56 protein-coding genes and 2 pseudogenes (1 of these 58 cut by a window edge) are annotated in these 55,762 nt (G+C 60.8%); 24 read left to right on the forward strand and 34 right to left on the reverse strand.

Going from position 1 to position 55,762, the window contains the following annotated elements; genetic code table 11:
* Window positions 1–695 (reverse strand): AlgP family protein (locus GIW79_RS02590; RefSeq protein ID WP_236477357.1); only part of this gene is annotated, 695 nt, incomplete at its 3' end.
* A gap of 192 nt (window positions 696–887) precedes the next feature.
* Between GIW79_RS02590 and GIW79_RS02595 the strand changes: the two genes are divergently transcribed.
* Complete coding sequence (locus GIW79_RS02595) at window positions 888–1,565, forward strand: FKBP-type peptidyl-prolyl cis-trans isomerase (protein ID WP_054896009.1); 678 nt, start codon at window positions 888–890, stop codon at window positions 1,563–1,565.
* Between the two features lie 53 nt (window positions 1,566–1,618).
* Here GIW79_RS02595 and GIW79_RS02600 read toward each other — a convergent pair whose 3' ends face one another.
* The 7 genes from GIW79_RS02600 to GIW79_RS02630 form a co-directional block, all read right to left on the reverse strand.
* The gene (locus GIW79_RS02600; RefSeq protein WP_034129039.1) at window positions 1,619–2,077 is read right to left on the reverse strand and encodes an Rsd/AlgQ family anti-sigma factor; all 459 of its coding nucleotides are present in this window, start codon (window positions 2,075–2,077) and stop codon (window positions 1,619–1,621) included.
* A gap of 209 nt (window positions 2,078–2,286) precedes the next feature.
* Window positions 2,287–2,808, reverse strand: a complete 522-nt coding sequence (locus GIW79_RS02605) for a disulfide bond formation protein B (protein WP_034129040.1) — start codon at window positions 2,806–2,808, stop codon at window positions 2,287–2,289.
* Between the two features lie 236 nt (window positions 2,809–3,044).
* Window positions 3,045–4,286, reverse strand: coding sequence for a heme biosynthesis protein HemY (locus GIW79_RS02610; RefSeq protein WP_236456256.1), 1,242 nt, complete (start codon window positions 4,284–4,286; stop codon window positions 3,045–3,047).
* 5 nt (window positions 4,287–4,291) lie between these two features.
* Complete coding sequence (locus GIW79_RS02615; RefSeq protein WP_034129042.1) at window positions 4,292–5,407, reverse strand: uroporphyrinogen-III C-methyltransferase; 1,116 nt, start codon at window positions 5,405–5,407, stop codon at window positions 4,292–4,294.
* Between the two features lie 18 nt (window positions 5,408–5,425).
* Window positions 5,426–6,184 carry a uroporphyrinogen-III synthase gene (locus GIW79_RS02620; protein WP_054896010.1) on the reverse strand — a complete coding sequence of 253 codons (759 nt, stop codon included), beginning with the start codon at window positions 6,182–6,184 and terminating at the stop codon, window positions 5,426–5,428.
* Entirely contained in the window at window positions 6,181–7,122 is a 942-nt protein-coding gene (hemC, locus tag GIW79_RS02625; protein WP_034129044.1) for a hydroxymethylbilane synthase, read from the reverse strand. The genes GIW79_RS02620 and hemC overlap by 4 nt, the downstream gene beginning before the upstream one ends.
* A gap of 138 nt (window positions 7,123–7,260) precedes the next feature.
* The gene (locus tag GIW79_RS02630) at window positions 7,261–8,007 is read right to left on the reverse strand and encodes a LytR/AlgR family response regulator transcription factor (protein ID WP_034129045.1); all 747 of its coding nucleotides are present in this window, start codon (window positions 8,005–8,007) and stop codon (window positions 7,261–7,263) included.
* A 501-nt stretch (window positions 8,008–8,508) separates the two neighbouring features.
* Between GIW79_RS02630 and argH the strand changes: the two are divergent.
* Window positions 8,509–9,900, forward strand: a pseudogene (gene argH / locus GIW79_RS02635) (argininosuccinate lyase); the annotation flags it as partial.
* A 6-nt stretch (window positions 9,901–9,906) separates the two neighbouring features.
* Here argH and GIW79_RS02640 read toward each other — a convergent pair.
* Window positions 9,907–10,566: a glutathione S-transferase family protein gene (locus tag GIW79_RS02640; protein ID WP_034129047.1), complete on the reverse strand. Its 660-nt coding sequence runs from the start codon at window positions 10,564–10,566 to the stop codon at window positions 9,907–9,909.
* Between the two features lie 125 nt (window positions 10,567–10,691).
* On the opposite strand from GIW79_RS02640, the gene GIW79_RS02645 reads away from it, so the two are divergent.
* The 3 genes from GIW79_RS02645 (at window position 10,692) to GIW79_RS02655 (ending at window position 14,336) form a co-directional block, all read left to right on the forward strand.
* Complete coding sequence (locus GIW79_RS02645) at window positions 10,692–10,976, forward strand: hypothetical protein (protein ID WP_014720450.1); 285 nt, start codon at window positions 10,692–10,694, stop codon at window positions 10,974–10,976.
* 95 nt (window positions 10,977–11,071) lie between these two features.
* Window positions 11,072–11,326 carry a TIGR02647 family protein gene (locus tag GIW79_RS02650; RefSeq protein ID WP_003195403.1) on the forward strand — a complete coding sequence of 85 codons (255 nt, stop codon included), beginning with the start codon at window positions 11,072–11,074 and terminating at the stop codon, window positions 11,324–11,326.
* A gap of 169 nt (window positions 11,327–11,495) precedes the next feature.
* Entirely contained in the window at window positions 11,496–14,336 is a 2,841-nt protein-coding gene (locus GIW79_RS02655; protein WP_236452608.1) for a class I adenylate cyclase, read from the forward strand.
* On the opposite strand, the gene rnk is transcribed toward GIW79_RS02655, so the two are convergent.
* The 3 genes from rnk to cyaY all read right to left on the reverse strand — a co-directional run bounded on the left by rnk (window position 14,333) and on the right by cyaY (window position 15,431).
* Window positions 14,333–14,746 (reverse strand): nucleoside diphosphate kinase regulator, encoded by a 414-nt coding sequence (gene rnk / locus GIW79_RS02660; RefSeq protein ID WP_034129049.1) that lies wholly within the window; start codon window positions 14,744–14,746, stop codon window positions 14,333–14,335. The two genes, GIW79_RS02655 and rnk, sit on opposite strands and share 4 nt — an antisense overlap.
* A gap of 131 nt (window positions 14,747–14,877) precedes the next feature.
* Window positions 14,878–15,099: a DUF1289 domain-containing protein gene (locus tag GIW79_RS02665; protein WP_186353363.1), complete on the reverse strand. Its 222-nt coding sequence runs from the start codon at window positions 15,097–15,099 to the stop codon at window positions 14,878–14,880.
* Entirely contained in the window at window positions 15,099–15,431 is a 333-nt protein-coding gene (cyaY, locus tag GIW79_RS02670; RefSeq protein WP_034129050.1) for an iron donor protein CyaY, read from the reverse strand. Before cyaY ends, GIW79_RS02665 begins: the two co-directional genes overlap by 1 nt.
* A 238-nt stretch (window positions 15,432–15,669) precedes the next feature.
* On the opposite strand from cyaY, the gene lptM reads away from it, so the two are divergent.
* From lptM to GIW79_RS02700, 6 genes are read left to right on the forward strand one after another with little or no spacing between them, the layout of a single operon-like run.
* Window positions 15,670–15,837 carry an LPS translocon maturation chaperone LptM gene (gene lptM / locus GIW79_RS02675; protein WP_003195417.1) on the forward strand — a complete coding sequence of 56 codons (168 nt, stop codon included), beginning with the start codon at window positions 15,670–15,672 and terminating at the stop codon, window positions 15,835–15,837.
* Between the two features lie 14 nt (window positions 15,838–15,851).
* On the forward strand, window positions 15,852–17,099 hold the full coding sequence (gene lysA, locus GIW79_RS02680) for a diaminopimelate decarboxylase (protein ID WP_236452610.1): 1,248 nt from the start codon (window positions 15,852–15,854) through the stop codon (window positions 17,097–17,099).
* A 3-nt stretch (window positions 17,100–17,102) separates the two neighbouring features.
* Window positions 17,103–17,933, forward strand: coding sequence for a diaminopimelate epimerase (dapF, locus tag GIW79_RS02685; RefSeq protein ID WP_060766884.1), 831 nt, complete (start codon window positions 17,103–17,105; stop codon window positions 17,931–17,933).
* A 13-nt stretch (window positions 17,934–17,946) separates the two neighbouring features.
* On the forward strand, window positions 17,947–18,663 hold the full coding sequence (locus GIW79_RS02690) for a DUF484 family protein (RefSeq protein WP_014720458.1): 717 nt from the start codon (window positions 17,947–17,949) through the stop codon (window positions 18,661–18,663).
* 2 nt (window positions 18,664–18,665) lie between these two features.
* On the forward strand, window positions 18,666–19,565 hold the full coding sequence (gene xerC, locus GIW79_RS02695; RefSeq protein ID WP_096144035.1) for a tyrosine recombinase XerC: 900 nt from the start codon (window positions 18,666–18,668) through the stop codon (window positions 19,563–19,565).
* Window positions 19,562–20,257: an HAD family hydrolase gene (locus GIW79_RS02700; RefSeq protein ID WP_014720460.1), complete on the forward strand. Its 696-nt coding sequence runs from the start codon at window positions 19,562–19,564 to the stop codon at window positions 20,255–20,257. Before xerC ends, GIW79_RS02700 begins: the two co-directional genes overlap by 4 nt.
* A 187-nt stretch (window positions 20,258–20,444) precedes the next feature.
* Here the strand turns inward: GIW79_RS02700 and sutA are convergent, their stop codons facing one another.
* The 4 genes from sutA to glnK all read right to left on the reverse strand — a co-directional run bounded on the left by sutA (window position 20,445) and on the right by glnK (window position 23,225).
* Complete coding sequence (gene sutA / locus GIW79_RS02705) at window positions 20,445–20,777, reverse strand: transcriptional regulator SutA (RefSeq protein WP_014720461.1); 333 nt, start codon at window positions 20,775–20,777, stop codon at window positions 20,445–20,447.
* A gap of 102 nt (window positions 20,778–20,879) precedes the next feature.
* Window positions 20,880–21,305, reverse strand: a complete 426-nt coding sequence (locus GIW79_RS02710; RefSeq protein WP_034129056.1) for a secondary thiamine-phosphate synthase enzyme YjbQ — start codon at window positions 21,303–21,305, stop codon at window positions 20,880–20,882.
* A gap of 209 nt (window positions 21,306–21,514) precedes the next feature.
* Window positions 21,515–22,852 (reverse strand): ammonium transporter, encoded by a 1,338-nt coding sequence (locus tag GIW79_RS02715; protein ID WP_020302863.1) that lies wholly within the window; start codon window positions 22,850–22,852, stop codon window positions 21,515–21,517.
* Window positions 22,853–22,886: 34 nt separating this feature from the next.
* The gene (glnK, locus tag GIW79_RS02720) at window positions 22,887–23,225 is read right to left on the reverse strand and encodes a P-II family nitrogen regulator (protein WP_002555808.1); all 339 of its coding nucleotides are present in this window, start codon (window positions 23,223–23,225) and stop codon (window positions 22,887–22,889) included.
* A gap of 423 nt (window positions 23,226–23,648) precedes the next feature.
* Here glnK and GIW79_RS02725 point away from each other — a divergent pair, with 423 nt between their 5' ends.
* Window positions 23,649–23,912 (forward strand): accessory factor UbiK family protein, encoded by a 264-nt coding sequence (locus GIW79_RS02725; protein ID WP_236452611.1) that lies wholly within the window; start codon window positions 23,649–23,651, stop codon window positions 23,910–23,912.
* A gap of 215 nt (window positions 23,913–24,127) precedes the next feature.
* Complete coding sequence (locus GIW79_RS02730; RefSeq protein ID WP_034129058.1) at window positions 24,128–25,624, forward strand: YifB family Mg chelatase-like AAA ATPase; 1,497 nt, start codon at window positions 24,128–24,130, stop codon at window positions 25,622–25,624.
* A 6-nt stretch (window positions 25,625–25,630) separates the two neighbouring features.
* On the opposite strand, the gene GIW79_RS02735 is transcribed toward GIW79_RS02730, so the two are convergent.
* On the reverse strand, window positions 25,631–26,206 hold the full coding sequence (locus GIW79_RS02735; protein ID WP_034129059.1) for a TetR/AcrR family transcriptional regulator: 576 nt from the start codon (window positions 26,204–26,206) through the stop codon (window positions 25,631–25,633).
* Window positions 26,207–26,318: 112 nt separating this feature from the next.
* On the opposite strand from GIW79_RS02735, the gene GIW79_RS02740 reads away from it, so the two are divergent.
* Window positions 26,319–27,233 (forward strand): ABC transporter six-transmembrane domain-containing protein, encoded by a 915-nt coding sequence (locus GIW79_RS02740; RefSeq protein WP_034129060.1) that lies wholly within the window; start codon window positions 26,319–26,321, stop codon window positions 27,231–27,233.
* 3 nt (window positions 27,234–27,236) lie between these two features.
* Here the strand turns inward: GIW79_RS02740 and GIW79_RS29730 are convergent, their stop codons facing one another.
* The 3 genes and pseudogenes from GIW79_RS29730 to GIW79_RS02750 form a co-directional block, all read right to left on the reverse strand.
* Window positions 27,237–28,097: a methyl-accepting chemotaxis protein gene (locus tag GIW79_RS29730; protein ID WP_430459260.1), complete on the reverse strand. Its 861-nt coding sequence runs from the start codon at window positions 28,095–28,097 to the stop codon at window positions 27,237–27,239.
* 42 nt (window positions 28,098–28,139) lie between these two features.
* Window positions 28,140–29,213, reverse strand: a pseudogene (locus tag GIW79_RS29735) (Cache 3/Cache 2 fusion domain-containing protein); the annotation flags it as partial.
* A gap of 176 nt (window positions 29,214–29,389) precedes the next feature.
* Window positions 29,390–30,310 carry a LysR substrate-binding domain-containing protein gene (locus GIW79_RS02750; RefSeq protein WP_014720465.1) on the reverse strand — a complete coding sequence of 307 codons (921 nt, stop codon included), beginning with the start codon at window positions 30,308–30,310 and terminating at the stop codon, window positions 29,390–29,392.
* A 152-nt stretch (window positions 30,311–30,462) separates the two neighbouring features.
* On the opposite strand from GIW79_RS02750, the gene GIW79_RS02755 reads away from it, so the two are divergent.
* On the forward strand, window positions 30,463–31,866 hold the full coding sequence (locus GIW79_RS02755) for a NorM family multidrug efflux MATE transporter (RefSeq protein WP_096144033.1): 1,404 nt from the start codon (window positions 30,463–30,465) through the stop codon (window positions 31,864–31,866).
* A gap of 125 nt (window positions 31,867–31,991) precedes the next feature.
* On the opposite strand, the gene GIW79_RS02760 is transcribed toward GIW79_RS02755, so the two are convergent.
* The gene (locus GIW79_RS02760; protein ID WP_054917119.1) at window positions 31,992–33,656 is read right to left on the reverse strand and encodes a putative bifunctional diguanylate cyclase/phosphodiesterase; all 1,665 of its coding nucleotides are present in this window, start codon (window positions 33,654–33,656) and stop codon (window positions 31,992–31,994) included.
* Between the two features lie 266 nt (window positions 33,657–33,922).
* On the opposite strand from GIW79_RS02760, the gene rep reads away from it, so the two are divergent.
* Both rep and GIW79_RS02770 read left to right on the forward strand, forming a co-directional pair.
* Window positions 33,923–35,932: a DNA helicase Rep gene (gene rep, locus GIW79_RS02765; protein WP_089041520.1), complete on the forward strand. Its 2,010-nt coding sequence runs from the start codon at window positions 33,923–33,925 to the stop codon at window positions 35,930–35,932.
* A 58-nt stretch (window positions 35,933–35,990) separates the two neighbouring features.
* Window positions 35,991–36,563: a xanthine phosphoribosyltransferase gene (locus tag GIW79_RS02770; RefSeq protein WP_003195447.1), complete on the forward strand. Its 573-nt coding sequence runs from the start codon at window positions 35,991–35,993 to the stop codon at window positions 36,561–36,563.
* Window positions 36,564–36,617: 54 nt separating this feature from the next.
* Here the strand turns inward: GIW79_RS02770 and GIW79_RS02775 are convergent, their stop codons facing one another.
* From GIW79_RS02775 to dadA, 6 genes are all read right to left on the reverse strand, one after another.
* On the reverse strand, window positions 36,618–38,540 hold the full coding sequence (locus GIW79_RS02775; RefSeq protein ID WP_089041521.1) for an acetyl-CoA hydrolase/transferase C-terminal domain-containing protein: 1,923 nt from the start codon (window positions 38,538–38,540) through the stop codon (window positions 36,618–36,620).
* A gap of 138 nt (window positions 38,541–38,678) precedes the next feature.
* On the reverse strand, window positions 38,679–39,089 hold the full coding sequence (locus GIW79_RS02780; RefSeq protein WP_034129081.1) for a c-type cytochrome: 411 nt from the start codon (window positions 39,087–39,089) through the stop codon (window positions 38,679–38,681).
* Window positions 39,090–39,271: 182 nt separating this feature from the next.
* Window positions 39,272–39,820, reverse strand: a complete 549-nt coding sequence (locus GIW79_RS02785) for a cupin domain-containing protein (RefSeq protein WP_014720470.1) — start codon at window positions 39,818–39,820, stop codon at window positions 39,272–39,274.
* 116 nt (window positions 39,821–39,936) lie between these two features.
* On the reverse strand, window positions 39,937–41,010 hold the full coding sequence (gene alr / locus GIW79_RS02790; RefSeq protein WP_034129082.1) for an alanine racemase: 1,074 nt from the start codon (window positions 41,008–41,010) through the stop codon (window positions 39,937–39,939).
* A 79-nt stretch (window positions 41,011–41,089) separates the two neighbouring features.
* On the reverse strand, window positions 41,090–41,443 hold the full coding sequence (locus GIW79_RS02795) for a RidA family protein (RefSeq protein WP_034129083.1): 354 nt from the start codon (window positions 41,441–41,443) through the stop codon (window positions 41,090–41,092).
* On the reverse strand, window positions 41,415–42,716 hold the full coding sequence (dadA, locus tag GIW79_RS02800) for a D-amino acid dehydrogenase (RefSeq protein WP_236452614.1): 1,302 nt from the start codon (window positions 42,714–42,716) through the stop codon (window positions 41,415–41,417). Before dadA ends, GIW79_RS02795 begins: the two co-directional genes overlap by 29 nt.
* A gap of 156 nt (window positions 42,717–42,872) precedes the next feature.
* Here dadA and GIW79_RS02805 point away from each other — a divergent pair, with 156 nt between their 5' ends.
* Window positions 42,873–43,361 (forward strand): Lrp/AsnC ligand binding domain-containing protein, encoded by a 489-nt coding sequence (locus GIW79_RS02805; protein ID WP_003176896.1) that lies wholly within the window; start codon window positions 42,873–42,875, stop codon window positions 43,359–43,361.
* A gap of 71 nt (window positions 43,362–43,432) precedes the next feature.
* On the opposite strand, the gene GIW79_RS02810 is transcribed toward GIW79_RS02805, so the two are convergent.
* Window positions 43,433–43,786: a YkgJ family cysteine cluster protein gene (locus GIW79_RS02810; RefSeq protein ID WP_003195461.1), complete on the reverse strand. Its 354-nt coding sequence runs from the start codon at window positions 43,784–43,786 to the stop codon at window positions 43,433–43,435.
* Between the two features lie 115 nt (window positions 43,787–43,901).
* Here GIW79_RS02810 and GIW79_RS02815 point away from each other — a divergent pair, with 115 nt between their 5' ends.
* The gene (locus GIW79_RS02815) at window positions 43,902–45,194 is read left to right on the forward strand and encodes an NAD(P)/FAD-dependent oxidoreductase (RefSeq protein WP_236452616.1); all 1,293 of its coding nucleotides are present in this window, start codon (window positions 43,902–43,904) and stop codon (window positions 45,192–45,194) included.
* Here GIW79_RS02815 and GIW79_RS02820 read toward each other — a convergent pair whose 3' ends face one another.
* A complete protein-coding gene (locus GIW79_RS02820) occupies window positions 45,195–45,419 on the reverse strand; it encodes a DUF1127 domain-containing protein (RefSeq protein WP_236452618.1) in 225 nt (74 codons plus the stop codon).
* A gap of 166 nt (window positions 45,420–45,585) precedes the next feature.
* On the opposite strand from GIW79_RS02820, the gene GIW79_RS02825 reads away from it, so the two are divergent.
* Entirely contained in the window at window positions 45,586–47,010 is a 1,425-nt protein-coding gene (locus tag GIW79_RS02825) for an aminotransferase-like domain-containing protein (protein ID WP_060763904.1), read from the forward strand.
* A gap of 61 nt (window positions 47,011–47,071) precedes the next feature.
* Window positions 47,072–48,640 carry a phospholipase D family protein gene (locus GIW79_RS02830; protein ID WP_096144029.1) on the forward strand — a complete coding sequence of 523 codons (1,569 nt, stop codon included), beginning with the start codon at window positions 47,072–47,074 and terminating at the stop codon, window positions 48,638–48,640.
* A gap of 125 nt (window positions 48,641–48,765) precedes the next feature.
* Here GIW79_RS02830 and GIW79_RS02835 read toward each other — a convergent pair whose 3' ends face one another.
* On the reverse strand, window positions 48,766–49,908 hold the full coding sequence (locus GIW79_RS02835) for an MFS transporter (protein ID WP_236452620.1): 1,143 nt from the start codon (window positions 49,906–49,908) through the stop codon (window positions 48,766–48,768).
* Between the two features lie 158 nt (window positions 49,909–50,066).
* A complete protein-coding gene (locus tag GIW79_RS02840) occupies window positions 50,067–51,560 on the reverse strand; it encodes an aldehyde dehydrogenase (protein ID WP_127880349.1) in 1,494 nt (497 codons plus the stop codon).
* A gap of 230 nt (window positions 51,561–51,790) precedes the next feature.
* Here GIW79_RS02840 and GIW79_RS02845 point away from each other — a divergent pair, with 230 nt between their 5' ends.
* Entirely contained in the window at window positions 51,791–52,153 is a 363-nt protein-coding gene (locus GIW79_RS02845; RefSeq protein ID WP_014720478.1) for a cupin domain-containing protein, read from the forward strand.
* A 149-nt stretch (window positions 52,154–52,302) separates the two neighbouring features.
* Here GIW79_RS02845 and rpmG read toward each other — a convergent pair whose 3' ends face one another.
* Window positions 52,303–52,458, reverse strand: a complete 156-nt coding sequence (gene rpmG, locus GIW79_RS02850) for a 50S ribosomal protein L33 (protein WP_003176906.1) — start codon at window positions 52,456–52,458, stop codon at window positions 52,303–52,305.
* 11 nt (window positions 52,459–52,469) lie between these two features.
* A complete protein-coding gene (gene rpmB, locus GIW79_RS02855; protein ID WP_003176907.1) occupies window positions 52,470–52,703 on the reverse strand; it encodes a 50S ribosomal protein L28 in 234 nt (77 codons plus the stop codon).
* A 457-nt stretch (window positions 52,704–53,160) separates the two neighbouring features.
* On the opposite strand from rpmB, the gene GIW79_RS02860 reads away from it, so the two are divergent.
* On the forward strand, window positions 53,161–54,753 hold the full coding sequence (locus GIW79_RS02860; protein WP_072445638.1) for an ABC transporter substrate-binding protein: 1,593 nt from the start codon (window positions 53,161–53,163) through the stop codon (window positions 54,751–54,753).
* Between the two features lie 129 nt (window positions 54,754–54,882).
* Here GIW79_RS02860 and radC read toward each other — a convergent pair whose 3' ends face one another.
* A complete protein-coding gene (gene radC / locus GIW79_RS02865) occupies window positions 54,883–55,557 on the reverse strand; it encodes a RadC family protein (RefSeq protein WP_072445639.1) in 675 nt (224 codons plus the stop codon).
* Window positions 55,558–55,699: 142 nt separating this feature from the next.
* Here radC and coaBC point away from each other — a divergent pair, with 142 nt between their 5' ends.
* Window positions 55,700–55,762, forward strand: partial view of a bifunctional phosphopantothenoylcysteine decarboxylase/phosphopantothenate--cysteine ligase CoaBC gene (gene coaBC, locus GIW79_RS02870; protein WP_003195481.1) — the start only. The gene runs 1,146 nt beyond the window's last position; 63 of the gene's 1,209 nt are visible here — the first part of the coding sequence; its start codon is at window positions 55,700–55,702; its stop codon lies beyond the right edge, outside the window.

Consider the following 55,762-nt stretch of genomic DNA (forward strand, 5'->3'; position numbering starts at 1 on the left):
GTTTTAGCAGCTGGCTTCGCGGCTGGTTTGGCAGCAGCAGTTTTAGCGGCTGGCTTAGCGGCTGGTTTGGCAGCAGCAGTTTTAGCAGTTGGCTTAGCGGCTGGTTTGGCAGCAGCAGTTTTAGCAGCTGGCTTAGCGGCTGGTTTGGCAGCAGCAGTTTTAGCAGCTGGCTTGGCGGCTGGTTTGGAAGCAGCGGTTTTAGCGGCTGGCTTGGCGGCTGGTTTGGAAGCAGCGGTTTTAGCGGCTGGTTTGGCAGCAGTTTTAGCGGCTGGCTTCGCGGCTACTTTTGCAGGCGTACGAGCACCCAGTGCCTTAGCTACGGCTTCCTTCACACGGCCAACGCCTTGGGCCAATTTCAGGCTTTCTTGAGCGTCTTTTTTGAGTTGGGAAATGTAGCTGCGGGTTTCGGCTTGGCGATCCTTGAGAGCATCCAGCAGCTCTTCAAGTTCTTTGACCGCGCCTTTGGCTTTGGCTTGCGCCTTGGACTTGCCGGCAGTGGCGGCGTCTTGCAGTTTGGTGCGGGACTTGTGCAGTTTTTCTTGCGCTTTACCGCGTTGCTTTTCCAGTTTGGCGAGCAGTTTTTCTGCATCAGCCAAGGCTTGGGAGCACGCGCTTTCCAGATGTTCGAGCAGGCTGCCCGAAAGTTGTTGGAGCAAGTGCAACGGGGTATTTACAGGCTTCTGTTTGGCCGACATGGTTTACCTCCTGGCTGACGTGGGTGCGGCTCATACTAGCCCTCTGCTCTTACCGCCGCTAGGGCATGTTGACAGTATCCTTTGCGTTGCGTTGCAGCGTGCGAAAATTCTTATCGATATAACGGAAAACCACGTCACTTTTTACGCAGCCGCACTGGCATAATCCGTCGCACTTTCGCCGGGAGAATGCCCATGTCGCGTTACCTTTTTCTAGTGTTCGGCTTGGCGATCTGCGTGGCCGATGCAAGCGAGCAACCCTCTTCAAACACCACCGCCGCAACCCCGCACGATCTTGCCTATAGCATGGGCGCAAGCCTTGGCGAACGGTTGCGCCAGGAAGTCCCCGACCTGCAGATACAGGCCCTGCTCGACGGACTCAAGCAAGCCTACCAAGGCAAGCCACTGGCGCTGGATAACGCGCGCATCGAACAGATCCTCGCACAGCACGAAGCGCAGAGCGCCGCCGACGCCCAACGACCTCAAAGCGAAAAAGCACTCGCTGCCGAGCAGCAATTTCTCTCAAGGGAAATAGCCGCAGCCGGCGTTCGTCAGTTGGCCGATGGTATCCTGCTCACCGAGCTGGCACCCGGCACTGGCAACAAGCCGTTGGCCAGCGATGAAGTGCAGGTTAAATACGTGGGCCGACTGCCTGATGGAACTGTCTTCGACAAAAGTACGCAACCGCAATGGTTTCGCCTCAACAGCGTGATCAGCGGTTGGAGCAGTGCATTACAACAGATGCCGGTGGGTGCGAAATGGCGTCTGGTGATTCCTTCAGCCCAGGCCTATGGCGCAGACGGCGCAGGTGAGTTGATCCCCCCCTATACGCCGCTGGTGTTCGAGATCGAACTACTCGGCACTCGCCACTGACCCATAAAAAAACGGTGCGACATGCGCACCGTTTTGTATCTCCCCGCCGAGGGTCAGGCCTGGACAGCAGCCTTTTGTTTGTGGGCCGTGTGCAACACTTCGATCAGGCAATCTTCCAACTCGAAACGCTCATGGAGCAGACCGCCGAGCTCCTTGAATTTTTCAGCAACACACTTGCCTTCATCACACAGATCATTGAAGGCCAGCAGCTTCTCGGTGATCACATCAATGCGCGGGTAAAGGGTTTCGGCCAATTCCAATCCGCGCTTGTCATTGAAGGCTTTCGCTTCGCCGGTCAGCTGCTCATAAACCTCAAAATGACCCGCAGACACGTAGTCCACCAAAGACCCGCAGAATTCTTGCAGAGGCTTTTGCTTCTCAGCCAATGCATCGGGATGGGCACCAAGAGTGTCATAGGCCTGAATCAGTTCGTGGCGCTCCAACAGCCATCTATCGATCAGCTTATGCACCCCACCCCAGCGTTCCTGAGCATTCTGACAACTTTCCAACATGATGATCTCTCTTCCCTATTGGGGCGCCGCAGCTCTGTACCTGCGCAACACTTCAAGGATGAAGCAGCAGACGGACAAGGCCGTGTCTGACAAGCGGTTTGGATAACGCGTGCGGGCCAGATTATGCCCGCATGACTATGGCTTCAAGGTACGCAGGAGAGAATGTTCATACAAGTGTTTAATCCGCTCCTACAACCTGAGTCTTGTTTTCAAGGCGTTGCGAGGCGCAAATGCCTGTCGAACAACAACCGTGACACCTGCATGAACCCCAGGATCAGCATCGCCACGAAGAACAACAGACTCCACTCAGGCAGGCTCAGGTCAAACAGCGTCCAGTTGATTTCGACACAATCGACCGTGCCATTGAACACCGAGCGCATTGCCTGCCAGACAGACAGGTTTTCAAGCATGTGCTGCACGCTGGGCCAGCAATCCCCGACCTGACTTGCCGGCCTGTTCTGCAACAGCACTTGCCTGCCTGCGGTGATGGCGCCCAGCAACGCACAGGCCATGCTCGCCAGCCCGTAGAGGCAATGGCCGGAACGCCCAGGTCTGTGAAGTGCGGCAATCAGGTTGATCAAGGCAAAAGACGCGAGGAACAGGCGCTGTACCTGGCATAGAAAACAAGGTCGTAGCAGCGCGCCGTATTGAAGGTAGAAAGACGCGCCCAACGTCAGCGCACCCGCCATGAACGCCAGGAAAAACAAAGAGCGTAAAGGGGCCAAAGACATTGTTTATCCGCACTGCAAGAGATAGGTCGCTACGGTAGAGGAAAGGCCCGACCCCTTTCAATACGCCCTAGAGCAGACATTTCCTCGAAAACATAAGGACATCCCGCCACGGGCCCGAGGAAATTCAGTTACAACAAGTAGGAATTAGTAACAAGGCCAGTTAAACCGAGTGTTTTCAAGCGTTGAAGGAGCGGGTGTCGGATCGGTCCGAGCCAACCCACTCACCCTTTCCTACTTCAAGCTCGCGCAGGCACCGGCAGCGGCGAAGACAGCAGGCGATTGTCGAGCAATCCCAAGCCTTCCTGAAACAGCTGGTTGCTGCGCTCGGTGTCGCCCAATTGGGCCAGCAGGCGAGCCAATTCGGCGCAGGCTTCGGGATTGCGCTGCACTTGCAGGCTGCTTTCCAGATAATCCCGCGCCTTGCCCCACAGACTGTTTTGCAGGCACAGACGGCCCAGCGTCAGCAACAGGCTGGCATCGCCTGGGTGGTCCTTGAGCCAGCCTTCGGCAAACTTCAATTGGCGCGCAGGATCACTGCCGCGCAACAGGCCGTACAACCGGATCAAGTGGCTGTCATAACCGCGCTTGAGAGCACCACGCAGCACTTCTTCGGCCTTGGCATCCGCGCCCAATCGACGCAGTTGGTCGGCATACGCCAACACCAGTTGTGGCTGTTGGCGCTGGGCAGCGGTCAGTTGCTCCCATGCGCGTTCCAAGGACTGCAACCCGGCTTCGCCTTGCTCTTCACGCTGGGCCGCCAGGCTCAGGTTCTCGCCCCAGGCGCGACGCTCCAGCTCGGCCAGTTCATTGGCGGGCAAGACTTTGTCCTTGCGCAGCTCAGGCAGCAGGCGAATCACAGACGACCAATCGCCACGCTGCTGATGCAGGCGTTGCAGTTGTCGCAGCACTTGCGCGTTATGCGGGTGACGCCCATGCATCGCCTGAAGAGTGACCAGCGCGCCTTCCGTATCACCTCGATCCATCTGCAATTGCGCGTGGCTCAAGGCAATGGCCAGTTCGGCCTGGGGCTGGCGCTCCAGAGCGCGCTCCAGCAAGCCGTCGGATTCCTCATAACGGCCCTGTTCATTAGCCGCACGGGCGGCACCGATGTAATACAGCAGCGGCTGACGCTCTGCTTCGGCGGCGCGGTGCAAGTGGCGCTCCGCACTGGCCCAACGTCCCTCGGCGAGGTCCATCTGGCCTTGCTCGATAGCGATCTGAACACGGCGGCTGCGATTGCGCCGTGACCAGGGGTTGACCACGCCACCGGATGTGGTGACCAGGCTCCACAACACGCGGACCAGATAAATCGCCAGGCCGATGGCAAACACCGCCACCAATGTCGCCCACAGGCTTGATTCGTAATGCAGCAGGTGAGGATAGGTAATCAACACGTAGCCGGTGTGCTTCGAAATGCCTACACCCAGGGCCAGGGCGAGCGCAATTGCGAGCACCAGGATCACATAGAAACGCTTCATCAGCTCTACTCCTGGGTCGCCGGTTTGCCAGCCGCGGCCTTGGCTTCGTCGGCCGACAGATGACGACGCTCAAGGTACGCCTGCACAGCGGCCAGGCTCGCGGCCAGGTCAGGCGTGACCACGGACACGGCCTTGGGCTCAAGCTCGGCAATGCGCGCCAGCATCGCCTTGCTCTGCGGGTTGTCCTGGTTGAAGTTGTCCTGCAACACGCTGCGCGCTTCCCCCAACGAGCGGCTGTAGACGGCCGCCTCGCCGTTAAGCGCAGCCCATTGGGCTTGCTCCAGTGCCAGGCTCAAGGCCAGGCGCACTTGGTTCAGGCCTTGGCCTGCCAGCAAGGGACGGATGTTGTCATCCGGGTTGAAGTCAATGCGGAAATAACGGGAGATCTGCTCCCACCACTGGCTCAACTGGTTCTGCGTATCGCTGGTGGGGCGCCCCTGGGAAGCAGGCTCCGTGAGCTGATACTCCGGGGCAATCGCCGCCAGTTGCACCACCTGGTCACGCAAGGCGGCCAGTTGCAGGTACAGGCCGGTACGGTCCGGTTGCTCGGTGCTGCGCAGCGCGGCCAGGCTCTTGGCCAATTGCTCCCGTGCAGCGAAAGCCCCTGGGTCGCTCTGTTCGCGAAGAATCTCGTCGGCACCCTGGACCAGCGACTGGGCGCTGTTAATGTCTTGCAAGGCGGACAAACGCAAGCTGGCCAGACGGATCAGATGCTCGGCCTCGGCCAGGCGCCAGTCCTTGCGGCTGGCACCCAACACGGTTTCCAGACGCTGGTTGAGGCGCTGCTGATCTCCCTGCAACTGCGTGACCAGGCGGCGACGCTCTTCCAGCTCATCCGCACCCGGCAACTGCGCCAGGCGGGCGGCCAGCTGTTGCTGGCCTTGCTTGAGGCTCTGGGACTGGTCATCCAGGGTCTGCACCTGGCCCAGTTGGTGCTGGCTGCTGGCTTGCAGGGCACGGACCTGCCAGATCCCCCAGCCGCCGGCGGCTACGCCCGCAGCGCCCAACAGCAAGGCGACGACGGCCAGGCCATTGCCACGGCGTGGCGCGCTGACCGGTGTCTCGACCGGCGCATCAAGCGCGGGCTGAGCTTCATCTTTAGGCAAGGCTGTTTCGCTCACGTATCCGTCCTTTGCGTATCAGAGAGTGGGAACGGGATAGCTCCCTAACGCCACTAACAAAGCCGCGGCACTCGCGCCGCGACAATCCACAACTTTTTCTGCACCCGCCGCCCGCGCCATTTCATATACACGCGGGCTGGGCACGAACAACGGCAGCTGTGCCACCTCTGGCCAATCGGGGCCGGCTGACGCGTGCAGGTGTAAAAAACCCTGCCCACTGCTGACCACCAGGCCGTTCAAGCGTTCCAACTGGATGCGTTGCATCAACGCGCCCTTTTCATACACCGGAAGAAAACGCCGATACAATTCCAGGTAATCGACACTAGCACCTTGCTCGCGTAAACGCTCTGCCAGCAACTCACGCCCGCCCTCGCCGCGCAGGATCAACACCCGGCCGCCCGGCAGTGCAATAGCCTCGCGCAAGGCGGGCAGTTCAAGCAAGGCCTCGCTATCGTCGCCAGTGGCGGGATAGTGAACCTTGAGGCCATGATCGGCCAGTATCTGTGCCGTCGCCGCGCCGACACTGAACCAGGGCATTGGCGGCACACTGTCCCCCAACCGCTGCAACGCCAGGCGTGCAGCCGGCTTGCTCACCACGATGACGGCGCAATAGCGCGGCAGCGCGCCGAATACCGCGCGTTGCTCAGCAGTCACCGGCAAGGCTTCGGTCTCCAGCAAAGGCAGGCAGCTGCTGTGAATGCCGCTCTTGGCCAATAACGCCGCCACGGCCGTCGACTCCTCGGCAGGCCGCGTCAGCAGCACTCGCCATTTGGTCACTGCGGGCCGGCCTCGCCATAGACTTTTTGCAAAATGGCACCCGCGCCTTTTTCCAGCAGTTCCTCGGCAACCTGAATCCCCAGTGCCGTGGCATCACGCTGCGGCCCACGCACCTCGGCGGTCAGCAGGTTACCGCCGTCCGGATCACCGACCAGGCCACGCAGCCACAGGTTCTCACCTTCGAGTACGGCATAGCAGGCGATGGGCACTTGGCAGCCACCGTTGAGGTGTTTGTTCAAGGCACGCTCGGCGGTAACACGCACTTCGGTGTCCGCGTGATCGAGAGGCTTGAGCAGTGCGTGAATTTCGCTGTCGGCGGTGCGACATTCGATGCCGACTGCACCCTGCCCGCCAGCTGGCAGGCTGTCTTCGACGCTGATGGCCGAGGTGATGCGGTCTTCAAAGCCCAGGCGGATCAGGCCGGCAGCGGCGAGGATGATCGCGTCGTATTCCCCGGCGTCCAGCTTGGCCAGGCGCGTGTTGACGTTGCCACGCAAAAAGCGGATCTGCAGGTCGGGACGCCGCGTCAGCAACTGGGCCTGGCGACGCAGGCTGGAGGTGCCGACGATACTGCCTGGCGGCAATTCGTCCAGAGACGCGAAGGTGTTGGAAACGAAGGCGTCGCGCGGGTCTTCGCGCTCGCAGATACAAAAAAGGCCCAGGCCTTCAGGGAAGTCCATGGGCACGTCTTTCATCGAATGCACGGCGATGTCGGCTTCGTTATCCAGCAGCGCAGTTTCCAATTCCTTGACGAACAGGCCCTTGCCGCCGATTTTGGACAGTGGCGAGTCCAGCAGCTTATCGCCGCGACTGACCATGGGCACCAGGGAGACCTTGAGGCCGGGATGGGCCTGCTCAAGGCGTGCTTTGACGTATTCGGCCTGCCACAAGGCCAAGGCGCTTTTACGGGTGGCGATGCGGATTTCGCGAGAGGACATGGATCAATCCGTACTGAATAGATACGGCGGATAATAACAGCTCAGGCAAATACGCTTTGATTTGAATCAGCAAGTGCGGGGCCTCCCTGGCCACGTCGCACCGGGATAAGGAATGCAGACCGCGCCGCAGCCCTTGGGCTAAAGCTGCTGCATCATTTTGCGCACGCCAGCGACATGGCGTCGGCTGACGATCAACGCATCGCCATTGAGCCCCTTCAGGAATAACTGAAAGTGCCCCAGGGGCGTGCGCTGCAGGCGCTCGATACGTTCACGGGCGACCAGCGCGTTGCGATGAATGCGCACGAAACGCTCGCCAAACTCGTCTTCAAGCGCCTTGAGCGGCTCATCGAGCAACACTTCACCGGTCTCGTGGCGCAAGGTCACGTATTTGTGATCGGCAATAAAGTAGACCACCTGGCCGAGTGGGATCAGTTCGATGCCCTTGCGGGTACGCGCGCTGATATGGCTGCGTGGCCCGTTACCACTTTGCGCAGCCGGTTGCGTCAAGGCAGCCAGTTGGGCGCGGCTGGGACGCTCGGCTTTTTTCAAAGCTTTGAGCAAGGCTTCAGCAGTGGCCGGCTTGACGAGAAAACTGACACCGCTGTCTTCCAGCGCCTGTGCAGAAAACTCATCCTGCGCCGCACACAACACCACGGCAGGCGGCGATTCGCGTTCGCTCAGGCGGGCGGCGACCTGCAGGCCATCAAAGCCCGGCATCCGGATATCGAGCAGCACTACATCGGGCTTGTGGCTGTCGATCAGCGTCAACGCCTCCTCGCCACTGGTGGCACTCGGTTCAAGGACTGAATAACCCTCAAGTTCACTGACCAGACGGCTCAGTCGCTCGCGGGCTTGGGGTTCGTCATCAACGATCAGGACATTCATATTGCGCTGGATTCCTGCGTGAGTCTCGCACAAGGATAGCGTAGACAGGTGCGGTGACTGACGTCACAGCGATCCACGCTAAGACTAGCGCGAGCGGCAAAAAGTGCCCTGAGAATGGCACCCAAATTTACCCGGACCTGTTCAATAGCGCCCAAGACCCGCTGCATTCGGGCATCGTCGTAGGGTTCACTGATAAACAATCCGAATACCCCCCTGTTTAATGGATAGTCTGGTTATGACCGCATCACCCGACTTTGGTGCATTCACACACTATCAGTCCAACTGTAGACGCTCACTGAGGCGACATTGCTCAATCGTCAAATATCGTTTCAATAAGTACCTGTCACCAGTCTCGTCCCGGATGCGGTCGGCGGCAAGGCACTTAGCCATCTCTTACACAAATAAAATTGCCGACCACCCGCAGCACCGCCTCCACGGGCAACCCTGTTATGATCGCCTGCACACCTTCATGCCTCTTTTAAGCAGATCACGAGCGAATCCATGAGCACCGACAAGACCAACCAGTCCTGGGGCGGCCGCTTCAGTGAACCCGTCGACGCCTTCGTCGCGCGCTTCACCGCCTCCGTCACCTTCGATCAACGCCTGTACCGCCACGACATCATGGGCTCCATCGCCCACGCTACGATGCTGGCCAAGGTCGGCGTGCTGACCGACGCCGAGCGTGACAGCATTATCGACGGCCTGACCACCATCCGCGGTGAGATCGAGGCAGGGACGTTCGACTGGCGCGTAGACCTCGAAGACGTGCACATGAACATCGAGGCACGCCTCACTGATCGCATCGGCGTGACCGGCAAAAAACTGCACACCGGCCGTAGCCGTAACGACCAGGTCGCCACCGATATCCGCCTATGGCTGCGCGATGAGATCGACCTGATTCTGGGCGAAATCACCCGCCTGCAAAAAGGCTTGCTGGAGCAGGCCGAGCGTGAATCGGACACCATCATGCCCGGCTTCACCCACCTGCAGACCGCACAACCCGTGACCTTCGGCCACCACCTGCTGGCCTGGTTCGAAATGCTCAGCCGCGACTACGAACGCCTGGTCGATTGCCGCAAGCGCGCCAACCGCATGCCGCTGGGCAGCGCTGCACTGGCCGGCACCACCTACCCGATCGACCGTGAGTACACCGCACAACTGCTGGGCTTTGACGCCGTGGGCGGCAATTCTTTGGACGGCGTGTCGGACCGTGACTTCGCCATTGAATTCTGCGCCGCAGCCAGCATCGCGATGATGCACCTGTCGCGCTTCTCCGAAGAGCTGGTGCTATGGACCAGCGCGCAATTCCAGTTCATCGACCTGCCAGACCGCTTCTGCACCGGCAGCTCGATCATGCCGCAAAAGAAAAACCCCGACGTGCCAGAGCTGGTGCGTGGCAAGAGCGGCCGTGTGTTTGGCGCGCTGATGGGCCTGCTGACCCTGATGAAAGGCCAACCACTGGCCTACAACAAGGACAACCAGGAAGACAAGGAACCGCTCTTCGACGCCGCCGACACCCTGCGCGACTCGCTGCGCGCCTTTGCCGACATGATCCCGGCGATCAAGCCCAAGCACGCGATCATGCGTGAAGCGGCACTGCGCGGGTTCTCCACCGCGACCGACCTGGCGGATTACCTGGTGCGCCGTGGCCTGCCGTTCCGTGACTGCCACGAAATCGTTGGCCACGCCGTGAAGTACGGTGTGGACACCGGCAAGGACCTTGCGGAAATGAGCCTGGAAGAACTGCGCCAGTTCAGCGACCAGATCGAGCAGGATGTGTTTGCCGTGCTGACCCTGGAAGGCTCGGTGAATGCCCGTAACCATGTGGGCGGCACTGCGCCGGCACAGGTCAAGGCGGCGGTCGTGCGCGGCAAGGCATTGCTCGCCACAAAAGCGACTCTATTTCTTGGCCGCAATCATCGCCATGAACGCCGGCATCGCCGCCTGCCTGTCCGCCTCTACCTTCTGCGCATTGGGCATCTCATTCAGGCGCGCCAACAATGCCTTCGCCTTCGGCAACTGCTCCAGCAGGTCCAGCCCAAACAGCTTTTCGCCCACACCGCAGGCCAGGCTGAGGCTGTACATGAAATACAGGTCCGCGAGGGTGAAGCTCTCACCTGCCACATAAGGCGCAAACTTACCGTGCCGGCCTAACGTACCCATCCCAAGCAGCAGCTCGGCCCTGGATTTTTCCTTGATCGCCTCCGGCACCGTCATGCCGAAAAAAGCCTCGGCGTAACACGCCCGCGCAGGCAGTTCGATGTACAGCTCGATCTCACGGCACAACGCCAACACCTGAGCCCGCGCAAACGGGTCGGCGGGCAACAGCGCCGGGCCTTCCTGGCTCTGCTCGAGGTATTCGAGGATGACGCTGGTTTCGTTGATGAACCCCTGCTTCACACCCAGCACGGGCACTTTGCCGCGGGGGCTGACCGCCAAAGCTTCGGGGGTTTGCCCGGCGTAAAAAGGCACTTCTTCGAAGGGCAGTCCTTTCTCCAACAGCGCCAGCTTGACCATGTTGTAGTAGTTGCTGACCGAAAATCCGTAAAGCTTGAGCATCGCAAAGCCTCCAGGCCGGGTGTGGGGTTGGCTGCAAGAGTTATAGATCCTTGAGGGCACCCTGACCAGCAGCATCACCCACCTGAATGGGGGTAGACTGACGCCCTTTCCTTGAGGAGCCTGCCATGAGCGAGCCGACCGATATCGACAACGACGAAGAAGAATTCACCGAGACCACGCTGATCGAAGCCATCGAGAACCAGATCGAGAGCGATAACCCGCCAGCGGCCAAGGCTACGTTCAACAAACTGACCCTGGTGGGTTACGAGCGCGAAGATATCCTGAATCTGATGGCTCACGTGCTGGCGTTCGAGATCGATGCCATGCTCGAAGATGACCGCGCCTTCAATACCGAGTGGTATGAAACGGCACTGCGGGCACTGCCCGAGCTGCCGCCGGAAAAGGAATAACCCCGGCACGCAGCAACACGCTGGACAGTTCGGCAAAGTGCGTTCACCTTATGGCCTGCTAGCCTCTAATAAATTTTAGAAAGTCTGGAGTCCTTATGTCGTATACCCCTGAGTTGGTTGCCGAACTGGAAATCCTTGTACTCTTCCCCTTGGACAGCACCAAGGAAGGCTTGAAAGTCCATCAGACTGCCGCCCCCACTGCCATCGCCGCTGCCAAGCGCCTCCATGCCAAAGGGCTGATCGACCAACCGGACGGGGGCTACCTGACGAGTCTTGGCCGGGACGCTGCCGAGCAAGCCCAAACCCTGCTGACCATCCTCACCACTGCCAGCACCAAAGAAGCCGCCTGATACCTGATACTGCCCATGGAGTCCGCCGCCTGCGGATTCCGCGGGCACTGCTGCGCGGCATACAGAATTCTGACGCCAAAAAGCCATTTCCCTCTAAAACTCCTACGCTACTGTCTGTAAACTCCTGCATGGCCGCCCGCGTCGGGCCCTGCGAGCCAACGAGTTCGACATGACCCGCACCCATGAAATCCGCCCCGATCTGGACGAAGGCATCGACCGCAAGGTGCTGACCCAACTGCGCGCGCGTTTCATGACCCTCAATCAAGGCCGCATGGCCCGGGCCGTCGAGGGGCTGACGCCACGTCAGCAAAGCGTGCTGGCCTTGTTGCCGCTGTTTTTCCACGTCAATCACCCGCTCTTGCCGGGCTATGTCTCTAGCAGCACGCCGGCCGGGCTGTCGAATTTCGAACCGGACGCCCAGACCCTGGCCGATGCCCAGCGCCTGACCCGTTCGTTCTCCTATAAACCGCGCCACGGCAACCCGCCTACGCCGATCCACGGCTTGTTCCTGATGGGCAGCCTTGGCACCCTGGCCCAGGCCGATCAAAGCGATATGGACGTGTGGGTGTGCCACGCTCCCGACTTGAGCGAAACCGAGCTGGCCGAGCTGCGCAAAAAGTGCCAACTGCTGGAAACCTGGGCCTTGGGCATGGGCGCCGAAGCGCATTTCTTCCTGATCGACCCGACGCGCTTTGTGTTGGGTGATCGCGATACGCAACTGAGTTCCGACGACTGCGGCACCACCCAGCACTACCTGTTGTTGGATGAGTTCTATCGCACCGCGATCTGGCTGGCCGGGCGCACGCCCATCTGGTGGCTGGTGCCGGTCTACGAAGAAAGCCGCTACGCCGAATTTACTCACACCCTGGTGTCCAAGCGTTTTATCCGCACCGATGAAACCCTCGACCTCGGCCATCTGGCTCATATTCCTCCAGGGGAGTTTATCGGGGCCGGGCTGTGGCAACTGTTCAAGGGCATCGAGTCGCCCTACAAGTCGGTGCTCAAGCTGCTGCTGACCGAGGTCTACGCCAGCGAACACCCGAACGTGCGCTGCCTGAGCCTGCGCTTCAAACAGGCGGTGTTCAGCCATCAGGTAGACCTGGATGAGTTGGACCCGTACATCATGGTCTACCGCCGTATCGAGGAGTACCTCAAGGCCCGCAACGAGCTGGAGCGCCTGGAATTGGTGCGGCGCAGCCTGTACCTGAAGGTCAACCGCAAGCTCAGCGCCGGCCAGCGCACCGCCGGTTGGCAACGGCAACTGCTGGAACGCCTGGCGCATGAGTGGAGCTGGGACACGCGCCAACTGGCCCTGCTGGACAGCCGCAGCCAATGGAAAGTGCGCCAGGTCGCCTCCGAGCGCCGCGCTCTGGTCAATGAGTTGAACTACAGCTACCGCTTCCTCACGCAGTTCACCCGCAGCGAACAGACCGCCAGCGCGGTCAATAAGCGCGAACTCAATGTACTGGGCCGCCGCTTGTACGCGGCGTTCGAGCGCAAGGCCGGCAAGGTCGAGTTCATCAACCCCGGCATCGCCCCTGACCTGGCCGAAGATACCTTGACTCTGGTGCAGTCGCCCAACCGCAAGGAGCCGGGCCAACACCATTGGGGCCTGTATAACGGCAACCTTACCGCTCTCGAATGGGAACACTTTGCACCGATCAAACGCAGCCGCGACCTGCTGGAAATGCTCACCTGGTGCCATCGCAACGGCGTGATCGACAGCAGCACCCGCCTGGCGCTGCACCCCGGCACCAGTGACATGACCGAGTTCGAGCTGTTCAACCTGCTGGGCAGCCTGCAACAGACCATCACCCTGCCCCTGGCCAGTGTCGACGAGGTCCGCTTGCTGCGCCCGGCAGTGCCAGAAGAGGTGCTGCTGCTGATCAACGTCGGGGTTGACCCGCTCAAGCATCATCGCGACCTGAATATTCTGATGACCACGGAGCGCACCGACTCCCTGAGCTATGCCGGCGTGCGCGACAACCTGGTGCTGACCCTGGACCAAGTCACACTCAACAGCTGGAACGAAGTGATGGTCAGCCGCTATGACGGCCCGCACGCCCTGCTCGACTGCCTGCGCGACTATCTCAACCAATTGCCATCGAACCATCTGCCACGCCTGCGAGTGCGTTGTTTTTGTCACAACCGGGCACAGTTCATTGCCCAGCGGGTGGAAGAGGTATTCGACACCGCGCAGCATCTGCTGCTCGGCCAGGGCAATCATCGCTACCTGCTCCAGGTGCAGCAGCATTATCACGTCATGGAACTGGTACCGGGCCAAGCCACCCATGTATCACTGCCGACCCAGGACGCGCTGATCGCTTACCTTAGCGAGGAGCTGGCCAGCTACAGCCCGTGGCACCTGGACGCCATGGCCTTGGAAGACCACGACCTGGCGCTGCTGCTGCCCATGGGCCAAGCCGAGTGTGTGCAGGTGTTCTACCGGGTCAATGAAGGCTTCGCCGACGTCTATGTGCTCGACGAATTCAACGCGCTCTGGCAACAGCGCTTGCCGTTTCATGATGAGCAAAGCCTCCTGGCCCCACTGCAACGCTTTTTGCAATCGATCCTGTACCGTCGGGAAGCGCTATTGTCCCTGGACACCCAGCAACCTGCGGGCGAAGTACAGATCCTGTACTACCAACTGTTGCCATCGGGCAACGGCCGGGCGCGGGGCGTGGAGCCACGACCGGCCCCGCAAGACCCGGCCAACAAGGCGTTTTATGACGTGCAGGCCATCATCGGCAAGGGCGCGCCAGGCCAGGTAGGGATCACCCTGTACTGTAATCAGCGGGAGTTTTCCGAACTGGAATTTGGCGACCAGCTGTTTGCAGTGGTCGCCCGGGAGATCGTCGGGCAACGTCGGGAAACCGAGCGTTACCGCGGCTATATCACTGACCTGGATCTGTCGGGACTGCTCGGTGATGTGCAAAGCCCAAGCAATCTGTACCTGCGCTATAAAGCCGAACTGGAACAGTCACTCAATGCGGCCTTGGATCAGGTTTAGAGCGGGAAGGCGCCGCCATCTTTGGGCTGGCCTTCGACGCTGAGCAATTCCAGCTTGAGGGTCTTGCCGCCAGGCGCCGGCCAGTCGATGTGCTGGCCCACTTGCAGGCCAAGCAATGCGCTGCCCACGGGCGCCATGATCGAAATCTTGCCTTCGTCGGCGTTCGCGTGCTTGGGGTAGACCAGCGTCAGGTGATAGTCCTTTCCGCTGCTTTGTTCACGGCAATGCACGCTGGAATTCATGGTCACGACACCCGCAGGCACTTCATCGTGACCAACCACGTCTTCGGCGCGGTCGAGTTCGGCTTGCAACGCTTCGACGCCGGGAAACTCGTCGCCCAAGCGGTCGATCAGTTGCTCCAGACGCTGCACGTCAAGACGGGTAAGAATGATGGACGGTGCGGTGGTCATGATTCAGGCAGACTCCTTTTTTCTGCACAAAAAAGCAAAACCCCGCCAGGAAAAGGCGGGGTTCTCACGGACCTCGATGAATGGAGGTGTATCCGGACACTACCACAGCGACACAAATAAACAAGACGCCGTCAGGTGCTCGCCTTGCGCTGCTCGGCCTCGGCGCAGATCACCCGGCGCCGCGCATCGTCGGCAGAGCGCCATTCCCGGATGTCTTCTACATGGCGAAAGCAGCCAAGGCAGACTTTCCGCTCGTCCAGGCGACACAAACTGATACAAGGTGACGGCACCGCCGGGCTGACATTGCTGAACAGCGGCTTGGGCGGGCGTACGGCTACAGGCTCACTCACCATCAGATCTCGTCGAAATCCAGCTCGACGCCGGTGTATTCCTGAACCAGGCGCATGAGCATCTCACCCAGCAACTCTTCACTCTTGTCGCACTGCCATTTGCCGCTTTCTTCATCGTAGTCGAAGTGAACGCCACCGGAGCGCGCCGCCAGCCACAACTGACGCAGCGGCTCCTGGCGACTGAAGATCAATTGCTGGCCGCTCTCGAACTTGACCGTCAGCACACCGGCCGAGCTTTCCAGGTCCACGTCCAGGCCGCTGTCGTCGAAAATATCTTCCAGCTTCTCTTGGGTGGCATCCACCAGGTCGTGAAAACGGGCTTCGGTCAAACTCATTGTGGCAACCTCAAAAGTGTCTGGTTTTGCTCAAGCGCCGCACGATACGGGCGAGCTTCGCCGATTGCAAAGGATACTGATTTCATCACGGATGACGGTACGAAATATCCCCAGGCATCGTAGCCTGCTTCCCTATTGTCTCGGCAAACCCCCGCCGGACGGGTGGTGCGGCGCATAGGCAAGCTGGCGGGTGGTCGGTATACTCGGGCGCAATTAATGCATATTCAAGGATTTCGCCATGAAGCGCCTGATCTCTTCCCTTGCTGCGCTCGTCGCGGTCGCTTGCCTCGTTAGTGCCTGTGGCCAGAAAGGCCCGTTGTACCTGCCGGATGACAGCAAAGATCCAAACGAACAGGCGCAATCGTCGCAAAAGCCGTCAAAAGCCCATAAGCACGACACCTACTAAGTTAAGGGAAACTTATGGACGCTTTTAACTACCGGGACGGCGAGCTGTTCGCGGAAGGCGTGGCCTTGTCCGCGATTGCCCAGCGCTTCGGCACCCCGACCTATGTGTACTCGCGTGGGCATATCGAAGCTCAATACCGCTCGTTCACCGACGCTCTCGACGGCGTGCCGCACCTGGTGTGCTACGCAGTCAAGGCCAACTCCAACCTGGGTGTACTCAATGTCCTGGCGCGTCTTGGCGCTGGTTTTGACATCGTGTCCCGTGGCGAGTTGGAACGCGTACTGGCCGCCGGCGGCCAGGCGGACAAAATTGTCTTCTCTGGCGTCGGCAAGAGCCGCGAAGACATGCGTCGCGCCCTGGAAGTCGGCGTGCATTGCTTCAACGTCGAATCCACCGACGAGCTGGAGCGCCTGCAAATGGTCGCCGCCGAGATGGGTGTGCGTGCGCCGATCTCCCTGCGCGTCAATCCGGATGTCGACGCCGGCACCCACCCGTACATCTCCACCGGTCTCAAAGAAAACAAGTTCGGCATTGCCATCGCCGACGCCGAGGACGTGTACATCCGCGCCGCCCAACTGCCGAACCTGGAAGTGCTGGGTGTCGACTGCCATATCGGCTCGCAACTGACTACCCTGCCACCGTTCCTGGATGCCCTCGACCGCCTGCTGGCCTTGATCGACCGTCTGGGCGAGTGCGGCATCTACCTGCACCACATCGACCTCGGTGGTGGCGTGGGCGTGCGTTATCGCGATGAAGAGCCGCCGCTGATTGCCGACTATATCCAGGCCGTGCGCGAACGCATCGAAGGCCGCGACCTGACGCTGATGTTCGAGCCAGGCCGCTACATCGTCGCCAACGCTGGCGTGCTGCTGACCCAGGTCGAGTACCTCAAGCACACCGAGCACAAGGATTTCGCCATCGTCGATGCGGCGATGAACGACCTGATCCGCCCGGCCCTGTACCAGGCCTGGATGGATGTCACCGCCGTGACGCCGCGCACAAGCGACGCCCGCGCCTATGACATCGTCGGGCCCATCTGCGAGACCGGCGACTTCCTGGCCAAGGATCGTGAGTTGGCGCTTGAAGAAGGTGATCTGCTGGCCGTGCATTCGGCCGGAGCCTACGGGTTTGTCATGAGTTCCAACTACAACACCCGCGGGCGCACCGCCGAGGTGCTGGTGGACGGTGATCAAGCATTTGAAGTGCGTCGCCGCGAGACGGTAGCCGAGTTGTATGCTGGCGAAAGCCTGCTGCCGGAGTAAGCCATGCTGCTGCGTTTTACCAAGATGCACGGGCTGGGTAATGATTTCATGGTCCTCGACCTGGTCAGCCAGCACGCGCACATCCTGCCCAAGCACGCCAAACAGTGGGGCGATCGCCACACCGGGATCGGTTTCGACCAGTTGCTGCTGGTCGAGGCGCCGAGCAACCCGGAGGTGGATTTCCGTTACCGGATCTTCAACTCCGACGGTTCCGAAGTGGAACAGTGTGGCAACGGCGCGCGCTGCTTTGCGCGCTTTGTGCTCGACAAACGCCTGACTGCCAAACGCCAGATTCGCGTCGAAACCAAGGGCGGCGTGATCGAACTGGACATCCGCAATGATGGTCAGATCAGCGTCAACATGGGCGCGCCACGCCTGGTGCCGGCGGATATTCCGTTCCAGGCCACCGAGCAGGCCCTCAGTTACCCACTGGATGTGGATGGCAAAACCGTGGAGGTCGCCGCCGTGTCCATGGGCAACCCCCATGCGGTGCTGAGGGTCACCGACATCAATAACGCCCCCGTGCATGAACTGGGGCCGAAGATCGAACATCACCCGCGCTTTCCGGCACGGGTCAATGTGGGCTTCCTGCAGGTGATCGACCGTAACCGCGCGCAATTGCGCGTATGGGAACGCGGCGCCGGCGAAACCCAGGCTTGCGGCACCGGCGCTTGCGCCGCTGCCGTGGCCGCGATCAGCCAGGGGTGGATGGATTCGCCACTGTTGATAGACCTGCCCGGCGGACGTTTGTCCATCGAATGGGCAGGCCCTGGCCACCCGGTGATGATGACCGGGCCCGCCACGCGTGTATACGAAGGACAGGTCCGTCTATGAGTGAGCCAAGCTAATGACCGATAAGCCTCAAGTACCCGCACACGCTACCCCGAGTGAAAGCCTGGAGGCCGCTGCTGTCGCGGCGTACCTTGAGGCTAATCCGGACTTCTTCGTCGAGCACGAAGAACTGCTGCCGGCCCTGCGCATCCCCCACCAGCGCGGCGATACCGTGTCGCTGGTGGAGCGACAGATGAAGATCCTGCGCGAGCGCAACATTGAAATGCGCCACCGGCTCTCTCATTTGATGGACGTGGCCCGCGACAACGACCGCTTGTTCGACAAGACCCGCCGCCTGATTCTGACCCTGATGGATGCCACCAGCCTGGAAGAAACGGTGATCGCCGTGGAAGACAGCCTGCGTGAGGATTTCCAGGTGCCCTTCGTCAGCCTGATCCTGTTCAGCGACAACCCGATGCCGGTGGGCCGCTGGGTCACAGGTGGCGAAGCGCAGACGGCCATCGGTGGCCTGCTGTCCGAAGGCAAGACCGTCAGCGGCACCTTGCGCGAGCATGAGCTGGACTTCCTGTTTGGCGCCGAACAGCGCAAGCAGATCGGTTCTACGGCCGTTATCGCCCTCAGCCATCAAGGCTTGCACGGGGTACTGGCCATCGCCAGCCGCGACCCGGCGCACTACAAAAGCTCGGTGGGCACGTTGTTCCTGACCTATATCGCCGAAGTGCTGGGCCGCGTCCTGCCACGCCACACCACCACCCTGCGCGCGGTGCGCTGATCATGGAGCGGCAACTGGACGCTTACTGCGCTCACCTGCGCAATGAGCGCCAGGTGTCGTCCCACACGCTGGAAGCTTATCGGCGGGACTTGAACAAGGTCCTGGCCTATTGCAAAAAACAGCACGTCAGCAGTTGGAAGGCCCTGGATATCCAGGCCCTGCGCAGCCTGATCGCCCGGTTGCACCAGCAGGGCCAATCCTCCCGCAGCCTGTCTCGCCTGCTATCGGCGGTGCGCGGCCTCTATCACTACCTCAATCGCGAAGGCCTGTGCGACCACGACCCGGCCAATGGCCTGTCACCGCCCAAAGGCGAACGGCGCCTGCCCAAGACCCTGGACACAGACCGCGCCCTGCAATTGCTCGACGGTGCCGTCGAGGATGACTTCCTGGCCCATCGCGACCAGGCAATCCTGGAGCTGTTCTACTCCTCGGGCCTGCGCCTGTCGGAGCTGACGGGCCTGAACCTCGATCAGTTGGACCTCACCGATGGCCTGGTGCAAGTGCTCGGCAAAGGCAGCAAGACGCGCGTACTGCCCGTGGGCAGGAAAGCCCGCGAAGCCTTGCAGCTATGGCTGCCGCTACGCCTTCTGACCAACCCTGCAGACGATGCCGTGTTTGTCAGCCAGCAAGGCCGGCGCCTGGGGCCGCGGGCGATTCAACTGCGGGTCAAGGCTGCCGGCGAGCGCGAGCTGGGGCAGAATCTGCACCCGCACATGTTGCGTCATTCCTTTGCCAGCCACCTGCTCGAATCCTCCCAGGACCTGCGCGCCGTGCAGGAGCTGCTCGGGCACTCGGATATCAAGACCACGCAAATCTACACCCACCTCGACTTCCAGCACCTGGCAACGGTGTACGACAGCGCCCATCCACGGGCCAAACGCATCAAGGGCGGCGACTCATGAGTATCAAGCTGATTACCTTCGACCTGGACGATACCCTCTGGGACAACGTACCCGTCATCATCAGCGCCGAAGCGTCGATGCGCGAATGGCTGGCGACCCACGCGTCCAAGGTCGGCGACCTGCCCCTTGAGCATTTTGCCAGCCTGCGCCAGCAGGTGCTGCAGCGTCATCCCGAACTCAAACACCGTATCAGCCTGCTGCGTCATCGCGTGTTGATGCATGCGTTCGAGGAGGCCGGTTATCCCCAGCCTGAGGCCACAGAGATGGCGGATGTCTGCTTCGAAGCGTTCATCCACGCACGCCACCAACTCACCGTGTTTCCGGAAGCCGAGCCGATGCTCAAGGCGCTGCGCCAGCACTTCCTGCTCGGCGTGATCACCAATGGCAATGCCGATGTGCAGCGTGTGGGCCTGGCGGACTACTTTCACTTTGCCCTGCGCGCTGAAGATATCGGCATCGCCAAGCCGGATGCACGGCTGTTTCATGAAGCACTGCAACGTGGCGGTGTGGACGCCAGCGCGGCAGTGCATGTGGGCGATCATCCTGGGGATGACATCGCCGGCGCGCAGCAGGCGGGACTGCGGGCGGTGTGGTTCAACCCCACGGGCAAGGCCTGGGAGGGTGACAAGCGCCCGGATGCGCAGATTCGCAGCCTGACAGAGTTACCGCCACTGCTGAGTCGCTGGAGCTAACACTGACCCCAATGTGGGAGCTGGCTTGCCTGCGATAGCGGTGGATCAGTCAACACAGGGCTCGCAGATAGACCGCTATCGCAGGCAAGCCAGCTCCCACAGGGTATTGCAACAAACCGGTAAATTGCTCCAAGCATGAAAAAGCCCGCAGCGACGGCGGGCTTTTCTTACAAGCAGGAGGCAGACCTCAGATAGGTCGGCTGCCGTACTTGTTATCCGGCTTCTTCGGTGGATCAGCCACCACGTTGGCCTCGACTTCCTGCACTTTGCCGCCTTTAGCGAGGAACTCTTCCATCGCACGGGCCAGGGCATCGCGCTCTTTGTTCTTGGCTTCAACGCTCGGCAACTCATCTACCGACACAGCCGCCTTGGCTTTGCCTTTGGCTTTGGGAGCCGCATCATCGCCAACACTGTCATCGACGTCCTCAGCAACGTCTTCGGCCGCAACTTCAAGACCGTCTTCGGTATCGTCTTCATCACCTACTTCGAGGTCGTCTTGTTCCAGATCATCGTCGCTCATGTTCTACCTCATGACTTGCGAAAAGCAGATTAGTTATAGCCCAGCTTCACCCTCTGTCGAGGTTGCCGGAAAAAAATCAACATCCACTGGATCACCAGTGGCTTATGCCCCTTCACCATGCAAGGTGGCGAGGACTTTACGAGCACCGCCATGATCACGGTGCTCGCCCAGATAAACACCTTGCCAGGTCCCTATCGCCAAGCGGCCGGCCTTGACCGGCAAACTCAGCTGGCAGCCCAGCAGACTGGCCTTGAAGTGCGCCGGCAGATCATCCGGACCTTCGTCGTTATGTTCAAACCCTGCGCGACCTTGTGGCACCAGCAGGTTGAAAAAACGCTCGAAGTCACGGCGAACCGCCGGGTCGGCATTCTCGTTGACGGTCAACGAGGCCGAGGTGTGCTGCAGCCACAGATGCAACAGGCCCACACGGCACGCCCTCAATTCAGGCAAGCCGGCAAGCAACTCGTCCGTTACCAAGTGAAAGCCCCGGGGCTTGGCCCGCAGGGTAATCAGGGTCTGTTGCCACATACAGTTCTCCGCCCATCGGCGCGCATTCTAGCGCGCTCTGGGAAAAAACAAAGTGCCTAATACGCCTTCATGCCTGTAAGACATTTGCACCCTTAAAAGTGCAGTGTGGATCCCATCACAAAGTCGATAAAAAACCCATGCACCTTTAGCCACAGACAAACGCCGGGCAAAAAAATGCCCGGCAAGCCGGGCAGGTTTTTTTCGCATAATTACAAGTTGTAGCCGCGCTCGTTGTGTTGTGCCAGATCGAGGCCGACCGCCTCTTCTTCTTCGGTGACACGCAGGCCCATGACCATGTCGAGCACCTTGAGGATGACGTAGGTCACGATCGCCGTGTAGATCACGGTGAAGCCCACGCCTTTGCACTGGATCCAGACCTGGGCCGCGATGTCGGTCACGGTGCCGAAGCCGCCCAGAGCAGGAGCTGCGAACACACCGGTGAGGATCGCACCGACGATACCGCCGATACCGTGCACGCCGAAGGCGTCCAGGGAGTCGTCATAACCCAGCTTGCGCTTGAGGCTGGTCGCGCAGAAGAAGCACACCACACCGGCGACCAGGCCAATCACCAGGGCGCCCATCGGGCCCACGGTGCCAGCCGCTGGTGTCACGGCGACGAGGCCGGCGACCACGCCCGAGGCGATACCCAGTGCGCTTGGCTTGCCGTGGGTGATCCACTCGGCAAACATCCAGCCCAGGGCCGCAGCTGCGGTAGCGATTTGAGTTACCAGCATCGCCATGCCCGCGGTGCCGTTGGCCGCCGCAGCGGAACCGGCGTTGAAGCCAAACCAGCCGATCCACAGCATGGCCGCGCCCACCAGGGTATAGCCCAGGTTATGCGGGGCCATCGGGGTGGTGGGGAAGCCTTTGCGCTTGCCGAGCACGATGCACGCCACCAGGCCAGCCACACCTGCGTTGATGTGCACAACGGTGCCGCCAGCGAAGTCCAGCACGCCCCAGTCCCACATCAGGCCGCCATTGCCGCTCCAGACCATGTGCGCAATCGGCGCATAGACCAGGGTGAACCAGATAGCCATGAAGATCAGCATCGCGGAGAACTTCATACGCTCAGCGAAAGCACCGACGATCAGCGCCGGAGTAATGATGGCAAAGGTCATCTGGAAGGTGATGAACACGGCTTCCGGAAACAGCGCCGCCGGCCCGGTAATGCTGGCTGGGGTGACACCCGCCAGGAACGCCTTGCCCATGCCGCCGAAGAAGGAATTGAAGTTGACCACACCTTGTTCCATACCGGTGGTATCGAACGCGATGCTGTAGCCGTAGACAACCCACAGGATGCTGATCAGGCCAGTGATGGCGAAGCACTGCATCATCACCGACAGAATATTCTTGGAGCGGACCATGCCGCCGTAGAACAGCGCCAGGCCAGGGATGGTCATGAACAGCACCAGCGCGGTGGCGGTAAGCATCCAGGCGGTGTCGCCGGAATTGAGGACTGGAGCAGCCACTTCATCTGCCGCCATGGCCAGGCTTGGCATTACGATGGACAGCAGGGCTCCGAGCCCTGCGAATTTACGCAGAGTCATATTGTTTTCTCCTGGGGCGTTGGGGTTTGGCGGCTTAGATTGCGTCGGTATCGGTTTCGCCGGTACGGATGCGAATAGCCTGTTCCAGATTGACCACGAAGATCTTGCCGTCACCGATCTTGCCGGTGTTGGCCGCCTTGGTTATCGCCTCGATAACCCGGTCAAGATCCTTGTCGTCAATGGCGACATCGATCTTCACCTTCGGCAGGAAATCGACCACGTATTCCGCGCCGCGATACAGCTCGGTATGACCCTTCTGCCGACCGAAGCCCTTGACCTCAGTAACGGTAATGCCCTGCACGCCGATCTCGGACAGTGACTCGCGTACATCGTCCAACTTGAACGGCTTGATGATGGCAGTGACTAGCTTCATGAAAACTCTCTCCCGAATTTGGTGGACTTGCCCCAGGAAAACAAACCCGTCTCAAGTCTAAGCGCAGTGCCTGGCTTTGTAACGCATCGTCGCCTCGGCATTTGCCGTCGCGACGCCAGCGAACCACTGGTGACGAGCCCTGTACCCCGGATCCGTCGGCGCACTGCATTCGTCACAGCGACTGCATCAGTGCATGGGTCATGATCGTCTAAGCAGAAACCTTGCCAGCTCCGTAAAAACCACCGAAATCAATCCTTTGCCCGCTTGTGCCCACCTACGGGGCGCCTGCGCGGCCGCAATGCGCATCAAAACAGTGCGCAGCCGCCCGCCCCAATGCGCGAAAACCGTGCGCAGCGGGGCGTGAAAATGACTATAGACGCTGCGTGGTACACTGCCGGCCAACTGTTTTCCGGAATATGTCCAATGCTCGCGCCCAAAGACTTCCTCGACGCCCTGAGCGGCCACGCCTCTCGCCTGTTCAGCGGCGACACCCCGCTGCACCGCAATGAAATCGAAAGCCAGTTCAAGGCTTTGCTACAGAGTGGTTTCAGCAAGCTCGACCTGGTCAGCCGGGAAGAGTTTGACAGCCAGATGGTGGTGCTGGCCCGCACACGTGCGCGGCTGGAGAGCCTGGAGGCGAAGGTGGCTGAACTTGAAGCACGGTTGACGCCACCTTCTGCTGAGTGAACGCAATTGTTGTGGGAGCTGGCTTGCCTGCGATCGCGGTTTATCAGCGGATGATTCTTTGCTGACACACCGCGATCGCAGGCAAGCCAGCTCCCACATTTGTTTTGCGTCGCCGCCCGGATACGTTCTGTAAAACCTCCCCGCCCCGCTCCATCCCACCTCGTCTACCCTTGGAAAAAACCGCAGGAAGCGGCCCTCCCATTCAAGGAACGAGCATGTCCCTCGCCATCGTCCACAGCCGCGCCCAGGTCGGTGTGGAAGCCCCAGCCGTCACTGTCGAAGTGCATATGGCCAATGGCCTGCCGTCTCTCACCTTGGTGGGTTTGCCCGAAACCGCAGTAAAGGAAAGCAAGGACCGCGTGCGCAGTGCCATCCTCAACTCGGCGCTGCAATATCCGGCCCGCCGCATCACGCTCAATCTCGCGCCCGCCGACCTGCCCAAGGACGGCGGGCGTTTTGATCTCGCGATTGCCCTGGGCATCCTGGCAGCCAGTGTGCAAGTGCCGGCGTTGATGCTCGATGACGTGGAATGCCTTGGGGAATTGGCGCTGTCCGGCGAGGTGCGCGCGGTGAAGGGGGTGTTGCCGGCCGCGCTGGCGGCGCGCAAGGCCGGGCGCACCGTGATAGTGCCGCGCGCCAATGCCGAGGAGGCGTGCCTGGCGTCGGGGTTGAAGGTGATTGCGGTGGATCACCTGCTGCAAGTGGTGGCGCACCTGAATGGACATGTGCCGATTGAGCCCTACAGGTCCGACGGTTTGCTGTACTTGAACAAGCCTTACCCAGACCTGAGTGAAGTGCAGGGCCAACTCGCGGCCAAGCGAGCATTGCTGATCGCGGCGGCGGGCGCGCATAACCTGCTGTTCAGCGGGCCACCGGGTACCGGCAAGACCTTATTGGCCAGCCGGCTACCGGGCTTGCTGCCGCCATTGAGCGAGCAGGAAGCGCTGGAAGTGGCCGCAATCCAATCCGTGGTCAGCCTGGCCCCTCTGAGCCATTGGCCCAACCGCCCGTTCCGTCAGCCACACCACTCGGCATCCGGGCCGGCGCTGGTGGGTGGCGGCTCGAAGCCACAACCGGGGGAAATCACCCTGGCCCATCACGGGGTGTTGTTCCTGGATGAACTGCCAGAGTTCGATCGCAAGGTACTGGAGGTGCTGCGCGAGCCATTGGAGTCGGGGCACATCGTGATCTCCCGAGCCCGAGACCGTGTGAGCTTCCCGGCGCGCTTTCAACTGGTCGCGGCGATGAATCCCTGCCCCTGCGGCTACATGGGCGAGCCCAGCGGGCGTTGTCGGTGTACACCGGAGCAGATCCAGCGCTATCGCAACAAGCTCTCCGGGCCGTTGCTGGACCGGATTGATTTGCACCTGACCGTCGCGCGGGAGGTCACTGCGCTGAACCCCGCCCAACAAGCCGGTGATACCACCGCGCAAGCGTCCGCTCAGGTGGCGCAAGCCCGGGAACGCCAGCACCAGCGCCAGGGTTGCGCCAATGCATTCCTCGATCTGCCCCGGCTGCGCGAACACTGCCAGTTGGCCAAAGCCGATGAAAGCTGGCTGGAAAGCGCGTGTGAGCGGCTGACATTATCACTGCGCGCAGCCCATCGATTGCTCAAGGTGGCTCGCACCCTGGCGGACCTTGAGCAAGTGGAAGGCATCGCCCGCCATCATTTGGCGGAGGCGTTGCAGTACCGACCAGCCGCAAATGGCTAGCACTTGTCAGGCAAAATCCAGCAGCAGCCTCGCCACTTCCAGCACTTCTTGCAGCGCCGCTTCTGCGGACTCTGCGGAAGGCTTGAGCATCAGGTCATCGGCATAGCCCATCGCCAGGGCGAAGATCTGCCGTGCAGCGCGTTGAGCCGACTCGCAGCGAAAGACGCTATCGGCAACGCCCCGCTCGATCACCTCGGCAAGCATGCTTTGCCATTGGGCGTTGATTACCAGATAAGCCTGGGTCATTTGCGCGTCATGCATGGCCTCGTCCCAGGCGTCGAGCCACAGCGCCCAGCCGGCGTCAGCGGTGCTGGGCAGGCAGTCGCGCAAAAAACCCACGAGCGCCTCCAGGGGTGGCGCATCGGCCAACGGCTCGCGCACTTCATCCAGTTGCTCATTGGCAAAGCGTACGAAGGCTTCGCGGCGCAGTTCATTCCAGTCGCTGAAGTAGTGATAGACATGACTGCGCGACAAGCCGGCATGTTCGGCGAGGTCACGGGTGGATACATCGGCGAAACCCTTGCTGCGAAACAGCTCCAGGGCGGCGGCGATGATCTGGTCTTTACGGTCGGTACGCGACATGGGCAATTCCTTCCAGCACGAGCAGATAAGCGGCGCTTGCTTTTTGAGCGATCGCTCAAGGATACTTGAGCAGTCGCTCAATAATAGCGTCTATTACTCCTCTGGTGCACCCATGACATCCGTCACCCCACAAATTCTGATCGAAGAAAGCAAGAAAATCGGCCAGCAGTCTGCCAGCCAGACCCTCAAGGCTATTGCCAGAGCCTATCCCGGCAAGCTGTCTTGCACCTTGTCGCTGGTGGCGCTGGAGAACGCGCTGTTGTTGGCTTACCCACTGTTTGCCGGGTTCGCGGTGGATTCGATTATCCGTGGCGATACCACCAGTGCGTTGCTGTATGCCGCCGTGGTCATGGCGTTCTGGGCCGTTGGGGCGGCGAGACGGGCGCTGGACACCCGTACGTTCACGCGCATCTACGCGGACCTTGCGGTGCCGGTCATTCTCAACCAGCGCCAACAGAACCACAGCACCTCGAAATCGGCGGCACGGGTAGTACTTGCTCGGGAGTTTGTCGACTTCTTTGAAAAGCACGTGCCTATCATCGCCACGGCGTTGGTGTCGATTGTGGGCGCGGCAGTGATGCTGATCGTGATTGAGCCATGGGTAGGCATGGCGTGCCTGGCGGCCCTGCTGCTGTGCATCACCTTGTTGCCGCGTTTTGCCCAGCGCAATCAGGCGCTGCACGAACGTCTGAACAACCGCCTGGAAAAAGAAATCGGCCTGGTCGAAAAGGTCGGCGCGCCGACCCTGCGACGCCACTACCAGGTGCTGTCACGCCTGCGCATCTGGCTGTCAGACCGCGAGGCTGCGGCGTTCCTGTTTATCGGCATGACCGCGGCCTTACTGTTCGTGGTTGCGATCAGCCAATTGGCCATGTCCCCAGCGGTGAAGGCCGGCCACATCTACGCCGTCATGACCTATCTGTGGACCTTCGTCACCAGCCTGGACGAAGCGCCAGGCATGGTCGACCAACTGGCGCGGCTCAAGGACATTGGCAAGCGCGTAGACCCAGGGCTTGGGGAGGCCTGAGCCTCAACGAAACCGATCCACCTCATGACGCAAGCCTGCCGCCAAGGTCTCCAGTTCCTTGGCGGTAACCGCCAGGTTGGACACCACTTCACGCTGCTCGCTGTTGGCCAGCGCAATGCTCTGCAGGTTGCTGCTGAGCAAGGTCGCGGTGCTGCTCTGTTCCTGGGTGGCGGTGGTGATCGCAGCAAATTGCTGGCCGGCCGAGCGGCTTTGCTCGTCGATACGCGCCAGAGCCGAGGCCACATCGGCGTTGCGCGACAGGCCTTCCTGCATCAGCGCATTGCCGTGCTCCATGGTGCTGATGGCGTTACCGGTTTCCTGCTGGATGCTCTGGATCATGCCGGAGATTTCATCGGTGGCCTGACGGGTGCGCGAAGCCAGGTTGCGCACTTCGTCGGCGACCACGGCGAAGCCACGGCCTTGCTCGCCGGCGCGCGCAGCCTCGATGGCGGCGTTGAGCGCCAGCAGGTTGGTCTGTTCGGCGATGGCGGTAATCACGCCGACGATCCCGCCGATTTCCTGGGAACGCTGGCCCAGGGTGTTGATCACGGCAGCGGTGCTGTTCAGCGCAGTGGCGATATGTTCCAGGGACGATGACGCCTCTTGCATCGAACTGCGGCCGATACGGGTTTGCTGGGCATTCTCTTGAGCCAGGCGCTCGGTGTTGCCCATGTTGTCGGCAATGTTCAGCGAGGTAGCACTGAACTCTTCCACCGCACCGGCCATGCTGGTGATCTCGCCGGACTGCTGCTCCATGCCTTCATAGGCACCGCCGGACAAGCCCGACAGCGCCTGGGCGCGGCTGTTGACCTGTTCGGCGGCGGTACGGATATGCGACACCATGGTCGACAGCGCCTCACCCATCTGGTTGAAACTACGCGCCAGCTGGCCGATTTCGTCATGGCTGGACACATTGAGCCGCGCACTCAAATCGCCCGCGCCCAGGGCCTGGGCCTGGCGCACCAGCTCGCTCAATGGCGCCAGCTTGCTGCGCAACAGCCACACCGTGGCGCCCACTACCAGTAACATCGCCAGCACACTGCCGATCACCAGGCGGATGCCGACTTCCCAGGTCACTGCGCGAATCTCAGCCTTGGGCATGCTCGCTACCACCGCCCAAGGGCCGCCTTCAAACGGCACCGAGACACTATAGAAATCTTCGTTTTTGTCGCTCCAGAAACGGCCAGCACCCGGCTTTTTCGCCAGGTCGAGCATCACGGCAATCGCCTGATCCGGCGCTTGTACGCCAGCCGGCGGCACCAGCCAGTGCTTTTGCTCATCCAGCAGCGCGAGGGAGCCGGTCTGGCCGATGCGGAAGCGCTTGAGGTTTTCAAACTGGGCGTTCTGGGCATCGGTGTAATCGAAACCGATGAACAGCACGGCGATGACCTGCCCACTGCTGTCACGTACGGGGCTGTATTGGGTCATGTAGGAGCGGTCGAACAACACGGCACGGCCGATGTAGGTCTGGCCGCTCACAACGCGCTGGTAGGCCGCGCCCTGACGGTCGAGCACGGTGCCAATGGCGCGATTGCCGTCCTGCTTGGTCAGGGAGGTGCTGACGCGGATAAAGTCGTCGCCGCTGCGCACGAACACCGTGGCCACGCCACCGGACATCTGCTTGAACTCATCCACCTCTTCGAAGTTATTGTTCAGCACCTCATTGCCCAAGTAGAGGCTCGGCGTCTGCACGCCGGCCACGGCCACGGGCTGGTCCGCACGCACACTCAAGCCGGCGCCGAAGCGCTTTTCAAACAGCCCGCTCAAACGCTGGGTGCTTTCACGCAAGGTGCTGTGGAAGGTGTTGAGTTGGTCGGCGAGCAAACGTGCCTCGCTGGCCAAGTGTTCCTCGCGGGTGGCGAGGTTGGCGGAGTCGAGGGTACGCAAGGCAAAGACCGTACTGCCGCTGATCACGACAGCCAGAATCACGGCGAGTGCAAGGCCTAACTGGGAGGCAATCCGGGCACGAGGTTGAGACATGACAGCTCCTGGCCGAGGCCAGGATCATCCTGATCTCATAGCGCTGCTCGGCAAATTATCTAGTGGGAAACGGTAGTGCACGAGGGTTCCAACACCTTTCTTCGGCGGCATTTGGCAATACTTGAGCGAATCACAGGGGTATCCCGCAAACGATTGCACAAAAGGTCCGGCCCTACTCAATCGAGGCGTTCAACCTGAGGCAATTCCATCGCCTTGACTTCACCCTGAAGAAATTCCGCCAGCCGTCGCAAACGTTCGCCACCCGGACGGGTTTTCGGCCACACCAGGTAGTAGCTTTCCCCACTGGCGACCGCCGTAGGCCACGGCAGGCTCAAGCGTCCCTGCGCCACGTCTTCGGCCACCATCAGCAAATCACCCATGGAGACGCCATAGCCTCGGGCGGCGGCTATCATGCCCAGTTCAAGCGTGTCGAACACCTGCCCACCCTTGAGTGAAACGTGAGATGACAACCCCATGCGCTGCAGCCAGTAACGCCAGTCGCGGCGGTCAGGCGTCGGGTGCAGCAGTTCGGCGGTTGCCAGCCGCGTCACGTCCCAGGGACCGTCGTCCAACAGATTCGGCGCTCCCACCGGGATAAGCATTTCCGCAAACAGATAACTGGCCTCCCAGTCCGCCGGAAAGTGCCCGTTGCTGAGTAACACCGCGCAGTCGAATGGCTCTTGGTTGAAGTCCACTTCATCAATGCTCATCCACGCACTGGTGAGTTGCACCTCATTGCCTGGCTGCAACGCGCGGAAGCGACTCAACCGCGCCAGCAGCCAGCGCATGGTCAAGGTGGACGGCGCCTTCATACGCAGGATGTCATCTTCGGCATTCAAGGTATGGCAAGCACGCTCCAGGGCAGCGAAGCCTTCCCGTACGCCTGGCAGCAACAAACGCGCCGCTTCCGTGAGCTGCAACGTGCGCCCGCTGCGCTGGAACAATCGGCAGGCGAAATAATCTTCGAGCGTACGGATATGCCGGCTGATCGCACTCTGGGTAATCGACAATTCCTCAGCCGCACGGGTAAACGAGTGGTGACGGGAGGCCGCTTCAAATGCCCGCAAGGCATAAAGAGGAGGAAGACGACGAGACATGCTGAAAGCTCCGACTGCGCAATCTGGAAACCCTACCAGAATCGCTCATGCATGAGTTTTAATCATGCCAACGATCGCTTTTATCCTTTTGTGCAATGCGCTGAATGCGCCGAGAATCAACCCTTCCCCACCTTCCTGACCATTCGAGTGTGATGATCATGCAACATCCGGCACGTACCGAACTCTGGGCCATTCTGCGGCTATCGGGGCCGTTGATTGCCTCACAGTTGGCGCACATGCTGATGGTGCTGACCGACACCTTGATGATGGCGCGCTTGAGCCCCGAGGCACTGGCCGGCGGAGGCCTGGGCGCGGCGAGCTATTCGTTCGTGGCGATCTTCTGCATCGGCGTGATCGCAGCCGTGGGCACCCTGGTCGCCATTCGCCATGGCGCGGGCGATATCGACGGCGCCACTCGCCTGACCCAGGCCGGGCTGTGGCTGGCGTGGTTGATGGCCCTGGCGGCGGCGTTGCTGTTATGGAACTTGAAGCCGGTGCTGCTGATGTTCGGCCAGACCGAAACCAACGTACATGCGGCCGGGCAATTCCTGACGATCCTGCCCTTTGCCCTGCCCGGCTACCTGAGCTTCATGGCCCTGCGCGGCTTTACCAGCGCCATCGGCAAGGCCACCCCGGTGATGGTGATCAGCCTGTGCGGCACCGTGGTCAACTACCTGCTCAACCATGCGCTGATCGAAGGCATGTTCGGCCTGCCGAAACTGGGCCTGATGGGCATCGGCCTGGTGACCGCCATCGTCGCCAATGGCATGGCGCTGGCACTGATGTGGTACATCCGCAGCAACCGCACCTACGCCGCCTACCCGCTGGGCACAGGCCTGCTGCGCCTGAATACCCACTACCTGCGCGAGCTGTGGCGCCTGGGCCTGCCGATTGGCGGCACCTATGCGGTAGAGGTCGGGTTGTTTGCCTTTGCGGCGTTGTGCATGGGCACCATGGGCAGCACGCAGTTGGCGGCACACCAGATCGCCCTGCAGATTGTCTCGGTGGCCTTCATGGTGCCGGCGGGGATGTCCTACGCGGTGACCATGCGCATCGGCCAGCATTACGGCGCCGGGCAGTTGCTGCAGGCACGCCTGGCCGGACGAGTGGGCATAGGATTCGGCGCCATGGTGATGGTGGGATTTGCGGCGGTACTGTGGCTGTTTTCCGACCCGCTGATCGGACTGTTCCTCGACCATGACGACCCGGCGTTCCATGACGTCATCGTCCTGGCGGTGAGCCTGCTGGCCGTCGCCGCCTGGTTTGAATTGTTCGATGGCGTGCAGACCATCGCCATGGGTTGTATCCGTGGCTTGAAGGACGCCAAGACCACCTTCTTGGTGGGCCTGGGTTGCTATTGGCTGATTGGCGCACCGTCAGCCTGGTTGATGGCGTTCACCCTGGGCTGGGGGCCAACAGGCGTCTGGTGGGGCCTGGCACTGGGCCTGGCGTGTGCGGCGGTGAGCCTGACCTGGGCATTTGAGGCGAAGATGAAGCGGATGATTCGGCAGGAGCCGGATGCTCCTGTTGGATTCCGAGCGGCCCTGCCTGACTAGCGAGTGCACGCGGCACATGTGGGAGCTGGCTTGCCTGCGATAGCGGTGTGTCAGGCTAATCATTATTAGCTGAACGACCGCTATCGCAGGCAAGCCAGCTCCCACATTTGAACCACTTTGAAGGCTTAACCCAACAGCGCCTGCTGGCTTTGCCCGAACATCAGGTATTCCACCAGCTCGGGCAGCGGCAACGGCTTGCTGATCAGGTAACCCTGGACCTGGTCGCACCCAAACAAGCGCAAAAGCTCAAGCTGCTCAGGGGTTTCCACGCCTTCGGCGACCACTTCCAGGTTGAGGTTGTGGGCCAGGTTGATCATGGCGTGCACCAGCTTGCGGTTTTCTTCGCGCTCTTCCATGCCGCCGACAAAGCTCTTATCGATCTTCAACAAGGCAATCGGCAGGCTGTTGAGGTGCACAAACGACGAAAAACCGGTGCCGAAATCATCCAGGGAAAACCGCACACCCAGCCGGCCAAGGGCGTCCATGGTCTGCTTGACCAGGTCGCTGCGGCGCATCACGGCGGTTTCGGTCAATTCGAACTCCAGCCATTGCGCTTCCACGCCGCGCTCGGCAATCAGGCGGCTGAGGGTAGACAGCAACTGACTGTCCTGGAACTGGCGAAACGACAGGTTGACCGCCATGTGCAGCGGCGGCAGGCCGCGTTCACGCAGGTCTTGCATGTCGCGCAGGGCTCGGGAGATCACCCAGTAGCCCAATGGCACGATCAGACCACTCTGTTCGGCCAGCGGCACGAATTCGCTAGGCGGCAACAAGCCGCGCTCACCGTGGCGCCAGCGCACCAGAGCTTCGAGGCCAACGATATGACCGTCGTCCAGGTCCAGTCGCGGCTGGTAATGCAGCTCCAACTCATCGCGACGCAAGGCCCGGCGCAGTTCACTTTCCAGGTCGGCCAGGCTGCGCGCGTTGCGGTTGATGCGTTCATTGAAGATATGAAAGGTACAGCCCTGGGTGCTTTTGGCCTGCTGCATGGCGATATGGGCATGCCACATCAACGGGTCGGCGCCAGCGCGGGCTCGAGCATGGGCCATGCCCAGGCTGCAACCGATCAACAGGCTTTCGCCATCCACCCAATAGGGTTCGGCCATCACTTCGGTGATGCGCTCGGCCATCCATTCGGCGCGCTGGGGCGCCCGGCGGGTATCGATCAACAAGGCAAACTCATCGCTGCCCAGGCGCGCCAGTTGGTCCCCGGCTTCGAGCTGGCTCTTGAGCCGCGACACCACTTGCAGGATCAAACGGTCGCCCGCCTGATGGCCGAGGGCATCGTTGGCATGACGAAAATTGTCCAGGTCCAGATGGCCGAGGGCCAGGCCACGGCCTTCGTTTTCTGCCAGCCGGGCGGCCAGCAAGGTCTGGAAGCCCTGGCGGTTGGCAATACCGGTGAGCGGGTCTTGCTCGGCCAGGCGCTGCAAGGTGTTTTCCAGCACGCCGCGCTCGCGCACATGGCGCAGGCAGCGGCGCAATGTGTCGGCGTCCAATGCATCCAACACCAACCAATCGCTGACACCCAGCGGCGACACCAGTGGCTCCTGCTCCAGCAGCAATACACACGGCAGGCTGCACCGGCCGGGGCCGGGCTGCAGGCTGGGCGTGGTCAATAACACAGCACCCTGGTCGTCATCGAACAGGCGGCTTACCGAGTCCCAGTTGGGCGCACTGATCAGCACAGCCCCTTCGCCCATCGGCTCCAGGCACTCGCGCAACAACGCTGCCCACTCGGGCTCATCGGCCAGCAGCAGCAAACGCAAGGGTTCGACAGGCGTAGACACGCTAACTCCCTAGACTCTGCAAAATTTCATTAGCGGTGCCATTATGACGTGCGGCCTGACAATGACAAAGGATGACAAATGATAGGTGTTATCAAACACGTAGACTGTAAATATTAGTCTCGAATAATCCTTAACATCCTGCGGCAAAGTAGCAAAACCGGCAAATTTAGATCGAGTGGTACGTCACACCGTCGTTCTATGGCAGCAGAATCTTTCCAGCCTGTTAAAATGCCCGCCCTTTTGAACAACGACCCCTGAAATTCCGTATGTCCCGACTCAATCCCCGGCAGCAAGAAGCCGTGAACTACGTCGGCGGCCCTCTATTGGTGCTCGCCGGTGCAGGCTCCGGCAAGACCAGCGTGATCACGCGCAAGATCGCGCACTTGATCCAGAACTGCGGCATCCGCGCCCAGTACATCGTCGCCATGACCTTCACCAACAAGGCGGCACGGGAAATGAAAGAGCGGGTCGGCACCCTGCTCAAAGGCGGCGAAGGCCGCGGCCTCACCGTGTGCACCTTCCACAACCTGGGCCTGAACATCATCCGCAAGGAGCATGTGCGACTGGGCTACAAGCCCGGCTTCTCGATCTTCGACGAGACCGACGTCAAGGCCCTGATGACCGACATCATGCAGAAGGAATACGCGGGCGACGACGGCGTCGACGAAATCAAGAACATGATCGGCTCGTGGAAAAACGACCTGATCCTGCCCGCCGAAGCCCTGGAAGCTGCACGCAACCCCAAGGAGCAGACCGCTGCCATCGTCTACACCCACTACCAGCGCACGCTCAAGGCGTTCAACGCGGTGGACTTCGACGACCTGATCCTGCTGCCGGTCAAGCTGTTCCAGGAGCACAAGGACATCCTGGAGAAGTGGCAAAACAAGGTGCGCTACCTGCTGGTGGACGAATATCAGGACACCAACGCCAGCCAATACCTGCTGGTGAAATTACTGATCGGCACGCGCAACCAGTTCACCGTGGTGGGCGACGACGACCAGTCGATCTACGCCTGGCGCGGCGCCCGCCCGGAAAACCTGATGCTGCTCAAGGAAGACTACCCCTCCTTGAAAGTGGTGATGCTGGAGCAGAACTACCGCTCCACCAGCCGCATCCTGCGTTGCGCCAACGTGCTGATCTCCAACAACCCCCACGAGTTTGAAAAACAACTGTGGAGCGAGATGGGCCATGGCGACGAGATCCGTGTGATCCGCTGCCGCAACGAAGACGCCGAAGCCGAGCGCGTCGCCGTGGAAATCCTCAGCCTGCACTTGCGCACCGACCGGCCCTACAGCGACTTTGCGATCCTGTATCGCGGCAACTACCAGGCCAAACTGATCGAGCTGAAGCTGCAGCATCACCAGGTGCCGTATCGCCTGTCGGGCGGCAACAGCTTTTTCGGACGCCAGGAAGTCAAAGACCTGATGGCCTACTTCCGGCTGATCGTGAACCCGGACGACGACAACGCTTTCCTGCGCGTGATCAACGTGCCGCGCCGGGAAATCGGCTCCACCACCCTGGAAAAGCTCGGCAACTACGCCACCGAACGCAAGATCTCGATGTACGCCGCCACCGACGAAATCGGCCTGGGCGGACACCTGGACACGCGCTTCACTGATCGCCTGTCACGCTTCAAGCGCTTCATGGACAAGGTCCGCGAGCAGTGCGCCGGCGAAGACCCGATCAGCGCCCTGCGCAGCATGGTCATGGACATCGACTATGAAAACTGGCTGCGCACCAACAGCTCCAGCGACAAGGCCGCCGATTACCGCATGGGCAACGTCTGGTTCCTGATCGAGGCGTTGAAGAACACCCTGGAAAAAGACGAAGACGGCGAGATGACCGTCGAGGACGCCATCGGCAAGCTGGTGTTGCGCGACATGCTCGAGCGCCAGCAAGAAGAGGAAGACGGTGCCGAAGGCGTGCAGATGATGACCTTGCATGCGTCCAAGGGCCTGGAATTTCCCTACGTGTTCATCATGGGCATGGAAGAGGAAATCCTCCCGCACCGCTCCAGCATCGAAGCCGACACCATCGAGGAAGAACGCCGCCTGGCCTACGTGGGCATTACCCGCGCTCGTCAGACCCTGGCCTTCACCTTTGCCGCCAAGCGCAAGCAATACGGTGAAATCATCGATTGTGCCCCCAGCCGGTTCCTGGATGAACTGCCGCCGGACGACCTGGCCTGGGAAGGCAATGACGACACTCCCACCGAGGTGAAGGCCGTTCGCGGCAACACCGCCTTGGCGGATATACGCGCGATGTTAAAGCGCTAGAATCGACTACTTTTTAATCTACTTTCGGCGCACAACGCGCCATTAGAGGAAGCTTTCCGTGGAAGCACTGCACAAGAAAATTCGCGAAGAAGGCATCGTGCTTTCCGATCAGGTCCTCAAGGTTGACGCCTTTCTGAACCACCAGATCGACCCGGCACTGATGAAACTGATCGGCGACGAGTTCGCCGCACTGTTCAAGGATTCGGGCATCACCAAGATCGTCACCATCGAAGCGTCGGGCATTGCCCCGGCGATCATGACCGGGCTGAACCTGGGTGTGCCGGTGATCTTCGCGCGCAAGCAGCAATCCTTGACGCTCACGGAAAACCTGCTGTCGGCCACGGTGTATTCCTTCACCAAGAAAACCGAAAGCACCGTGGCGATCTCCCCGCGCCACCTGACCAGCAGCGACCGCGTGCTGGTGATCGATGACTTTTTGGCCAACGGCAAGGCGTCCCAAGCGCTGATCTCGATCATCAAGCAGGCCGGCGCGACCGTAGCCGGCTTGGGCATTGTGATCGAGAAGTCGTTCCAGGGTGGGCGTGCAGAACTGGATGCACAGGGTTATCGGGTTGAGTCGCTGGCGCGGGTGAAGTCGCTGGCCGGTGGTGTCGTGACCTTTATCGAGTAATCACTGTGTGGGAGCTGGCTTGCCTGCTCCCACATTAGGTTTTGCGTTGCGCTGTCAGTGGGCGGTGGCCTGCAGTCCGGCCAGCAGCAAGCGTTGATACAGGTCTTCCTTGATGCCCTCCGGCTTATCCAAGCGCATCCGTTGCAAATGCTCGGGAAACGCCTCCGGCTCCGGCGCGTCGAGTGCCGCCTTGCCCAACTCCAGAATTTCCGTGAGCTTGAATTTGCTCTTGAGCCAGTTCAGCGCCCGCAACAAGTCCCGCTCCTCATCCGTGAAGTCACAGCCCAGGGGGTATTCGGGGAACAAGCGACGGTGCCTGGCCTGAATCGCCTGGAGCCGCTGCGGCGTGTTGTCGGCAAAACGCGGATCCAACTGGAAATCCTTGGGCAGTTTGCCGGCCTTTTGCGCCTGCTCAATCAAGTCGTGCTGGAACCTTGAGTCAGTGATGTTCAGCAACGCTTCGATCACCTTGGCATCCGTCTGACCCCGCAAGTCGGCAATACCGTATTCGGTAATGACGATATCCCGCAGGTGCCGGGGAATGGTGCAGTGGCCGTACTCCCAGACGATATTGGAACTGACCTCACCCGCCGACTCGCGCCAGCTGCGCAAAATCAGGATTGAGCGTGCACCTTCCAGCGCATGCCCCTGGGCCACGAAATTGTATTGCCCGCCCACACCACTGAGCACGCGACCGTCTTCCAACTGATCAGCCACGCCCGCGCCGAGCAAGGTGACCATGATAGCGCTGTTGATAAACCGCGCATCCAGGCGCTGCAAGCGCTTGAGTTCTTCCTGGCCGTACAGCTCGTTGATGTAGCTGATGCGGGTCATGTTGAATGCCTGGCGCTTGGCATGGGTCATTTCCTGCAAGCGCTGGTAAAAACTGCGAGGCCCCAGGAAGAAACCGCCATGGATCGACACGCCATCGGGTTGCGCCGCGTCGTCCAGGGTGCCCGCGTTGGCCTGCATCTGGGTCGCCACATCCGGGTAGACCTTGCGCCGCACGATCCCGGCATCCGCCAATACCAGCAGGCCGTTGACGAACATCTCGCTGCAACCGTAAAGGCCACGGGCAAACGGCTCGACGCCGCCTTCGCGACTGATCAACGGCGCCCACTGGTACACATCCAAGTCGGTGAGCAACAGGCGATAGGCTTCGTTGTCGGCCTGGCGCGCCAGCAAGGCAGCCGTCAGTGCATCGCCCATGGAGCCGATGCCAATCTGCAACGTACCGCCATCACGCACCAGGGTGCTGGCATGCAGGCCGATAAAATGATCCTGAAAGCCCACCGGCATGTTCGGAGTGGAGAACAGCGTGGTGCTGTCTTTTTCATCCAGCAGGTAGTCGAACTCATCCATGCCCAACTCGGCATCGCCAGGCATGTAGGGCAAATCGCTATGGACCTGGCCGACGACCAGGATGGTCTCCCCAGCCGCGCGGCGCTTGGCGATCATGGGCATCAGGTCGAGGGTGATATCCGGGTTGCAGCTCAGGCTCAGGCGGTCGGGATGCTCGCTGCTACTGGCAACCAATTGCGCCACCAGGTTCAGGCCGGCGGCGTTGATGTCGCGGGCCGCATGGCTGTAGTTGCTGCTGACGTAATCCTGTTGCGCCGCGGCGCTGTGGAGCAAGCTGCCGGGCTGCATGAAGAATTGCTGCACACGGATATTCTTCGGCAGGCTGCCCTTGTGCAGGTCCGCGAGGAAATCCAGCTCGGGGTAGTCGCCAAACACTCGTTCGATGAAAGGTTCGATAAAGCGCTTTTGAAGACCGTCACCCTGCGTAGGACGGCCCAGGCTCAAGGCCGTATAGAGCGTCAGCGCCCGTTCGGGCAATTTTGCGATGCGCCGGTACAGCGCGTTGACGAACAGGTTGGGCTTGCCCAGCCCCAGCGGCATGCCCATGTGGATATGCGCCGGCAGGCGCTCCAGTACGTCGTCAACTGCTTGCTCGATTGAACACAACTGCACCATCCGACTGCTCCCGAACATTCCATGAATTAGGGGTTGGACCGAGCTTGCCGGGTCTTTGCTGCAATGAACAGCCTGAATACCAAATCGCGGGCACAAAAAAGCCGCTGGTAAGCGGCATTTTTGACGAAGATCGGCCGATTACAGCCCGGACATCTTCTTGATCGCACCCTTGAGGTCGTCATCCGAACAATCAGCGCAGGTGCCTTTGGGCGGCATGGCGTTGATACCGGTGATGGCCTTGGCCAGGATGCCATCGAGGCCACCTTGATGGTCGGCGCGTTCTTTCCATGCGGCGGTGTCGCCAATTTTTGGCGCACCCAAAAGGCCGCTGCCGTGGCACGCATTACAGTGCTTGGCGATGATCTCATCGGGGGTTTTCGCGCCGCCGCCGCCGGCTGCCACGGCAACTTCCATGCCCTTGCATTCCTGGCCCTGGACGCAAACCTGGCCCACAGGCTCCAGGCGCTTGGCAATGTCATCATTGGTCGCAGCTTGAGCGCTGACAGCCCATAGGGCCAGTACGGTTGCTGGTGCAGCCAGCATTTTCATAATTAGGTTCACGCGTTCACCCTCAATGGTGGCTATTCACGCCTGCGGCCACGGTTTCGCAGGCGGCGAAAGTATAACGGTTAGCCCGCCTGGCCGAAACAACCCTATTAAATAAAGGGAGATTCGGCCTCACGGTGTACAGCTGCGGGAACCTCTGCAACGCTGGCAGGGCGCCTCTATTCTTAAAAGTTCGCGGGTGTGGCTGCGCTGATTAGTCGCGCCGGCACGTCGAACGGATTGCGAAAACGATGAGGCCTGGTGCTTTCAAAGTAGTAGCTATCGCCCGCTTCGAGCACAAAAGTTTCAAGACCGACCACCAATTCCAGGCGCCCTTCCACCAGAATTCCGGTTTCTTCGCCTTCATGGGTGAGCATTTCTTCGCCCGTGTCGGCACCCGGAGGGTAGATTTCATTGAGAAATGCGATAGCCCGGCTTGGGCGCGCCCGGCCCACCAGTTTCATGGTGACGGCACCGTCAGAGATGTCGATCAGCTCATTGGCTTTATAGACGATCTGCGTCGGTATTTCCTGGAGCACTTCTTCGGAGAAGAACTCGACCATGGACATGGGGATACCGCCCAACACCTTGCGCAGGGAGCTGATCGAGGGGCTGACGCTGTTTTTCTCGATCATCGAAATGGTGCTGTTGGTGACGCCCGCACGCTTGGCGAGCTCACGCTGGGAAAGACCTTTGAGTTTACGGATGGATTGCAGTCGTTCGCCGACGTCCAATGCAGGAGCCTCCTAGGATTCAGGCTTTGTTGTAATTGAGCGTTATCATGGCGACAGCGTTCAGTATTTACAACACTTGGGCCTAAATCCCGGTGTGCTCGGTTCGTTGCCGGCGGCTAAGCGCCGCTATAGAGCCTTGGCACTCGGCGCAGATTGCAGAAAATCTGATAGGGGATGGTCTCGGCGGCCACGGCAACATCACTGGCGAGGATGTGCTTGCCCCACAACTCTACGGTGGAACCAAGGCCCGCCTGGGGCAAGTCGGTGAGGTCGACACACAGCATGTCCATGGACACGCGCCCCAGCAGCCGGCTGCGCTGGCCAGCGACCAGCACCGGGGTACCGGTCGGCGCATGACGTGGGTAACCGTCGGCATAACCCATGGCAACCACGCCGATGCGCATCGGCTTGGGCGTGACGAACCTGGCGCCGTAGCCCACCGGCTCACCGGCCGGCAACTCGCGCACGCAGATGACTTTGGACTCCAGGGTCATCACAGGCTGCAAGCGCGCGGCGAGGGCCTGGTCTTCGCCAAAGGGCGTTGCGCCATAAAGCATGATACCGGGGCGCACCCAGTCGCTGGACACGCTTGGCCAGCCCAATACAGACGGTGAGTTGCGCAGGCTGACCTCAGCCGCCAGCCCCTGGCGCGCCGCCTCAAACACCGTTACTTGTTCGTTGCTGCTGACGCAATCGAGCTCATCGGCGCGGGCAAAATGGCTCATCAGCACGATTTTCGCCACTTTGCCACTCGCCAGCAGGCGCTGATACGCCTCCTGGTAATCCTTGGGGTGCAGGCCCACACGGTGCATGCCCGAGTCCAGCTTCAGCCACACTGTCAGCGGCTTGCTCAAACGAGCTTGCTCGATGGCGTCCAACTGCCAAAGCGAATGCACCACGCACCACAAATCCTGCTCGATGATCAGCGGCAACTCGTCGGCTTCGAAAAAACCTTCCAGCAGCAACACCGGCGCACGAATGCCGGCGGCGCGCAGTTCCAGCGCTTCCTCGATGCACGCCACCGCGAACCCGTCGGCTTGCGCCTCCAGTGCCTGGGCCACGGGCACCGCGCCATGGCCGTAGGCATCGGCCTTGATCACGGCGAGGGCCTTGGCCCCGGTGACTTCTCGGGCCAATTGGTAGTTATGGCGCAGGGCTTGGAGATCAATCAGGGCACGGGCTGGACGCATGGCGGCAGGCTTCTAGGCAGCAAAGTCAATAAAAAACCGGTGCCGACCAACAACGCCGGCACCGGGAGAGGGATCGTTGTTAAGGCAGCGCAGCCACGACAGACAGCTCTACCAGAATCTCGGGTTCGCACAGCTTGGCTTGGACCGTGGCTCGGGCCGGGGCGACGCCTTTGGGCAGCCATTTGTCCCATACCGCGTTCATCAAAGCGAAGTCGGCGTCGATGTCCTTCAGGTAGATCGTTACCGACAGCAACCTGGACTTGTCGGTACCCGCAAGGTCCAGCAAGCGCTCGATATTGATCAGGGTTTCACGGGTCTGCTGCTCAATCCCGGCGCTCATGTCGTCGCCAACTTGCCCTGCCAGGTACACGGTACCGCTGTGGACAACGATCTGGCTCATGCGCTCATTGGTGAGCTGGCGCTGGATTGACATGTTGTGCGGACTCCTGGTGGTTGCCATAACGGGAAATATCGAGGCCTGCGGCGCTGATCTGCGGCGTTTTCTTCGCCATCAGGTCGGCCAGCAAGCGACCCGAACCACAGGCCATGGTCCAACCGAGGGTACCGTGGCCTGTATTCAGGAACAGGTTCTTGAACGGCGTGGCACCCACAATCGGTGTACCGTCCGGGGTGGTCGGGCGCAGGCCGGTCCAGAAACTGGCCTCGGCCAGATCGCCGCCCTGAGGATAAAGGTCGTTGACGATCATCTCCAGGGTTTCACGTCGCCGCGGGTTCAGCGACAGGTCAAAACCGGCTATTTCAGCCATGCCACCGACGCGAATACGGTTGTCGAAACGCGTGATCGCGACTTTGTAGGTTTCATCGAGAATGGTCGAGGTCGGCGCCATTGCCGGGTTAGTGATCGGCACAGTCAGCGAATAACCCTTGAGCGGGTACACCGGCGCCTTGATCCCCAATGGCTTGAGCAACTTGGGCGAGTAACTGCCGAGGGCCAGGACATAACGGTCGGCGGTTTCCAGCTTGCCGTCGATCAGCACACCATTGATGCGGTCGCCTGCGTAGTCCAGGCGCTGGATGTCTTGTTCGAAGCGGAATTCCACACCCAATTGTTTGCACATTTCGACCAGGCGCGTGGTGAACATCTGGCAGTCGCCCGTCTGGTCGTTGGGCAGGCGCAAGGCACCCGCGAGGATATCGGTGACGCTGGCCAGGGCCGGTTCAACCCGGGCAATGCCGGCTCGGTCGAGCAATTCGAATGGCACGCCGGACTCTTTCAGCACGGCGATGTCCTTGGCGGCGCCATCGAGTTGGGCCTGGGTGCGGAACAGTTGGGTAGTCCCGAGGCTGCGCCCTTCGTAGGCAATGCCGGTCTCGGCGCGCAATTCGTCAAGGCAGTCGCGGCTGTACTCGGACAGGCGCACCATGCGTTCCTTGTTCACCGCGTAGCGGCTGGCCGTGCAGTTGCGCAGCATCTGCGCCATCCACAGGTATTGGTCGATATCGGCGGTGGCCTTGATCGCCAGCGGCGCGTGGCGCTGAAGCAGCCATTTGATGGCCTTGAGCGGCACACCCGGCGCGGCCCATGGCGAGGCGTAGCCAGGGGACACCTGACCGGCGTTAGCGAAACTGGTTTCCATGGCAGCGGCAGGCTGACGATCAACCACCACAACGTCGAAGCCGGCCCGCGCCAAATAGTAGGCACTGGTCACCCCAATGACGCCGCTACCCAAGACCAGAACGCGCATTTTTATATCCTCATCGCGGGCTCAGCCGCTGACGTGTGTTATTCGAGCAATGATGGGCGCAGTGTAAAAAACAATCGGCAGTGCATTTCACTATATAAATGCCTATATTTGGCGACAATTCTTGGCAAAAACCCTTTTGACAGAGGCGTATCCCCTATGCGTACCAACACCCAGACCAAGCGGGAGCTGGACAAGATCGACCGCAATATCCTGCGCATCCTGCAAACCGACGGGCGCATCTCGTTCACGGAGCTGGGGGAAAAGGTCGGGCTGTCCACCACGCCCTGCACCGAGCGCGTGCGGCGCCTGGAGCGCGAAGGGATCATCATGGGCTACAACGCACGGCTCAATCCCCAGCATTTGAAGGGAAGTTTGCTGGTATTTGTCGAGATCAGCCTGGATTACAAGTCGGGTGACACCTTTGAAGAATTTCGCCGAGCCGTGCTGAAACTGCCTCACGTGCTGGAATGCCATCTCGTGTCGGGTGATTTCGACTACCTGGTGAAAGCGCGAATCTCGGAGATGGCGTCGTACCGCAAATTGCTGGGCGATATCCTGCTCAAACTCCCCCATGTGCGGGAATCCAAGAGCTATATCGTGATGGAAGAGGTGAAAGAGAGCCTGAACCTGCCGATCCCTGACTGACCCAGTGACACAACACGGTCAAATGTGGGAGCTGGCAAGCCAGCTCCCACAGTTTTAACCGAGTACATCCGCTAGACCAACACCTGCCGGGTACTCGCCATGTACTCATGAATCTGCTTCTCCACCCGCGGATGAATCAGCTCCACTGGCCGGCGGCCATTAGGGCACGGCAAGGTCTTGGTGGTGCCGAACAGGCGACAGATCAGCGGCCGCTCGTCATACACCGTGCAACCCTTGGGCCCCAGGTGTACGCAGTTCAGCTCGTCCATTGCCGCCTCTTGCTCGGCAGCGGTCTTGCGCGGCAGACGCGACATTTCCTCGGGCGAGGTGGTCACCGGCCCACAGCAGTCGTGGCAACCGGGAACGCACTCGAACGAAGGAATCTGGCGACGCAGCGCGCTGATTTTCTGACTGTTGCAACTCATCGAAACCCATACCGAACGGCGAATAGACGTGGATTCTGACGCAAAACGCCCCGCGCAGACAGCGTCGTGCGACCCCTGTATCCTGCGTCAAATTTTCCAGACAGGGAGGTTCCCCATGACCGCCAGCGCCCGGCACACCGCTTCCTACTACGCCGCCAGCAGCGTGCCGCAACCGGATTACCCGACGCTGACGGGTGAGGTGAACGCCGATGTCTGTGTGATCGGCGGGGGGTTCTCCGGGCTCAACACCGCCCTGGAGTTGGCCGAGCGCGGCTTTCGCGTGGTGTTGCTGGAGGCGCGCAAGATCGGCTGGGGCGCCAGCGGGCGCAATGGCGGCCAGTTGATTCGCGGTGTCGGCCACGGGCTGGATCAGTTCACCCAGGTGATCGGCAGCGACGGCGTGCGCCAGATGAAGCTGATGGGCCTGGAAGCCGTGGAGATCGTGCGCGAGCGTGTGGAGCGCTTCCAGATCCCCTGTGACCTGACCTGGGGCTACTGCGACCTGGCCAACAAACCCCGCGACCTACGGGGCCTGGCCGAGGATGCCGAAGAGCTGCGCAGCCTGGGCTACCGCCACGAAGTGCGCCTGTTGCAAGCCAGCGAGATGGGCACCGTAATCGGCTCTGATCGCTATGTAGGCGGCATGATCGACATGGGTTCCGGCCATCTGCACCCGCTGAACCTGGCACTGGGTGAGGCTGCCGTTGCCCAGCAGTTGGGCGTGGCGCTGTACGAGCAATCCCCAGTGACCCGTATCGACTATGGCCCTGAGGTCAAGGTGCATACCGCCCAAGGCACTGTGCGCGCCAAGACCCTGGTACTGGCCTGCAATGCCTACCTGAACGGGCTCAACCCGCAACTGAGCGGCAAGGTGCTGCCCGCCGGCAGCTACATCATTGCCACCGAGCCCTTGAGCGAAGCGCAAGCCACCCGCCTGTTACCGCAGAACATGGCCGTGTGTGACCAGCGCGTGACGGTGGACTACTTCCGCCTGTCCGCCGACCGCCGCCTGTTGTTCGGCGGCGCCTGCCACTACTCCGGTCGAGACCCCAAGGACATCGGCGCCTACATGCGACCGAAGATGCTGCAGGTATTCCCCCAATTGGCAGACGTGAAAATCGACTACCAATGGGGCGGCATGATCGGCATCGGCGCCAACCGCCTGCCGCAGATCGGCCGCCTGGCCGATCAACCCAACGTGTATTACGCCCAGGCCTATGCCGGCCATGGCCTCAACGCCACGCACCTGGCGGGCAAGCTGCTGGCCGAGGCCATCAGCGGCCAGCAACAGGGGCGCTTCGATCTGTTCGCCCAGGTGCCACACATCACCTTCCCCGGCGGCAAACACCTGCGTTCGCCGTTGCTGGCCCTGGGGATGCTCTGGCACCGCCTCAAAGAACTGCTCTGATCAATCGCGCCAGAAGGGTTTCAAACCCTCACGGCGCGCCTGCTCGGCGGTCAGCCCGATGTCGCGTAACTGCTCGCGGCTCAGGTCCAGCAGGGCCTTGCGCGTATGGCGACGGCGCCAGAACAGATTCCAGCGGCCAGGCGCCGAGGCAGTGATCACCTGCTCCTGCGCCACGCCCAGTTCCTGACTGCGTAGCGCCAGCCGTACATCGCTCATGCCGCTCATTTGACTGCCCCTCATTGGCCTGTTGTCTTGAGTGATCAGCATGCGCGGGCGGCCAGTACCATTACAGATTCAGCCAACTTTTAATAAATACATACAGATGCTGCCTCTGCGTGGCTGAATCCTGTATTTTCCCCCTATCTGTACTGGTCCCTCGGGAGCGACCACCATGACCCTTTACGTCAACCTCGCCGAATTGCTCGGCACCCGTATTGAACAGGGCTTCTATCGTCCGGGCGATCGACTGCCCTCGGTGCGGGCCTTGAGTGTGGAACATGGGGTGAGCCTGAGCACCGTGCAGCAGGCGTATCGGTTGCTCGAAGACAACGGCCTGGCGATGCCCAAGCCCAAGTCGGGCTATTTTGTTCCGGTGGGCCGTGAACTGCCGGCACTGCCCGAGATAGGCCGCCCGGCCCAACGGCCAGTGGAAATCTCCCAGTGGGACCTGGTGCTGGAACTGATTCGTGCGGTGCCGCGCAAAGACGTCATACAGATGGGCCGAGGCATGCCGGATGTATTGTCGCCTACCTTAAAGCCGTTGCTGCGTAGCCTCGCCCGTGTCAGCCGGCGCCAAGACCTGCCGGGGCTGTATTACGACAATATCCTCGGCTGTATGGAACTGCGTGAGCAAATCGCCCGGCTGTCATTGGACTCCGGCTGCCAACTGAGCGCCGAAGACATCGTGATCACCACCGGTTGCCACGAAGCCCTCTCCGCCAGCATTCACGCGATTTGTGAGCCCGGCGATATCGTCGCGGTGGATTCGCCCAGCTTCCACGGCGCCATGCAGACCCTCAAGGGCCTGGGCATGAAAGCCCTGGAAATCCCTACCGACCCGCTCACCGGCATCAGCCTGGAGGCCTTGGAACTGGCGCTGGAACAGTGGCCGATCAAAGTCATCCAGCTCACCCCAAACTGCAACAACCCCTTGGGCTACATCATGCCGGAAGCCCGTAAACGCGCCTTGCTGACCCTGGCCCAGCGCTTTGACGTGGCGATTATCGAAGACGATGTGTATGGCGAGTTGGCCTACAGCTACCCACGCCCGCGCACCATCAAATCCTTCGATGAAGACGGCCGTGTGCTGCTGTGCAGCTCGTTCTCCAAAACCCTGGCGCCCGGCCTGCGCATTGGTTGGGTCGCACCGGGACGCTATCTGGAGCGGGTGCTGCACATGAAATACATCAGCACCGGCTCTACGGCCACACAGCCGCAGATTGCCATTGCCGAATTCCTCAAAGGCGGTCATTTCGAGCCTCATTTACGTAGGATGCGTACCCAATACCAGCGTAATCGCGACTTGATGCTCGATTGGGTCAGCCGTTATTTCCCCGCTGGCACGCGCGCCAGCCGGCCCCAAGGCAGCTTCATGCTATGGATTGAGCTGCCGGAGGGCTTCGACACCTTGAAGCTCAACCGCGTGCTGGTGGAACAAGGTGTACAGGTGGCGGTAGGCAGCATCTTTTCCGCCTCCGGCAAGTACCGTAACTGCTTGCGCATGAACTACGCTGCCAAGCCAACGACGCAGACTGAAGAGGCCGTGCGCAAGGTAGGTGCCGCTGCACGCAAGATGCTGGAAGAGACGGCGGACTGACCTTTCCCGAGCAAATGCCGTCATATGCCACAACCGCCCTGACCTGGAAGCAGTTTCCTTGATGATTCGACGGCTTTTACCGTTTTGCCTGCTGGGAGCCCTGGCCCTGGGCGGCTGTGCCACGGTCGACACCCCGCGCATCCCCAGCGATGCCCTGCCGGCGAAGGACTCCTCGTTCGGTCGCTCGATCCAGGCCCAGGCCGCCCCCTACCAAGGACGCTCGGGCTTCCGCTTGCTGCCCAACAGCAGTGAGGCTTTCATGGCTCGCGCCGAGTTGATTCGCAACGCCCAGACCAGCCTCGACTTGCAGTACTACATCGTGCACGACGGCATCAGCACACGCATGCTTGTGGACGAACTGCTCAAGGCCGCCGACCGCGGGGTGCGCGTGCGGATTCTGCTGGACGACACCACCAGCGATGGTCTCGACCAGATCATCGCCACCCTCGCCGCCCATCCCAAGGTGCAGATACGCCTGTTCAATCCGCTGCATCTGGGCCGTAGCACCGGCGTCACGCGCGCCATGGGTCGTGTATTCAACCTGTCACTGCAACACCGGCGCATGCATAACAAGCTGTGGCTGGCCGATAACAGCGTGGCCATCGTTGGCGGGCGCAACCTGGGCGACGAGTATTTCGACGCCGAACCGAACCTGAATTTCACAGACATCGACATGCTCAGCGTAGGGCCGGTGGCCGAGCAATTGGGTCACAGCTTCGACCAGTACTGGAACAGCGCCTTGAGCAAGCCTATCGATGACTTCGTCTCGAACAAACCCTCCAAGGTCGACCTCGCCGTCGCCCGCGGGCGCCTTGAAGCCTCCCTGGCTCAATCCCGTCAGCAGAACCACGCGCTGTATAACCGCCTGCGCACTTACCAGACCCAGCCCCGCATGGACCTCTGGCGCCGCGAGTTGATCTGGGCCTGGAACCAGGCGCTGTGGGACGCACCGAGCAAGGTACTGGCCAAGGCCGACCCCGACCCCCGACTGCTGCTGACCACTCAGCTGGCGCCAGAGCTGGCGGGTGTCAGCCATGAGCTGATCATGATTTCGGCTTACTTCGTACCGGGCCAACCTGGGCTGGTCTACCTCACAGGGCGTGCCGATGCGGGTGTTTCGGTGCGCCTGCTGACCAACGCCCTCGAAGCCACCGACGTACCGGCCGTGCACGGCGGTTATGCGCCGTATCGCAAGGCGCTGCTGGAGCACGGGGTAAAGCTCTATGAGCTGCGCCGGCAACCGGGCGACCCCAGCGCAAGCAGCGGCCCGCACCTGTTTCGGCATGGCAGCTGGCGCGGCTCGGACTCCAGCCTGCACAGCAAGGCGATGATCTTCGACCGAGAAAAGTCGTTTATCGGCTCGTTCAATTTCGACCCGCGCTCAGTGTTGTGGAATACCGAAGTCGGCGTACTGGTGGACAGCCCAGAGCTGGCCGAACACGTGCGCAACCTGGCGCTGGAAGGTATGGCGCCGGCGTTGAGCTATGAGGCCAAACTGCAGGACGGCCAGGTGGTGTGGGTGACAGAAGACAACGGCCAGATGCACACCCTGACCCGCGAACCGGGCAGTTGGTGGCGACGGTTCAATGCCTGGTTCGCCACCAGTGTTGGCCTGGAACGCATGCTCTAAAACCCCTGCGGATCACCTGTGGGAGCCGGGCTTGCCCGCGATAGCGGTGTGCCAGACAACAAATCAGCTGGCTGACAAACCGTCATCGCAGGCAAGCCAGCTCCCACATTGGCCGCGTTTAAAGGTCAGGTCGGCTGCGTAGCGCCGAAAGCCCCCTGACGCAGCAACAGCACCACCAACCCCAGCGCCCCGGCCGCCATCAACAGCGGCAGCGCATGCCCACTGATCCACTGGCTGCCCGCCCCCGCCACCAGCGGCCCGATCAGACAGCCAATGCCCCACAGCTGCGCCACGTGAGCGTTGGCACGCACCAACGCATCGTCGCGGTAGCGCTCGCCAATCAAAATCAGCGACAAGGTGAACAACCCACCAGCACTGGCACCGAACAGCACCCACACCGGCCAGATCAGCAACGTGTGCATCAATAACGGCACCGCCAGGCTCGACGCCAGCAACAGCAGTGCACAGGCCAGAAACAGGGTACGTCGCGGCAGATAGTCGGCCAGCGCGCCAATGGGCAATTGCAGCAACGCATCGCCCACCACCACCGTGCTGACCATCGCCAAGGCGATCTCGGCAGTAAAACCCTGTTGCAGGCAGTACACCGGCAACAGCGTCAGGATCATCGCTTCGAACGCAGCAAACAACGCCACGGCCCAGGCAATCGCCGGCAGGCCCAGGCAAAAGCGCCACAGGTCGCCAAAGGTCACGCTGAACGAATCCGCCGTCGGCGCCCCGGTACGTCCCAGCAACAGCAGCGGCGCCACCACCAAAAGGCCCGCGCCGACCCAGAAGCCGTAGTCATGGTCGGTGCCAATCAGGCCCAACAGCAACGGCCCCGACAGCTGGCTCAAGGCATAGCTGCAGCCATACAGCGCCACCAGGCGGCCACGCCACTGCTCGACCACCAATTGGTTGATCCAGCTTTCACCCAGGATAAATACGATGGTCAGGATCACCCCGATCATCAGCCTGAGCACCAGCCACACCGGGTAGCTGGGCAGGATCGCCAGCAAGCCGATGGACACCGCACCGGCCCACAGGCACAGGCGCATCAGGTTGGCAGTGCCGAGCCAGGACGCCATGCGGCTGGAGACCTTGGCACCTAGCAGTACGCCGAATGCCGGCATCGCCGCCATCACGCCAATAGCGAAACTGCCATAACCCCAGCCTTCAAGACGCAAGGATACCAACGGCATGCTGACACCCAGGGCCAGGCCAACGCTGAGTACCGAGGCCAGCACGGCGAAATAAGTCGCCCAACGCATTGCCACGCTCCTGTGGATAATTCTGCTTCGCAAAACGACTGTAGGAGCGAGCTTGCTTGCGAAAAACGTTAACGATGACGCGTTCATGCTGGATAAACGCGGCGCCTTCAGGTTCTTCGCGAGCAAGCTCGCTCCTACAGGGGGATCAGCAGTGTTGCTTAGAGCTTGATCCAGGTCGCCTTCAGCTCGGTGTACTTGTCGAATGCATGCAGCGACTTGTCGCGGCCATTACCCGACTGCTTGAAACCACCGAACGGTGCAGTCATGTCGCCGCCGTCGTACTGGTTAACCCACACGCTGCCGGCGCGCAGCGCCTTGGCCGTCAGGTGTGCCTTGGAGATGTCCGCCGTCCACACCGCCGCAGCCAGGCCGTATTGGGTGTCGTTGGCGATGGCGATGGCTTCTTCGGCGCTGTCGAAAGTGATCACCGACAGGACCGGGCCAAAGATCTCTTCCTGGGCGATCTTCATGGCATTGGTCACGCCGTCGAAAATCGTCGGCTCGACGTAGGTGCCGCCGGACTCTTCCAAGGTGCGCTTGCCACCCGCGACCAGCTTGGCGCCATCGGCGTGGCCAGCTTCAATGTACGAAAGCACGGTGTTCATCTGCTGCGTATCCACCAATGCACCCACAGTGGTGGCTGGGTCCAGTGGGTTGCCGGGTTTCCAGCCCTTGAGGGCCTCGATCACCAGCGGCAGGAAGGTGTCCTTGATCGAGCGCTCGACCAGCAGGCGCGAGCCGGCAGTGCAGACTTCGCCCTGGTTGAAGGCAATGGCACTGGCGGCAGATTCGGCCGCCGCTTGCAGATTCGGCGCGTCGGCAAACACGATGTTCGGGCTCTTGCCACCGGCTTCCAGCCATACACGCTTCATGTTCGATTCGCCGGAGCGGATCAACAGTTGCTTGGCGATCTTGGTCGAGCCCGTGAACACCAGGGTATCGACGTCCATATGCACCGCCAGAGCATTACCTACCGTGTGGCCATAGCCAGGCAGCACGTTGAACACGCCTTTTGGAATACCAGCCTCAACGGCCAACGCGGCGATGCGGATGGCGGTGAGCGGGGATTTTTCGGACGGCTTCAGGATGACAGAGTTGCCGGTAGACAGCGCCGGGCCGAGTTTCCAGCAGGCCATCATCAACGGGAAGTTCCACGGCACGATGGCGCCAACGACGCCGACGGGCTCGCGGGTCACCAGGCCCAGTTGATCGTGGGGCGTGGCGGCGACTTCATCGTAGATCTTGTCGATCGCCTCGCCGCTCCAGCTCAGGGCTTGCGCCGCGCCGGGGACGTCGATGTTCAGGGAATCGCTGATGGGTTTGCCCATGTCCAGGGTTTCGAGCAGCGCCAGCTCTTCGGCGTTAGCCTTGAGCAGCGCGGCGAAACGGATCATGACTGTCTTGCGCTTGGCCGGCGCCAGGCGCGACCACACACCGGAATTGAAGGTGGCACGCGCATTTTCCACGGCGCGCTGGGCGTCGCTGGCATCACAGCTGGCGACAGTGGCCAGCAAGCGCCCATCCACCGGGCTGATGCATTCGAAGGTGTCACCGGAAACGGCGGCGGTGTATTCGCCATTGATATAGGCGCGGCCTTCGATTTTCAGAGCCTTGGCGCGTTGTTCCCAGTCGGCACGGGTCAGGGTGGTCATGCGAGTGTCCTCCTCTTATTGAATACAAGGGCCTGGGAGGTTTATCCCGGCGCCATCACGAATGCTTGCCCGGCCAGCCTGCTGTTCGGCTCAAGGCAGCTGCCACCCTAAACCAGCGGCTGGGGATGTTTCAATATATTTGACAGAACGGCGGCAAACGCCCTTGCGATGTTCATTTTAATAAACATAGACTTTGGGCTCTCCAACTGCAGGCCAGACGGGAAATGCACATGAGCATCCAGGACATCGTCGATTTCAGCCAAGCCAACACCGCCCCCGAACGCTATCGCCCTGCCGCCGAGAAAATCCTCAAGGGCGACCCCGAACAGACACTCTACAACCACTACAACAGCCCATGCGGCCAGATGAACGCGGGCGTCTGGGAAGGTGAAGTGGGCCAGTGGAAGGTCAATTACACCGAGCATGAGTACTGCGAGATCGTGCAAGGCGTGTCGGTGTTGCGCGATGCCGAGGGGAATGCCAAGACACTGCGGGCCGGCGACCGCTTTGTGATCCCTGCCGGTTTCAGTGGTACCTGGGAAGTGCTGGAAGCGTGCCGCAAGATCTACGTGGTGTTTGAAGAGAAAGCCTGATCATTGGTTGATCGACAACGGGACGCTGAGCGTCCGAGACGGCATTCCCACGCAGAGCGTGGGAACGATCAGCAGAGCGTGGGAACGATCAGGCAAAAAAAAGCCCGCATCGTGAGATACGGGCTTTTTTTCACAAGGAAGAAAATCAATTACTTGATTTTGCCTTCTTTGTAGATCACGTGCTTGCGAACGCGCGGGTCGAACATTTTCTTTTCGAGCTTGTCCGGGGTAGTACGCTTGTTCTTGTCGGTAGTGTAGAAGTGACCAGTACCGGCGCTAGAGATCATTCGAATCAATTCACGCATGATAGAGCTCCTTAGATCTTGCCAGCAGCGCGGATTTCGGCCAGCACGACAGTGATGCCACGCTTGTCGATAATACGCATGCCTTTAGCAGATACACGCAGGCGAACAAAACGTTTCTCTTCTTCAACCCAGAAGCGGTGATGCTGCAGGTTCGGCAGGAAACGACGACGGGTTTTGTTATTTGCGTGGGAAATGTTATTCCCAGTCACCGGACCCTTACCGGTAACTTGACAGACTCTCGACATGCCTCAGCCCTCTAAAACCACATGCCCAACCCGGCATGGGTTGGCCGCTTAATCTCTCAGTCATTTGGCGCCAGGCGCCGCGTTTCTTTAGGGTCTTACCGGCTACACCTACAGTGAAGGAACCGGGCCCCTAGAAAAGAGCGCTGCTTTATACCAGAAAGACCCCAGTGCAACAACAACCTGTGTACTTTTAGCAGCGTAAATCTTGGCCACAAGTGCCTGAACCGCTGCCAGGAGGGGCCGCTGTAACAGCCGACCGCTCGTCGCACAGAATGATTTACAACGCCTGCGGTCACAGGGAAGTGCACGGCGAAACACGCTGAGGCGCCATCAAAACAGCATTTTGGCCAAAAGCACAGGCAAAAATGGGCTAGTCATTTATCAATCAGACCTCTACGGTAGGCTTTTTCCAGACTGCACTCGCAGATGGGCCTTCGATCTGCACAGGAAACCGAATATGCGCCTCGCTGCCCTACCGCTATTGCTTGCCCCTCTCTTTATTGCGCCGATGGCCGTTGCGGCCACCAACTTGAGCGTATGCACCGAGGCCAGCCCCGAAGGGTTCGATGTGGTGCAGTACAACTCACTGACCACCACCAACGCCTCGGCCGACGTGCTGATGAACCGTTTGGTGGAATTCGACGCCGCCAGTGGCAAGTTGGTACCGAGCCTTGCAGATAGTTGGGAAGTGTCGCCCGATGGGCTGACGTACACCTTCAAACTGCACCCCGATGTGAAATTCCATCGCACCAGCTATTTCAGCCCAAGCCGCACCCTGACGGCCGAAGATGTACGCTTCAGCTTCGAGCGCATGCTCGACCCGGCCAACCCGTGGCACAAGATCGCCCAGAGCGGCTTTCCTCACGCCCAGTCCCTGCAATTGCCGGCACTGGTCAAGAAAATCGACGCCCTTGACCCACTGACCGTACGCTTCACCCTCGACCATGCCGATTCCACCTTCCTCCCAGCACTGAGCATGGGCTTTGCGTCGATCTATCCGGCTGAATATGCCGATAAATTGCTCAAGGCCGGCACACCCGAGAAGCTCAACAGCCAGCCAATCGGCACTGGCCCGTTTGTGTTCGTGCGTTTCCAGAAAGATGCCGTGGTGCGTTACAAGGCCAACCCGGACTACTTCGCCGGCAAACCGGCGGTGGATAACCTGATTTTCGCCATCACCCCGGACGCCAACGTACGCCTGCAGAAGCTGCACCGCGATGAATGCCAGATCGCCCTGTCACCCAAGCCCCTGGACGTGGGCGAGGCCGAAAAAGACGCGGCGCTGAAGGTGGAAAAAACCGCCGCCTTCATGACCGCGTTCGTCGCTATCAACAGCCAGCACCCACCGCTGGACAAGCCCGAAGTGCGCCAGGCGATCAACCTGGCCTTTGATAAGGACAGCTACCTCAAGGCCGTGTTCGAAGGCACCGCCGAAGCGGCCAACGGTGTCTACCCGCCGAACACCTGGAGCTATGCCAAAGAGTTGCCAGGCTACCCGCAGGACCTCGCCAAAGCCAAGGCCTTGCTGGGCCGCGCCGGGCTCAAGGACGGTTTCAAAACCACGATATGGACCCGCCCTACCGGCAGCCTGCTGAACCCCAACCCGAACCTCGGCGCCCAACTGTTGCAGGCCGACCTGGCCAAGGTTGGCATCCAGGCCGAGATTCGCGTGATCGAATGGGGCGAGTTGATCCGCCGCGCCAAGGCCGGCGAGCACGACTTGCTGTTCATGGGCTGGGCTGGGGACAACGGCGACCCGGATAACTTCCTGACGCCGCAGTTCTCCTGCGCCGCGGTGAAGTCCGGCACCAACTTTGCCCGCTATTGCGACCCTACTCTGGATAAGTTGATCAGTGCGGGCAAAACCACCAGTGAGCAAGGTGTGCGCAGCAAGCTGTATCAGCAGGCCCAGGCGCAGATCCAGCAACAGGCGCTGTGGCTGCCACTGGCGCATCCGACGGCGTTTGCCTTGACCCGCCAGAACATCCAGGGGTACCAGGTAAGCCCGTTCGGGCGCCAGGACTATTCGAAAGTCAGCCTCAAGCCCTAAGGCACAACCCCCAACCTGTAGGAGCGAGCTTGCTCGCGAAAATCGTCAACGATGACGCGGAAAAACCTGACACCCCACGGGGCCCTCTGGTTTTTCGCGAGCAAGCTCGCTCCTACAGAGGCAGGGCCGTTACAGCCAACCGTATTCAGCCATAGACAGCGGGTCACCATCGCCCACGATGATGTGGTCCAGCACCCGCACATCCACCACGTCCAGCGCCTTTTGCAGCAGCTTGGTCAATTTTCGATCAGCCGCGCTGGGCTCCGTGCTTCCCGACGGATGGTTATGACACAGGATCAATGCCGCCGAGTTGTACGCCAAGGCGCGCTTGACCACCTGTCGCGGGTAGACAATCGCAGCGTCGATCGTGCCTTGGGACATGACCTCGAACCCTAGCACCCGATGCTTGGAGTCCAGGAACAGGCAGCCGAAGATCTCATGGGGCTCATGGCGCAGCAGTGCCTTGAGGTACTCGCGCACGGCCAGCGGGCTTTCCAGCACAGAGTCAGCCCGCAAGCGCTCAGCCAGGTGGCGCCGGGACATCTCCAACACCGCCTGCAACTGGGCAAACTTCGCCGGCCCCAGCCCCAGATGCTGGCTGAACAGCGTCTGGCTGGCCTCCAGTAACGGGCGCAGGCCACCGAATTGGGCCAACAGATGGCGCGCCAGATCCACCGCACTTCGGCCGGCCACCCCCGTACGCAGGAAGATCGCCAACAGCTCGGCATCAGACAGGCTCGCCGCGCCGCCTTCCAATAACTTCTCCCGTGGACGCTCTGCCACGGGCCAATCACGAATACTCATCCCACCTCCCTGTATCTGCTCCGCTGTTGCCCGGCGGGCGCTGTGTTATCGTAGGGCCCTCTTTTTTGCCTGCGATTTCACCTGGGGAGGGGTCATCGCAGGTGTCATTGAACTGGCATCACTGAACTGGAAAGGCAAACCAATGCAGCGTCTGTATCGGAAACGCATCGTTCTCGGCGTCGGCGGCGGCATTGCCGCCTACAAG

This window comes from Pseudomonas sp. PA-7-1E (assembly GCF_021605325.1).
Classification (GTDB): domain Bacteria; phylum Pseudomonadota; class Gammaproteobacteria; order Pseudomonadales; family Pseudomonadaceae; genus Aquipseudomonas; species Aquipseudomonas fluorescens_BV.

Coding starts and splice junctions, on each gene's coding strand:
- lptM (WP_003195417.1), top strand. CDS start 15,670: ATGAAGCGCCTGATCTCTTCCCTTGCTGCGCTCGTCGCGGTCGCTTGC.
- rpmB (WP_003176907.1), bottom strand. CDS start 52,703: ATGTCGAGAGTCTGTCAAGTTACCGGTAAGGGTCCGGTGACTGGGAAT.
- GIW79_RS02605 (WP_034129040.1), bottom strand. CDS start 2,808: ATGTCTTTGGCCCCTTTACGCTCTTTGTTTTTCCTGGCGTTCATGGCG.
- GIW79_RS02755 (WP_096144033.1), top strand. CDS start 30,463: ATGATCATGCAACATCCGGCACGTACCGAACTCTGGGCCATTCTGCGG.
- GIW79_RS02740 (WP_034129060.1), top strand. CDS start 26,319: ATGACATCCGTCACCCCACAAATTCTGATCGAAGAAAGCAAGAAAATC.
- hemC (WP_034129044.1), bottom strand. CDS start 7,122: ATGTCCTCTCGCGAAATCCGCATCGCCACCCGTAAAAGCGCCTTGGCC.
- GIW79_RS02860 (WP_072445638.1), top strand. CDS start 53,161: ATGCGCCTCGCTGCCCTACCGCTATTGCTTGCCCCTCTCTTTATTGCG.
- GIW79_RS02815 (WP_236452616.1), top strand. CDS start 43,902: ATGACCGCCAGCGCCCGGCACACCGCTTCCTACTACGCCGCCAGCAGC.
- rep (WP_089041520.1), top strand. CDS start 33,923: ATGTCCCGACTCAATCCCCGGCAGCAAGAAGCCGTGAACTACGTCGGC.
- dadA (WP_236452614.1), bottom strand. CDS start 42,716: ATGCGCGTTCTGGTCTTGGGTAGCGGCGTCATTGGGGTGACCAGTGCC.
- glnK (WP_002555808.1), bottom strand. CDS start 23,225: ATGAAGCTAGTCACTGCCATCATCAAGCCGTTCAAGTTGGACGATGTA.
- GIW79_RS02830 (WP_096144029.1), top strand. CDS start 47,072: ATGATTCGACGGCTTTTACCGTTTTGCCTGCTGGGAGCCCTGGCCCTG.
- rnk (WP_034129049.1), bottom strand. CDS start 14,746: ATGACCACCGCACCGTCCATCATTCTTACCCGTCTTGACGTGCAGCGT.
- GIW79_RS02655 (WP_236452608.1), top strand. CDS start 11,496: ATGACCCGCACCCATGAAATCCGCCCCGATCTGGACGAAGGCATCGAC.
- GIW79_RS02725 (WP_236452611.1), top strand. CDS start 23,649: ATGCTCGCGCCCAAAGACTTCCTCGACGCCCTGAGCGGCCACGCCTCT.
- GIW79_RS02650 (WP_003195403.1), top strand. CDS start 11,072: ATGTCGTATACCCCTGAGTTGGTTGCCGAACTGGAAATCCTTGTACTC.
- GIW79_RS02810 (WP_003195461.1), bottom strand. CDS start 43,786: ATGAGTTGCAACAGTCAGAAAATCAGCGCGCTGCGTCGCCAGATTCCT.
- lysA (WP_236452610.1), top strand. CDS start 15,852: ATGGACGCTTTTAACTACCGGGACGGCGAGCTGTTCGCGGAAGGCGTG.
- GIW79_RS02840 (WP_127880349.1), bottom strand. CDS start 51,560: ATGACCACCCTGACCCGTGCCGACTGGGAACAACGCGCCAAGGCTCTG.
- cyaY (WP_034129050.1), bottom strand. CDS start 15,431: ATGAGTTTGACCGAAGCCCGTTTTCACGACCTGGTGGATGCCACCCAA.
- alr (WP_034129082.1), bottom strand. CDS start 41,010: ATGCGTCCAGCCCGTGCCCTGATTGATCTCCAAGCCCTGCGCCATAAC.
- GIW79_RS02780 (WP_034129081.1), bottom strand. CDS start 39,089: ATGAAAATGCTGGCTGCACCAGCAACCGTACTGGCCCTATGGGCTGTC.
- GIW79_RS02600 (WP_034129039.1), bottom strand. CDS start 2,077: ATGTTGGAAAGTTGTCAGAATGCTCAGGAACGCTGGGGTGGGGTGCAT.
- radC (WP_072445639.1), bottom strand. CDS start 55,557: ATGAGTATTCGTGATTGGCCCGTGGCAGAGCGTCCACGGGAGAAGTTA.
- GIW79_RS02805 (WP_003176896.1), top strand. CDS start 42,873: ATGCGTACCAACACCCAGACCAAGCGGGAGCTGGACAAGATCGACCGC.
- dapF (WP_060766884.1), top strand. CDS start 17,103: ATGCTGCTGCGTTTTACCAAGATGCACGGGCTGGGTAATGATTTCATG.
- GIW79_RS02845 (WP_014720478.1), top strand. CDS start 51,791: ATGAGCATCCAGGACATCGTCGATTTCAGCCAAGCCAACACCGCCCCC.
- GIW79_RS02595 (WP_054896009.1), top strand. CDS start 888: ATGTCGCGTTACCTTTTTCTAGTGTTCGGCTTGGCGATCTGCGTGGCC.
- GIW79_RS02640 (WP_034129047.1), bottom strand. CDS start 10,566: ATGCTCAAGCTTTACGGATTTTCGGTCAGCAACTACTACAACATGGTC.
- GIW79_RS02730 (WP_034129058.1), top strand. CDS start 24,128: ATGTCCCTCGCCATCGTCCACAGCCGCGCCCAGGTCGGTGTGGAAGCC.
- GIW79_RS02610 (WP_236456256.1), bottom strand. CDS start 4,286: ATGAAGCGTTTCTATGTGATCCTGGTGCTCGCAATTGCGCTCGCCCTG.
- GIW79_RS02630 (WP_034129045.1), bottom strand. CDS start 8,007: ATGAATGTCCTGATCGTTGATGACGAACCCCAAGCCCGCGAGCGACTG.
- rpmG (WP_003176906.1), bottom strand. CDS start 52,458: ATGCGTGAATTGATTCGAATGATCTCTAGCGCCGGTACTGGTCACTTC.
- GIW79_RS02775 (WP_089041521.1), bottom strand. CDS start 38,540: ATGGTGCAGTTGTGTTCAATCGAGCAAGCAGTTGACGACGTACTGGAG.
- GIW79_RS02825 (WP_060763904.1), top strand. CDS start 45,586: ATGACCCTTTACGTCAACCTCGCCGAATTGCTCGGCACCCGTATTGAA.
- GIW79_RS02820 (WP_236452618.1), bottom strand. CDS start 45,419: ATGAGCGGCATGAGCGATGTACGGCTGGCGCTACGCAGTCAGGAACTG.
- GIW79_RS02665 (WP_186353363.1), bottom strand. CDS start 15,099: ATGGTGAGTGAGCCTGTAGCCGTACGCCCGCCCAAGCCGCTGTTCAGC.
- GIW79_RS29730 (WP_430459260.1), bottom strand. CDS start 28,097: ATGGGTGAGGCGCTGTCGACCATGGTGTCGCATATCCGTACCGCCGCC.
- GIW79_RS02645 (WP_014720450.1), top strand. CDS start 10,692: ATGAGCGAGCCGACCGATATCGACAACGACGAAGAAGAATTCACCGAG.
- GIW79_RS02715 (WP_020302863.1), bottom strand. CDS start 22,852: ATGACTCTGCGTAAATTCGCAGGGCTCGGAGCCCTGCTGTCCATCGTA.
- GIW79_RS02690 (WP_014720458.1), top strand. CDS start 17,947: ATGACCGATAAGCCTCAAGTACCCGCACACGCTACCCCGAGTGAAAGC.
- GIW79_RS02835 (WP_236452620.1), bottom strand. CDS start 49,908: ATGCGTTGGGCGACTTATTTCGCCGTGCTGGCCTCGGTACTCAGCGTT.
- xerC (WP_096144035.1), top strand. CDS start 18,666: ATGGAGCGGCAACTGGACGCTTACTGCGCTCACCTGCGCAATGAGCGC.
- GIW79_RS02735 (WP_034129059.1), bottom strand. CDS start 26,206: ATGTCGCGTACCGACCGTAAAGACCAGATCATCGCCGCCGCCCTGGAG.
- GIW79_RS02700 (WP_014720460.1), top strand. CDS start 19,562: ATGAGTATCAAGCTGATTACCTTCGACCTGGACGATACCCTCTGGGAC.
- sutA (WP_014720461.1), bottom strand. CDS start 20,777: ATGAGCGACGATGATCTGGAACAAGACGACCTCGAAGTAGGTGATGAA.
- GIW79_RS02750 (WP_014720465.1), bottom strand. CDS start 30,310: ATGTCTCGTCGTCTTCCTCCTCTTTATGCCTTGCGGGCATTTGAAGCG.
- GIW79_RS02795 (WP_034129083.1), bottom strand. CDS start 41,443: ATGTCAATCCAGCGCCAGCTCACCAATGAGCGCATGAGCCAGATCGTT.
- GIW79_RS02710 (WP_034129056.1), bottom strand. CDS start 21,305: ATGTGGCAACAGACCCTGATTACCCTGCGGGCCAAGCCCCGGGGCTTT.